This window comes from Burkholderia sp. 8Y, from assembly GCF_902506145.1.
In the GTDB taxonomy this organism is placed as follows: Bacteria; Pseudomonadota; Gammaproteobacteria; order Burkholderiales; family Burkholderiaceae; genus Caballeronia.
The window spans coordinates 1-40,934 of sequence record NZ_LR733547.1; the positions used below are offsets into that span (position 1 = coordinate 1).

A 40,934-nucleotide genomic window follows, 5' to 3' on the forward strand; every position below is an offset into this window, starting at 1 on the left:
TGTTTTATAACCGCAGTCGTCGTCATTCGTCGCTCGACTTCGTATCACCGGTTCAGTTCCTGCAAGACTGGATGAAGGCTCAGCAGACCAAGGACGCGGCCGCATAACCAGAGGCCTCTGGAAGGCGCTTATCGAGGCATATCAGACCGCGGGTGACACGCGAAACTTCGAGCAACTCGTCGATGAGGCCAGTCACATGCTTGACTTGGCGGCGAATCATATTGCTCACTTGGTTGATTCGCTCCTCGTCAGGCTGTCCCCGCAGAAGCGTTCGCCGACAGCGAACTCGGCCGGAACGCCGGCAAAGTCGAAGAAGCGGCGGTTGAGATAGTCGACGTACCCGTCGGACCTCGCCGTCCAGACGGGTTGCGGCAGACTGTCCGTGATGACTCGGAATTGTTGTTCCCCCAACCTCCACACCTCCGAGTCTTCTATCAGCTTTTGGATTGACAGGGTTGCTTGCTGTCGTTCCGCCAGATGGTGCGCAGCCGCCGCTGTGCTTACCTGCAGTTCAGCCTCGAGCGTCCGGGCGTGGCTAGACAGTGTTTCCGTGTCCTCCTGGCATCTGACGCATCGGGTGAAGTCCTCCATGAAGTGCACAATACATAACAACTCACCACTGGACGACAGTACAGGTGTGTTCTCAATGCGCCAGTAGCGGCCGGAGCCGGCTTGCGAAGTACGGTCGGAGCAATCCAAAAGGATTTGGTGGGAAGACTTCGTCTCAACGACCGTTGCCAACGATGAGCGAACCTTTTCCACGTTGTCCGGACTGCGCTGTGCGAAGCGCCTTTCAAACGCATCCAAGAGTGGGGAGCCGACGATTTCTTGTCGAGGTGTTCCAGCCTCACGAATATAGGCATCGCTGGCCGCGGATATAACGAAGTCCAGGCCAGGAAACAGAATCAGCATTGGCCTCGGTATCGCGTCAACAAGGTGTCCCGGGTTGCCATGTCGCCAGCCATCGTTCTGACCGGGTTGGGTCGACGAGGTGGAATCTGAAACGACTTTGCTTAGTCCGGAATCGCGCATGTGTTCACATCCTCACCACAGCAGCGCTTTGCCCGCCAGATGAACGAACAGGCGTTCGCCTGGTTGCGTCGAATAAAAGAAGTCCGTAGTGGTCTGGCTATTGGAGGCAGTTCCCCAAGCCGCTGCGACTCCCCCTTGGCAGGCGGGGGCACTCTTTCATAGCATACGTTGAGCCGGAAAGTTCATATAGTTGGGACGCCGTAGATTTCCAGGTGGTCTCGCATGCTACTGCGCGCGCTGACATTTGGTGCAACGTGGAGCGGGCATAACCGCGAGCGGCGGGCGGCCGTTCCGGTAGCGGATTCCTTCCGATAGACGAATTGTTCCTGCGGGCGGGCTCTAGCGTGTAAGGTATTAGAACAATGGGGAAGCGAGGCGACAAGCACTCAACTCAGGTTCGCTAGATGCGGACGAACCGAGCCCGAACGAACGTGCTATCGAGGTTGCGATGACAGTGCCAGAGATGCCCGACCAAGGCCCGTCCGAACGCCTGTCGTTCCCGCCGCTGAATTTCCGCGCTGCGAGGCAACAACTTATAGTCGCGCTAATCGCTTCTGTTGTGGTGCCACTGTTGCTCGGCGCGCTGTATGGCTGGCACACGTATGAACGAGCAATCGCGGTGCAGTCCGCGCGTTTAAATCAGCTAGCTTGGGTAGCTGAAAGTAAGCTCACGGGTCTGCTTGATGTAAGCCGTGAACTCGCTACCCAGGTCGGAGACAGCTACAGGTCAGCCGACATCCGTGGTATCGCGGCAAGAAACGGTACTCTTCATGCGCGACTAGAGGCGCTTCTATCAGCTCATTCGGAGGTGGCCGCACTGTCCATCGTCGACGGCAGAGGGCGGGTGCTTGCAAGCAGCAAGCGGCTACATACTGGGAAGCTACTCGTCGATATGGGCGACTTGCAAGCCGTTCGCGCGGCAGTGCCTAATCTCTACATTTCGCTTCCACAGAGCGACGGGGACGCCGGAGCGGGTTATGTGAACGTTTTCGTTCCAATGACGACGGTGGAGGGTCACTATGACGGGGCCACAGTTGTTTCCGTCAATCGAGACTACCTGGCGCAGATTTGCCACGAGCTCATCGTCGAAAATCCCGCAGTGACTGTCGGACTCTATCGAGAAGACGGAGGCATCTTGATACGGATTCCGACGCCGCGTCTCACGGCGCCACCATCGAAGCATGCACTCCTCGAGCATGCATTCGCGCGAGACGCGTCTCGCGGCATCATGACCATCGACTCACCACTCGATGGGATTCGGAAGCTTCTTGCTTACCGGCGCGCGGGGCAGTATCCGGTTTACGCATCTGCCGGGCTTGCCATCACTGACCTCGTTCGAACCTGGGTCCAAGAGGATATGGCAATTGTCCTTGCTGCATTGCTTCCCTGCGTGGGCCTTTGGTTACTTATCGGATTTTCGCTTCGCCGCCTTCGTGCTGAGGAGACGTCTTGGCGCAACTGGCGTCGCGAGGTGTCACGACGCCGCTCTGCAGAGGCCTCGACGCGGCAGCTTCAACGCATGGGGGCGCTTGGGAATCTCGTTGCCAGCGTCGCGCATGACTTCAACAACCTGTTAATGGTGGTCACTGCGAACATTGAGATTGCCCGTCGCAAGAACTACAACGGCCTTAAGAATGAAGTCGACGCTGTCGAGCGCGCCTCTTCGAGCGCCCGCGAGCTCGCGCGCCGTCTCATGAGTGTCGCTCGCCGGCAACCGCTCAAGCTGGAGGTCATTCACCCCGAGCAGTGGTTAGTGGAAGCCCGGCCTCTCATTCAATCCGCTGTTGGGAGCAAGGTTACCCTCATCCTTGAAGTCAATAGCGACGTCTGGACCATCAAGGTCGACCCGTCTGAAATCACCTCTGCTGTCATCAACATGGCGGTGAATGCGAGGGATGCGATGCCTCAAGGGGGTTCGTTCGTGGTCCGCTGCAAGAATTTCGCACTGGAACATCCGCGATTCGGCTTACAAGCTGGGCAGTACGTAGAGTTCTCTTGCCAAGACACCGGCTCCGGAATGAGTCCAGAGGTCGCCCGGCATGCATTTGAACCGCTCTTTACAACAAAGGAAGCCGGAGCTGGCACGGGGCTTGGACTCGCTCAGGTCTTAGCGATGGCCGAGCAGGCAGGCGGCAAAGCCCGGTTGGAGACGGAGCTTGGCAAAGGCACCACTATCTACGTCTATCTGCCACGTTGGAGTGGAGCTGCCACGGAAGTCGGCGAATCAAAACAGATATCGGCCGCCGAAGCAAGCCGTGAGAATCCCACGGTGCTGCTCGTGGAAGACAACGAAGAGGTAGCTGCGGGGCTAATGGCGGTGCTAGAGGTTCTTGGCTGCAGCGCGCGTCATGAACCCTCCGGTGACGCCGCCCTTGAAGTGCTGGAGGCGGGTCAGGACTTCGACCTCGTACTATCTGACATCCAGATGCCAGGCGCGTGCGACGGAATCGGGCTTGTAGAGTGGATAAAGAAGCACCGCCCGAATCAGGCGGTGACGCTAATGACTGGCTATGCAGCTCATTTTGAGAAAGCCAGAGAACTAGGCGTCTCGGTGCTTTCGAAACCGTTCAATGCGGACGACCTAAACATGCTGTTGACGGGCGATGCCTTGTCGCGTGAAGGACCGTAGCCGTTGAGTAGAGAGCGGCGCATGCGCGTACGGCCCGGCGGTACAGTAGCCGCCAGAAGCTGAGTAGTTGCCGCTTGGTGCCCGGCATACAGGAGATGTGCGCTATGGCTTAGCGCGCTATGCTGGTTCAGCGTGAGGGGTGGCGAGGCGGACCGCAAGCGGGCGAGCACTGCCGGTGTTTCGCTGGGGCAACGTTTCTCTGTTCTAGTCAATGGCGTCTAACGCCGTTGCGGAGACTCATCAAGCTCAATAAAATTCATGTAGTGCTTGAACGCCGACCGCGTGGATGCTTGCGCAGCCCGCCGCTAGAGCGGGCGTCTCTATTGTCAGCTGCTGTCAAGAAGTAAGGGCTTTCCTCTCCTGTATGGACGACCGCGGTAGGATGACAACGGTGCTCCGACAAGCTTCAACGCTTTGCGGGTAATTGACAGCCATGATTACGTCGCGGCAGTGGGCGTTCTGACGACCGCGCTTGCCGTGTCTGTCGCTGGTCTCGACGAATACTGGCGTCTTTGCGAGCGAACTCACCATGTCGAAGATATTGTTCGTGGACGACAACCGCGACGCAGCCGATGCACTCGCCGACTTAGCAAGGGCGCTTGGACACGTAGCTTCCGTCGCATACGACGGTGCGACAGCCATCCAAATGACGTCCAGGGAATCGTTCGACCTCGTATGCCTCGATGTCTCTTTGCCGGACGCGGACGGGCGCGACATCTGCCATCAAATTCGCGGAGGCAGTCGCGCACATGGACGGATTGTCGCAATCACGGGGTACAGTGACCTGCAGCACAGCGACGATATGAAACTGTTCGATGACTGTGTCGTCAAGCCCGTCACTGTGGAGCAGCTAGAACGGCTGCTCGCTGACGTCTGATGCCCGTTCGCTGAACAGTGATGACCGCAGACGTTATATTGTGTGAGAAGGACATCTAGTACGAAGCACGAATCAATTAAGCTGCTGCGGCGCATCGTCGGCGTATAGACGTGCAAGTGTACCGTTGGGCCGCCGCAAAGCCGTCCAAGGCTCGTCCGCCAGTGCGCCGCCTAATCGGAACGCTGAACGACCAATTGTCCGCAAGTTGTTAGAATCCCAGACACCACGGGCAGCATATGCGCGTGCACTCCCCACTGCACGGCAGCATCCCCCTTGCGCAACTCGTCAGCGTAAGCGCTGAAGAACGCTGAGCAGATGATATCGGGCCGTTCGCCATCGGCAGCAGGGCCGACGAAGTAGCCCGCGAATTTCCACACGCAGTAGTGCAGTGCTGCCTTCGTTAGTCGGACCCACGGCTCATTCTCACGGCCGACGAAGCTACGCTCTACTTCACCTACCGTTTGCCGAAGCACGCCGGCGAGCGGTTGAGGAATTCCTAGCCTGACGTAGGCTGAACTTCCGCTTCCCACATGGCACCTCGACCAGTTACATTCCGTTTTTTTTGATGTGGAAGAGCTACCGGTGACCAAAGGTCAGTCGCCCTCGTGTCCCCGCACGCCATGGTGAGCTCTGCGGTCCCTCTATGCATCAAGGGTACGCACCTCCGCATTCCCGGACCGCACGAAACGCTTGCGCCAGCTAGCTCGAAGAAATGCGCATAGCCTAGTTTGCGGTTTTGGCCAGACGACGAATGAGCCGCGCAACGGTGGCCAGCTCCGCATCTCGTACTCGACAGCGGGGCGCACTGCTCAGTTGAGTGTCGTAAACAATCAATGCTTCGCGCAGCGCCTCATAGTCAGCGGCGCCCAACCCCACCCCACCGTCGGGAGATGCATCTGAATACACATGCACCAACGCAATATAGGCCTTTCGCACGAGCTCCACTTTCGAGTCTTCGTATCCGGCTGCGCAAAGCTGTTCAGAGATAAGGATTTGCTGCGCGAGCAAAGTAAGTAGGCTTGTTGTTGCGCTTCCGCGACTTAGCGCATCTAGAGCAATAAGTGCCTTGAGCGGGAGTGAGTCGGAACTCTTTGCATCGACGCCTCCTACCAGCGACTCAGGAAGGCGCGATACCGCCTTCCTGACTGCTTTCAAATTTGCGGTGTCGCTTATCATAATGATAAGTATTAAGCTGAAGAATGGTCCGCCAGCACTCGCAATTTATTGTACCTAGATTCCGGAACGGAACCATTTCAATGTGGCTTCAAGGAGTCTACGTGAAGGGCCGTCCCGCGTCGCTGCAGGCAAGGCACTAAAGGCCCAAGCCGCGATATCAATCGCGTGCTTCCCATTCGCTCTTACATGGGAGCCTGCGACGCGAGTGCGCTGGTCGCACATGTCAAGAGACGCCCGAATCGGCAGATACGTTAATAACGGGTCATACGCACCGTTCGGAGACGGCGTGTCGAATCGGCCTCGGAATGCTTTAGCGTTCGCTCGACGCACGCGACGGACGTGGTCTTGCCGTGCACGGCTCACGTCTGAAGCGCTGTCGTTTTGATGCGAGTACGCCAGCGGCGCCGCCTCAGCAATCCATGACGAACGCGTTAAGTGCGCGGAAAGATGCCGCCCCAGCTGTCGAGAGATTATGCGGCTGAGGACGGCTCATCTATCCGCCGAAGTAATCGGTTTAGCCGAATTCGCTGTGCGGGTATCAGTCCGGGCGTCGACAGTGCTTGTACCACCCGCTGACGCCAATAAGTCCGTGCAAAGGTGCTGTGAGCACCTTCTCCAGCAAGGATGCGTTCCAGGTGCTGAGTTTCAGCGTCAACGCTCAAGACGTTGCCGGCCCGTCCGCCGAGTGCGTACTTCGAGGCTTTTTTCATTTATTTGTCCCCGTGTGCAGCATATTGGCGTACGAACGTCTTCGCCGCAGGCACTACTTATGCACTTCAGTGTAAAGCGTTTACCGGTACAAAACAGGTTCGGTGTTCCCCGGATACGCGTCGTTCGCTAGGGGTTTGCAATCCAGGAGGCAGCTTGCGTGGCAAGCGTCTCCTGTACGTACCGAGGAACGCGATAGCCATCGCGGCTGTGTACTCGAGCTGAGCGCATAGTGCGAGAGGTCCCGGGCGCCGTTGCAGGCCGCAAGTGCGGGTCGGGGTCGACCAGTCGTCCCCGCCACGTTCCGCTGCCTCCTCATGAGCCACTGCCCGCGCTATGGCCTGCCATGGGGCGGTCTGCTTCTTCTGTCGGACCGCTATTCCATGGGGCGTAAGGCGAACCGGCGCGACAAGCGGTGCAACTTGTGCGGTGGCGATATACATGACGGCGCAGATACCCGTCGATGATTTAAGTGTTGCCGCCGGCGACCTCTAGCAAGTGGCTTCGTCCGAGGCACGAGTCACCCTGTTGCGGCCAGCCTGCTTCGCCGCATAGAGAGCTTCGTCGGCGAGCCGCAGGGCTGCAGCGAGGCTATTGTCCGGTCGCGGGCTGCAGACAACGTAACCAATGCTCACTGTTATTGGCGGTTGTGCGCGATGCCGCTCGAGCCTTCCAGACTCTGCTTCGATGTCCGCTCGTATCGCCTCGGCCACAGTCGCGGCGTGCTTGTCGTCTGTGCCCAGCAACGCTACTACGAACTCCTCACCCCCGTACCTCGCCGCAACGTCGCTGCCGCGCCGTGCATGCAAGGACAGGCAGTCGGCAATGAGGCGCAAGGCCTCGTCGCCCGCATTGTGACCGAACGCATCGTTGTAAGCCTTGAAGTTGTCTGCATCGACGAACAGGATGCCGACTCGCTGTCCGTTTATGCTTGCGACGGCCCACGTGTCTTCGAGCACTGCATCCAGCGCGCGGCGGTTCGCTAGGCCCGTCAATCCGTCCGTATCAGCCATCTTGCGAAGCTCTGTTTGCGCGAAGTCGCGCTCCCTAAGGGCGATGGCGAGCAGCCAAACCGCAACCATGAAGGAGCTAGTGACGACAATAACAAGCGCTCCAACGATGGTTGACCGTTGTCTCCACTCGGCCGTTATGTCCTGAAGGGCGGGAGCAACAGAAACTATGAGGTTGCTACGTGGGACGTGTGAGAAAGTAAATAAGCGGGTAACCCCATCCACAGGCGACACCGCTTCGTAGGAGCCTCGGTCTGCTGCTAGCATCTGAGCGAACGTATTAGACGAAATTTTCGGCGCAGCACTTATAGCCAGGGCCGGGTTTCGTGCAAGCAATGCTCCGTCACTCTCTATGACAAACGCGGACCCGTGCGGCCCTACGCTAAGCTTGCTGAGCATCTGATGGAAGTATTTGACGTCGATAGCGATGAGGGCGACGCCCGCGAAGTCGCCGCGTTCATCGGTGAGTCGTCTACTCAAGGCGATTGATAAGACGCCCTCCCTGATGCGCGACCGGAAGGGTGCGGACACGTAGAGCCCGACGTTTTGGCTTCTGTTATGAACGCGGAAATAGTCGCGGTCCGCAAAGCTGCCGCGAAAGGTTTTCCCGTGTGGTTCCTCGAATATGTAGCCGCGGGCGTCCATCGCGTAGATACCGCTAATAAATCCGGCGGCAGTCGAGCGGTCGAAAAGTACTCGGCGGCGGATTTCTGCCGGTAGCGCCATGACAGTCGGGTCCTTGATTCCGTCGACAATGGCGCTTAGCGCAAGGTCGTATACTTCAATGCTGCGCGCGATATCGCCTGTCAGCGCCGTCACGACGTTGGCCGAGGTCTGTCGCGCTCGCTCGACCGCGTCGTGACGAGCTTCCCCGAGCACTAACACCGTCGCCCCGAAGACCAGCAAGCTCATCACACTGGCTGCGATAGCTAGCCAGAACGGGCGGTGCAACACGTAGAGGATTCCGATGCGAAAGCCGGGTGGGCGCCCGGGCGGCCGACGCTGGTCGCAGCGCAGGTCTCTTTCTCTTCCTGAATCGCCCCTGAGGTTGAGCTTACTCCGCAACGTGGCTCCTTTGTCTTGTACGAATGCCCCTTAGTGGGTACCGCCGCTGCGCAGTTGGGAAGGGGATGTTTCGGGCCATTCGTCACGCCCTTGTCTGCTAGAGCACGCCTTTGGCGGCACGCGAGCGAAATTTCAGTTGTCGGCAGCGAAACGACCAACAGTAGCTATTCTATACGGCGCTCTTGTGCCAATAACCCAGCGCCGCACGCCTGGACGACTGGCGGGGGACGTCCGTCCGTTAGCCAGTATTCGTGTCGTACCGTCAGTGCGCGATGCATTGTGCAGGCCGTCCAAGTGATTGCACCATGGCACGGGTGAACGCAACCAAATCTGCGGGTGCCCGTTGTCGAGGACAACTTCGGCTCGTGTCAAGCACGGCGCGCAATCCCACTGCACCCGGGAGCGAAGTAAACGCTCGTTTCGACGCGGACCGCGGCACACCGATTGCGCCTCCACAAGTGTTCTCTCGCGGTGTTTCTATGATTCGCGCGCTTCTCGTCGACGACGACGTTGGGCCTCTTGAAGCCATTCGTGAGGTCTTCGAAATCCATGGCTTCCAGGTAATCGTGAGCAACAACGGAAAAAGCGGGCTCAATGAGGCGTTGCAGTCGCTGCCCGACCTAGTGTTGACCGACTGGGAGATGCCGCAACTCGACGGCGTCAGCCTTTGTCGGGCGCTTCGTGGCAATCCCAGGTTCGGTGGCGTACCGTTGATACTGATATCAGGGAAATCGCCGCCGCCGGACGGACATCTATGGGATGTTTTCTTTAAGAAGCCGGTCGATATCCGCGCTCTGGAAGAGGTAATCCGTCGCTTAAAGCGCCGGCGAACTGACTGACTGCGTCGGTACCGTTGCATTGCCGGAACGGGTGCACGAAATCGCAACTCTTAGGCCATCCTAACAAGATGTGTTTCATCGGCGACGACTATCGATGCGTTGAGTTGCGCCTGCAAAGGACCTCCAACTACTCACCGTGCAACGGCCTCACACATGCAAGGAAGAAACCTTGATATCGACCCACAAACGCTCGCCTGTGCGATGTTCTTTGTCGGGAAGTCTCGGTAGAATGAGGTTGCCCAGCAGGGCGCAGCTTACATCTCAGTCATTTACCAAACGCCACAATGAAGAACTTGTTCAAGACGACCTTCGCAGTCTTCCTGATTGCCGCTTTCACCCTTCCTGTCGCTGTCCATGCGAAGACACATCACCACAAGAAGCATCATCATCACCATCACACCGTCAAGCGGCATGGTTGACTTGGAAACTGCCGAAATTTTAAGGCGCGTTGGTTAGCGATGTCTCATTAGCGCGGATGCTCCTGCTGGCTCATACCAGCAGGGCTCCAGGTGTTCGAAGTTGACGTCTTCCCGCGCGGCCTCAAGCAGCAGTTGACCGTGCGACTGTCTCGACGGCAACAAAGACGATTTGTGGAGTGTCTGAACGGCGCACGGCTAACAGGTTGGAAGTCAAACACGAGCGACCGACGATACCCTTACTTCTCGAACGAGCAACTATTCTCGGCGTGTTGGTCGACGAGTTGAAATGCTTTTTCTACAGCCCCCACTCAGGTCATCATCTGCGCTGGCGCGAACGAGCGTCTCGGTCAGAGACCTGTCGTAGAGCGTTAACCTCAGAAGGGACTATCGCATACCGTAAGTTGGCGCGGCGGGCCATGGCGCATTCCTTGGGGGATGACGATAAACGGTCAAGGTGTCCATCGTCATCCCACGATAGCTCGAACGTTCGCAACATCTTCCGAGCGAGACTTACCAACGTACGGGCCTTGCGGGCGCGGCCGGCTTTGAATCGATTCGCGGTCCTAATCCAACGATTGCGTCACGCAGACGGTCAGTGCCAGACGGTCCAGCACAGCCAGGACTGGTCCGCAAGAAAGAGACCATCTAGACCCCTCTTATGGGCGTAGCGCCGCCCCTGCAAATTCAGGCTATTTTATTTCAGCGCAAGCTCTATAGTTCTAACCGTGCATCGACCTTATATGGTGCACGGAAAACTCGACCGGCTCGTTCTTTAGGGCGTTCTTGCACGTCCTCAACGGCCCCGCGCATCGCCAACCGCATCGCGCACTGCAACTCCGAAATGAAACCGTCTGACCGCGCTTAAGTTGTTCCGAACGGTCCCACATCTCGTCCATCAACCCGCGTAGCGCTAGGCACGACCGCCTAGCGGCGTAGCCCATTCGTTCTGATTCACGAAGGAGATTCGTCATGTCCAAGAGCCTATTTCTTGCCACCGCTTTCGTTACTGGATTTGCGGCGAGCGTCGCGCAAGCACAAGAAGCGCCGACTACTGACGCCCCGCCGGTGTCTCAAGCAGATGCCAGTGCAACCCCGTCCGTTGATGCTTCCAGCTATGGCGGAACGCGGGCACGGTCAGCTTCGGGAGCCATGACAAGACAGCTGGGCACTCAGCAACCTGATTGCGTCGGACCGGCGTCTTTCTGCGACATCTTCAAGGGCGGTCAATAACCCTTTTGTCAGCCGAACCGACCGCCTCGGCAGCCGCAGGCAGTCCCGGCGAAAGGCCGACTGAAAGAATTGTTTCTACGTGAAGCACGCGCGAGGGCGCACCTTGCAAGATGCCTTGCTGCGCCGCCGCGCCACCCCACTGAGGTTCCCATGGTTAAGGCCCTTGCAGTACTGCTTCTCTTTCAATGTCTCGGCGAGACAATCTCCTTTGTGGGAAACATCCCAATACCGGGGCCCGTCATAGGAATGCTGCTTTTGCTTGCAGCGCTTCGACTCTCAAAGACTACCCTGACTGCCGTCGAAGAGCCGTCCCTCGCTTTCCTCAAGCATCTGTCGCTGCTGTTTGTTCCAGCCGGCGCAGGCATCGTCGTGTACGCAGGAAGGGTGGAGAGTGATTTTGTCCCAATCGCCGCGACCATCGTGATTGGGACCGCTCTGACGGTCTGCATAACGGCAATCACCGCGCAAGCGTTGCACCGAATCTTCAGCTCGCATGTAGAGGGTTTGCCTCAGAACGTCATGCAGGCCGCCACGGCTGACGGCAAGCCAGGAGAACTGTGATGGACAACCCAAATCACCTCCCGCTAGTGTGGGCGTATCTTGGCCGCACTCCCTTACTGTGGCTCACGGCAACGGTCGTGGTGTACGTGGCTGCTCAATGTGTCTATGAAAGGTTCGGCAAACGCCCATTAGCGAACCCTGTGTTGCTATCCGTCGTCACCGTCATCCTGCTCCTCAGCGTCACCCACACCGAGTACCGAGCGTACATGCAGGGCGCGCAATACATCCACTTCCTACTGGGCCCCGCGATTGTTGCGCTGGCGGTTCCCTTAAACAGGCAACTGCCGAAGCTGCGTTTGATGCTCCTACCGCTGACCGGCGGCCTCATCGTTGGCGGCCTGAGCACAATAGCCACAACCGTGCTGCTCGCGCGCGTATGGGGCGCGTCCGCGCAGACTGTCGCGTCCATCGCACCAAGAAGCGCGACCGCCGGTATCGCCATTCGAATCTCGGAGAAAATTGGTGGCATCCCATCGCTGACGGCGGTACTCGTGGTTATGACAGGTATTACGGGTGCCATCATCGCCGTACCCATCCTGCGGCTCCTACGTGTGAAGCGCCCGGAATTTGTGGGCCTTGCGATGGGACTGGCCGGTCACGGGATAGCGACAGCCCGGGCTTTGCAGATAAGTGAGGAGGCCGGTGCGTTCGCTGGGCTTGGCATGTGCCTAAACGGAGTGCTCACGGCCTCTTTTGTGCCACTGCTTTATCCGATGTTGGCGCACTGAACCGGGGGGGCGAACTTCGTTGTAGCTACCGCGTGGTCTTCTACGGCAGGCGGAGTCGTCGCTGAGGCGCGGTCCGTCGGCGCGGCGGCCAGCACCGCCGGCATCGCTGCTCAAAAGATGTTGGCAACGACGGTCTGCTCGCTCAAGGCTGAGCGGACTGTTATTGCCCTTTTCTCGCGCTGTAGCGGACAGCGGACTCGTCTGTACGATGACATGCTCGAGCCTAGCCATTGGCGCGACGGACATACTTTGAACCATTCAATCGTAGCCCAGAGCGCTGATGGATTTCGGTGACTGGCATGGGCAGTCAGCGGCGTCGAAGAATTCAGAGATTCGCGTACTGAGCGGGGCCACAGCAGCCGGGAACTTGTTACAAGCCCATTTCCAAGACCACGCACGAAAGAGAATGACGCGAATGGATAGTAAGGCACCCAAGCTGTTTGTCTTCTCAGGCGCCGGACTGTCCGCAGTAAGCGGCCTTTCGACGTTTCGTACGGGCGACGGCATCTGGACTCGCAACAGCATCGACGAGGTCTGCAACATCCACACATGGCGGCGAAACCGCACTGCCGTCTTTGACTTCTATAACGACCGCATTCGCGAGAAGCACGCCGCTGAGCCCAACGCCGCGCATTACCGCCTTGCAACGTGGCAAAAGAAGTGGGGCGCTGACCGGGTTGAGCTGTTGACTCAAAATGTCGACGACCTGCTTGAGAAGGCCGGCGCGACCTCCGTCATCCACCTGCACGGGGACCTGAACTCTTTGTTGTGCACCGCGTGCGACCTAGCATTTCCGAAGAATAGTGCCTACTTCGACCCTGCTGCTGCCTGTCCTATTTGCCGAAATCATGAAGGCGTGAAACCCGGCATCGTCTTCTTCGGAGAGGCCGCGCCAGCCTACATAGACTTGCATCGAGTCCGGGTCGAGATGCGCTCCTGTGACCTTTTTCTCGCCGTTGGCAGCGCCTTCGAGGTGGTGCCGCCGGAGTCAATGCTTCCTTGGGACCGACAAAAAGAACACCCGAGAAACTTTCTTGTAGACCCGTCTCCGAGCCGAACGGAGGTATTCGGAGTCGTAGAAGCGAAGCCTGCAACGATAGGGGTACATTGCCTCGAAGAGAAAATCGCGTCATTGATGCGGTAAAGCGACGGCTACGAGCACTGAATCACCCAGACCTTGGCGCCTGATGCGGTCCTCACTGCATTGCCGAGCTATCAGTGGCTTGTCTCCACGCGAGGTTGCATCGCAATCTATCGAACCGGCGAGCGGGAAGCTACGCATCAAGTCGGGGCTGGGAGAGGCCGCTATGAGACGACGTCGCAATGCAGTTGGATAGAGCGAGAGTGCGGTGAAAGAGTCAACGCCAGAGTGACTGCTTAAGGGGACCTCCTTCGCGAATTCTCGACCTAACGTCGTTGCTGGTCGCGAGCCCTGGCCTGCGCCGCCTAGTCGTCCGGTTTGCCTTACAGCCCGTCTGAAATTAACCGTTGGCCCGCGCTGCGGCCTGCGGTAGCCCGGGAAATCAATTTGGTCTTCAGAGTGACCGCGCGGACAAGCGGTAGCTGATTGTCCGCGGCGTGTCTGCTGTGAAAGCCAAGCCGGAACGGTTGGCGAGCGGATGGCTAGGAGGAGGAGTCACCACTCGACCTAGGTCAAAAAAACTGTTAGCGGGCTCGACACCGATAGCGAAATGTCGCCCCGACCAGGGTTCGTGAGAGCGCCCGCCGTTGCTAATCCACAGCAACACATCGGGAAGCTCGCCGGCGTTCCAGTCGAGGCTCACATCTGCACGCTCCGCTGGATACCGCAAGATAAAAGGCGGCTCACATCCGGAAATTTGCATCAGCTCTTCGGTCGTTTCCGCGAGTGGCAGTCGCGAAGCGTTCATCGGACCCTTCGTCGCCGGGATTTCTGCCAGAGACGCAAAGGCACGGTTCGGCAGAATCCGCGAGATACCGGGCTCCTGCGGCACCGGATAGCTATAGATGGACTGGCTCGGACAGGCTATAACCTCCACGCCTCCGTCGGGGATGGCAAAGGTGGGATGCAGAGCGAACGGCATCACAACGTCGCGCCGTGCGTGCACCGTAAGTGAGACTAGCAGCGAGGCCGCATTCGGGTCAGCCTCGACCTTTCGCTGAAGTGTCGCGATTGGGCTGTCGGCCGGATACATGACTTCAATCATGAGCATGTGGGCAGTCTGTTTTACCAGCGTCCACATGTGATTCGCACCGTACCCGTGAACCCACTTATCACTCGCCTCGCGACGACCAAACTCAGCAGGAAGACCAGCAGGCGCCTCGACCATCCCAAACGGCAGACAGGGCCACTCACCACGCAGCGCACACATGAGTCCGTGCTGTCGGCCGTCATCGGCCCATGGGGCAACCTGCATAGGGGAGATAGAGCGTTCCTCGCCGATGTCAAAACGCACGGGTGCGAGCATTCCACCCAGTGACTGGACCTGCGCCTCGCCGTACTTCCACCTGAGCTTCCACCGCTCGATTTCGTCCATCGCGTCGCTGAACAGTTTCGTGAATAAACCGCCTGGCAACAGGCCAGGCGTCGCATACCTTACGATGACCAACTGAACTGGACATCTGCGCGGTCTCGCGTAGCATCAATCAACCGCGCGTTTACCTCGTCGGTATGTTCAACCCAATGTTTCGCCGCCCCCTCGTCTCGACCAAAGCTCATGTGACGGCTCACGAGCCGTTGCTGGCGCAGGGCCGAGTCGACGTTTACGTACCAGACTTCGTCGAGCAGGGGCCGGACATTTTTCCAGTGGCCGTGTTCGAACAGGAGGTAGTTGCCTTCGGTGATGACGAGCGGCGTTTCAGGTGCGACCGGAATCGCATTGGCGATGGGCTCTTCTATCTCGCGGCGAAAAGTAGGCGCGTAGACCGTTTCGTCATCTCGCTGTTCGCGCAGCCGGCGCAACAGCGCGACATAGCCCGCGCTGTCGAATGTGTCTTCAGCTCCTTTACGAGAGGCCCGACCCAGACGCGCAAGCTCCATGTTCGCCAGATGAAATCCGTCCATCGGGACAATCACCACTTTCCCGGGAAATGCATCGAAAATTGCCTGCGATAGGGTTGATTTGCCCGCTCCAGGCGCGCCAACCAGTCCGAGAATGTGGCGACGTCCGCCAATGGTCAGCTGTCGTAGCCGGCTCAGATAACGGTCTTCAGTCATGCACATCATCCAAATATTGTTTACAGGCGCCGGGAGCGAGTGTTGCACTCGCCGACACCACCTTGCCGCCCGCCGAACAGGATTACGCCTGGTTCGATGCCGCGCTATGTTGCAAGCCGCATTCAGTGATGCGCCTTCGCCTTCGCCGCGGCGTTGATTCCGCCAGCCATGAACTCGCGAGCATGCTTTGCCAGGTCCATGCCGTCGTCCCACAAGTTGCGCCAGATAGCAAGCGCGTTGGACAGTTGCTCGTTGACGACCGTCGACGAGAAGCTCTCGAACGTAACGACCCCCTGGTAGTCGACCATCGCGAGCGCGTGGAAGAACTGCGAGAAGTCGATAGTCCCCGAGCCGAGGTATCCGCGATTGCTCTCGCCAATATGAACGTAAGCGAGGCGCTCGCCGCACAGCAGAACCGGCTGCATGAAGTCGGACTCCTCTATGTTCATGTGATACGTATCGAGGTGAACACCGACGTTTGGCGCGCCGACTTCATCAATCAACGCCAACGCCTGCGATGCTGTGTTGAGCAGGTTGCTTTCGTAGCGATTGACGACTTCGAGGCCCAGCTTCACGTCCTTCTTGTAGGCAAAATCTGCAATGTGCTTGATGGAGTCGATTGCATTCTGACGGCCTTTCTTCGTGACCGGCGCGCTATATTTCGCCATTGCGCCATACAAGATGCCGCCGAAATATTTGCCGCCGATTTCCGAGGTAATAGTAATAGCCTCCTCAAGCATCGCGACGCCGCGAGCGACTGTCGCGGCATCTTCGCTCGAGACGTCTGCTTCGAACGTCAGGCCGCGCGAGCAACCGACCTCCAGCTCGAACTCCTGTAGCAGGTCTCGCGTCAGCGCGAGGTCCATTACTTTCGGACCATGTAGCGACAGTTCCGCAAGGTCGAAGCCTGCTTCTTTTGTCGAACTCAAAACCTTGCGCGTCGATTCCGCGGTGATGTCGCCGGCCCAAACCAGTGCATGTACGCCGAGCTTGTTCATTGTGTAACTCCTTCATTTGCGGTCGCGCGCTTGCGGACCAAAGTTTTGGAAATGCCGTTCGCCCACGCCCAACGAAAGAGCATCACAGCAAGCAGGAAGACGCCCCATAACGCAGTCGCCAGATGCTGATTGGCGCCGAGCAGATTGAGGCCCGAAGCAATGACCTGGAGAATTACGAGGGCGATGACTACCGGTACCACACGGCCGAAGCCACCGAACGGGTCAACGCGTCCAAGGAAACATGCGAGTACGGAGATGAGGAGAAACGCTTCGCCATGACCAACGCGAACAGAATTGAACTGAGCGGCCATCACGACGCCCGCAATGCCGCACATCAAACCCGATAACATGTAGATTCGGGTGACCGCACGCGTTGTTTGGATGCCGGAGTACCGCGTCGCCTCGAGATTCGACCCAATCATGCGTGTGGCGAATCCCAGCCTCGAACGTGTCATCACGACATGCCAAAGCAATGCGCAGCCGAGGAAAATGAGCAAGGGAATCGGTACGCCGAGGAATACACCGTTACCCATTTCGCGCACAAAGGGCGGAAAGCCGGAGATGTCACCTCCACGTGTCAGAAATTCGCCTAGCCCGCGCAGGAAAATCATCATCGACAAAGAGACGAGGATTGGACTTGCTCCCGTGCGAGCAATGACGGCTCCCATTACCCAACCCGCGGCGGCGCCAGTTGCCAATGCGGCAGCGATGCTGAAGAAAATGGCTATCACGCCTGCATCCGCTCCACCATATGTACGAAGCACCCACGCCATCGCCAAGCCAGAAATGTTGGCAGTGAAAGTCACTGAGAGATTGAAACCACCGGAAATGAGCGGCATCAGCATCGCCAGCGTGAAAAAGCCGAGTTCTGGCAACTGGAACGCTACTGAGACAAATGTGCTCTCCGAGAAGAACCGGTCTGATGCGAGACTCAGGACCGCGATGACCAGGACGAGGAATCCAAGCAACCCGGCGACGTCTGCTGGTACATGTGGTGTGAAAGAGCGATGAGATGTAGAGGTGTTCATGACGAGGCCTTTACGCTTTGCGACGAGAATCGGGCACCGACGAGCTTGGCGAAGCCGCCGCTCGACAACGTGATGGCGATGAGGATGATGGCACCGATAATCATCTTGAAGGCATACGGCGAAATACCCAGCAGGTTCAAGCCGTTCGCGGTGATAGCGGTCAAAAGGATGCCGAGAATGGCACCGAGAATCGTGCCGCGCCCACCGCCCAACCTTGCGCCGCCAAGCACTACGGCAGCCAGGACATCCAGTTCACGTCCATACAACGCATTCGGAACGACTTCCTGTACGTAATGGGCTTGCATGAGTCCGGCGACGCCGGCCATCATGCCGAGCCAGCCGAAGGCGATGTAATGCATCGCGCCAATGTTGACCCCTACGCGTCGCGCCGCTTCCGGGTTGTCGCCCATTGCGTAGAGTTGCCGGCCTGTTGTTGTGCGCCGTAATAGGAACCACGTCGCGATGACCATGACCGCCATCACGGCCACAGGCAGTGCGAGGTTTGCGTTGCCGCTCGCTGTGCTGAAATGGATGAGGGAGACCCTGTCGGTCCACCAGTCGGGCAGGTCATAGATGGAGACGCCACCAGTGAGAAACATCAATCCACCGAAGAAGACGTTGAACGTGGCAATCGTCACCACAATCGAGACGATACGAAATCTGTAGATAATCGTGGCATTGATGGCGCCAAGGAGAAATCCGAAGAAGGCAGACACGACAAAGCCGAGCGCCCAATTGCCACCGCCAAGTCGCATCACGGTCAGTGCAGTAAGGTACTGAACCACCGATGCGCCGACGGCGAATGAAATATCAATCCCGCCGGCAATCAGCACGACTAGCAGCCCTACCGCAAAAATGATGTTGACGGAACTTTGGTTGAGCAGGTCGAACAAGTTCGGCGCCGTGAGGAATGTCGTGGTGGAGAGGCTGAGGCCAATCACCATGATGGCGATAACGAGAATCAGCAGGGCCTCATTCGAACCGATTCCGAGTTTGCGAAAATCAAACATGGACGTCTCGCTCGATTTGTTCCATCGTTGTCGTTCCCGGCACGTACTCATTAACGATGCGTCCATCGCGCATGTGCAGAATTCGGTCGGAGTTGAAGTAGACCTCTGGAATCTCGTCCGAGATAAGTAAGATGGCCATTCCCTCAGAGGCGAGTTTGTGAATGATGGCGAAAATGCCTGCCCGAGCGCCGACATCGACGCCTACAGTGGGTGAATCCAGAATCAAAAGCTTTGGGTTTGTTGCTAGCCATTTCGCGAGCACGATGCGCTGTTGGTTGCCACCCGACAATGTCGAGACCGCATCGTCAGGCTTTCCGATTTTCACGGCCAGTTGCTGAATCCAGTCTTGAATCAGCGCGTTTCGCTTTTTGGCCGCAATGAGATGGGTGCCGTCGAGAAGGTCGTCGAGTACTGCCGCAACCGTGTTGTCGCCGATGGATTGCGGTTGTACAAGTCCGAGTTGGAGGCGGTCTTCAGATACATACGCAATGCCTGCACGGATGGCATCACGATTAGTGCGCACCGAAAGGGGTTTGCCGTCCAGCAGGATGGAGCCCGCGTTTGGGCGTGTCATTCCGAAGAGCGACAGTGCAACTTCCGTTCTGCCTGCGCCAAGGCGTCCCGTGACACCAAGAATCTCGCCCCGCCGCACCGTGAACGAAACGTCATGGTATTGACGGGCGCGTGACAAGCTCTGTACCTCGAGCACGACCGGCGCTTTTGACAAGTCGGTTGTACGCACTTCATAGTCAAACGTTCGGCCCGTCATCAGTTCGGTAAGACGGGTCTGCGTCATCCCTTCGGTCGGAAAGGTGCCAACATACTGTCCATCGCGGAACACCGTCACGCGGGTGCAGACGTCTAACACTTCAGCGAGCCGATGGCTGACGAATACGACTGCAATTCCATCCGCCGAAAGCCGCCGGACGATTTTCAGTAGGGCTTCGGTCTCAGCGTGGCTGAGTGAGGCTGTCGGCTCGTCCATGAAGACAAGTCGCGCGTCGCGAACAAGGGCTCTGGCGATTGCCACGACCTGCCGCTGGGCAATAGATAGTGAGCGAACAGAGCGGTTGAGGTCAATTGAGACGCCGAGTCGTTCAAGAATTCGGCGGGCCGCGTCCTTCATCTTCCCGTAACTGACGATGCGCGGACGAGACCCGAGGTTCTGCTCGAAAGCGATATTTTCCGCAACGGTCATTTCGGGGAAAAGCGCGAGGTCTTGCCAAATGACCTGAATGCCGAGGTCACGGGCTCTCGCCGGGTCCAAGCCTTCGATTGACTCACCGTCCATGAGCATCACCGCGCCCGGTTCCGGCCGATAGACTCCGCTGATAATCTTGATAATGGTGCTCTTGCCGCAGCCATTTTCGCCAGCGAGACATAGGACCTCGCCGGGCATGACATCGAACTTCACGGAACGCAGTGCGTTGACACCGCCGAAGACTTTGGAGATGTTCTCGAGCTTGAGCAGTGGCGCACGGTCTGCGTCGAGAGTGACTGATGCGGGGTTCGAAACCGAACGCTCAGAACGAAGGGTATTGGTGGAAGCTGGATGACTCATGGAACGCTCCGGGGGCACTTTCACGTAACCGGGCACGGGCTTACGTATCACACCGTTAACTCCCGGGTGAGCGGTTTGCCGCCGCGCTCACCCGTTCGACAGGGATTACGCTCAGAGGCCCGTCTTCGCGAGGTCGTCCACGGTCTTGGCGTTGAGGTCCACCAGGTTGTCGACAATCAGGTTGTGGCCATCGGGATGAACAACGCCCAAACCAGGGATGTTAGTGCCATCTTTAATGGGTTGTCCCTTGGCGAGCATCGTGCCCAGCGTCACAAACACTTCGCCGGCTACTTCCGGGTTCCACATGTACCCGCCGCTCAGCACGCCATCATGTACAAGCTTCCGGCCCTGTCCGGGCGAGAATGGTCCGAGAACCAGGACTTTTCCTTTCGCCTGCTGCTCGGCAACCGCACGAGCTGCTCCAATTGGACCCTGGCTTCCGAAAGCAAGGATGCCTTTCAGATTAGGGTGAGCGCGCATCAAGTCGAGCGCTGTTTTGCGGGACGCGTCCACGTCTTCGGCGACACCGTAGCGGTCCCCAACGAGGGTCATCCCTGGATAGTTAGCTTTGATGTAGGCGATTGCCGCATCGGCCCAGGCGTTATGGAGTGGCACGGTCAAGGACCCGACAAACACTGCATATTCGCCTTTTCCGCCCAGCGCCTCGCCGAGACGTTTCCCGTATGCATCGCCGAAGCCTTTGACCGACGCCAGTTCAAAGTCCCAGTCCGCGTTCTGCTGCTTCGGGGACTCGTGCGTGATGACCTTGATACCGGCTGCTCGGGCGCGCTGTAGTACAGGTTCCAGCACCTGTGCGTCGTTCGGCACGACGCCAATGACGTCTACGTGCTGCGCAATCAAATCCTCGATAGCACGCACCTGAAGCGCAGGGTCTGCGCTCGTAGGTCCGACCATGAACGCTTTGACGCCAAGTTGGTCAGCGCGCTTTTTGATACCCGCTTCCATGGCGTTGAACCAGGGAATACCGCCAATCTTGACGACCACGCCGATTACCGGCTTGTCAGGTGAGGCGGACGCGAAGCTCGTCGTCAAAGCCAGCGCAACTGCGCTTGCGGCCAGAGTGCGGATGATGTTCTTGAACATGTCTCCTCCGTGGACGCCAGACGTTTGCGGCAGACGCCCGATGAGTGTTAGAAAAGCCCGCTTGTTCACTTTGCTGGACTCTGCTGAATCCATTTAGCATGTTGGGCAGGTGTATGCTGAATCTATTCAGCAAACTGGTCGACCCGGGAGTTACCCTAGTACGGTACTTTTCTGGGAACGATTACCTTCAGAAGACATGAACGGCGGAATGCCCTCGGAGTCACGTGATGGCAAGCAGCAACCCTGGACGCAAGTCCACGATTTACGACATCGCAGCAGCGACCGGTTCTTCAACATCTACAGTGAGCATGGTGTTGAACGGCAACTGGGCCCGCTATCGCATCAAGGAGGAAACGGCGAATCGAATTCTCGAATGCGCGAGGCAGCTCGGATACAACGTCAACATGAAAGCGAGAGGTCTCCGGCTTTCACGCTCGGGACTGGCCGGGATGGTTCTCCCGCATTACCGGAACCGTTTTTTCGCAGGGCTCGCTCAGACCTTTGAAGACCAGGCCCGTAGTCGCGGTCTTTGTCCGATAGTCGTCGGAACCCAGCGTGACCCGGCAGTGGAGATGAGTGTCACAGAAACACTTCTGTCGCAACGGGTGGAGTTGCTATTCATTGCCGGCGTACGAAATCCGACGCCGCTGAACGACCTCTGTTCAGCCGCGAACGTACCTTCTATCAACCTCGACTTGCCAGGCGATGGGGCGCCGTCGGTTGTTACGGACCATCGCAAAGGAGCGGCGCAGATAACCGACGTGCTGATTGAGAAATTGCTGGCGCGCGGCCATTCGACGGATGAGCTGGTGCTGTTGGGCGGTGTAAGCAGTGAATATGCGACCGAAATGCGTATCGCAGGATTCCGGGACGCTTTCAAGGCTCGTGGTTTGACACCTGCGAATGATGCCATCGAGTGCAGCGGATATAGCGCGGCGGCCGCCAAACGCGCACTGACCATTCGCTGCGAGAAGCTAGGGCGCCCCCCGTCTGGCTTGCTGATGAATTCGATTACCGCGCTTGAAGGCCTCGTTCAATTTATGGCGACGTTATCGCATGACGCCTGGAAGAAAGTGGTTGTTGGCTGCTTCGACTGGGACCCGTTCGCAGCATACCTGCCGTTCGACGTGACGTTGTTGCGCCAAGACGTGGACAAAATCATCTCCGAAGCGTTTACCGTAGTTGAAAAACACCAGCCTGCAGACAGGTCTCTTATCCTCGTGCCCACAGGTTTTGGCAAGATGTTCGAAGAAGCCGAGCAGACGAAGGAGTTCGACCGCTAATAGAGGCGACGAAAACCTAACCGCGGAGAGCAACTCTAGGGCTCAGCGGACGTCCTCGACGTAACCCAACTGATAGGTCGGGCAGCATGATTGTTGCGGCGACTTGGCTCGCGATTCGAGCACCGAGCAAACGGTTGGTGATTTTTTTCCCGGGGAATGCTTCGGCGTTGCTGCCCCTTCCGCTCGCTGAGCGACGTACATCGTCCTCGCCTCGAAAGACTACTAAAAGCTTCGGAGGAATTGTGGGCGGCTCGGTCGTGATGAAGCTGTCGGCGACGATGGCGTCGGTCAGAGCAAAGACGCATCCGCATGATGCAATCGCTCTCTATCATGGTTTGTTGCCAATGCAGCAGGACAGGGCACGGGAAAGGCTCGTTACGATGAGGCGTTTCGCATTGTCCGCAAGATACAGAGTCTGAGGAAAGAACTCGGCCAGCAGGCTGAGTTCGAGAACGAGCTGAGTGTTATTCGAGACATAAAGTTGCCGGCAACGTTGACTTAATGCAGTCCGGCCGCAGCCACACACGAGGCAAGCCTTCACTTACCTCAATTCGAGTCTCTAGTACTTCCTTGAGCATCGCGGCCAGCAGTTCACACCCCTTCTATTAAAGCTTCGCTCTATGCGCAAAAACGCACTTCCTACTGGTCATGTGGCATAGTGCGTTGATTGAAATCGAAGAAAAGGGGAAGCTATGGCTACGCTCGAAAGTGTCGAGGCGAAGATTGCGAAATTACAGGCACAAGCAGACGCTCTTAAGAAGAAGCGTTCGTCGGGAGTCATCGCTCAGATTCATTCGTTGATGTCTGAGTATGGCCTGTCGCTCGAGGACCTCGGGTCAACGTCTGATGGCAAGACGCTTGGTGCCAGGGCGACGAGCAAGAAGACGTCCGGTAAGAGCGCTAGTGTCGCGAAATACAAAGACCCCAAGTCCGGAGCTACCTGGTCCGGGCACGGTCGCGCACCCAGCTGGATAGCGAACGCGAAGAATCGCGATAGATTCCTGATTGATAGCAGCGCGATGAGCGCGTCCGCTGAGGGCGAGAAGGCCGCGAAGCCGGGCAACTACGTTCGTGGGAAACAGCCCGCGATGTATCGTGACCCGAAGACCGGCAAGGAATGGAGTGGTCGCGGAAAGGCGCCGAGTTGGCTGGCTTCCGCAAGGGACCGAACGAAGTTCTTGATTGACGGCACGACGTCCACAACTGCTGACGGCAAGGGAAGTGCACCGAAGGCGGTCGCAGCGAAGAAAGTAGCGGCGAAGAAAACCAGTGCGACAGTGCCCGCCAAGAAGGGCACTGCGGGGAAAGCTGCCGGTACTGCTGCGAAGACTCCTGCCGGCAAGACGGTGGCCGCGAGGAAATCGACTTCCGCGGCCAAGAAGGGGCCACAAGCTGAGAGAAATAAGGTCGGTGCCACAAAGGCTGTGTCGAAGAAATCAGGCCGGAAGACGCCTGCAAACGCGACGGCGGCTCACGAGGCATCGCCCTCCACGACAAGCGGTAGTGAACTTGCTTCCGTCGTTTCTGCTGCTTGAAACCTGGGAACTTGACAGCGTTGAAAGGACTGGGACGCTCACCTCGCTCTGCGGATGGAGAAATGGCTGGCGCGCGCCGGGTCGACATCTCGTTCTTCGACCGAGCGCGCAACAATCCACCGAGGGCTCGACGTCAGCGATAAGCAACCATTCATTGCTGTGCGTCGTGCGCAAGGCATGGCACCGGACCGCGGTGTCGGGTCCCAGCTCTCGGTCCCGAAAGCTTCGGCGCTTTGAATCCGCGATGACGTCCGGCTTCGCCGGCGACTGAAAATTGACGATTAGCGCCATCGGTGCGGTAGCGGTCTGCGCGAACGATACTACCGCCCCCTGAGCTCGCGTCTTATAAGCTTCCCCGTCGACGTCATAGGCAGCGAGTCCATATATTCGACGACGCGAGGGTACTCATGCGCGGCGAGTCGGGTACGAACGTGATTCTGTAATTCCTTCGTCAACTCGTGGCTCGGCGCAAAACCGTCAGCGAGAACAACGCATGCCTTGACTATCTCAGTGCGCTCGGGGTCCGGCAATCCCACAACGGCAACTAATCTGACGGCAGGGTGCCCGAGCAAGCAGTCTTCAATCGGCCCTGGCCCGATGCGGTATCCAGCGCTAGTAATAACGTCGTCATTTCGGCCCACGTAATGGATGAACCCGTCTGCGTCCATCCGGCCCAGGTCGCCGGTGATTAGGAAGTCGCCCGCGAACTTCTCCGATGTCGCCAACGCATTCTTCCAGTATCCGAGAAACATCACCGGGTCCGGTGACTTGACTGCAATATTGCCAAGCTCACCGCGTGGCAGTATGACGCCGTCGTCGCTTACGACCTGCACGTCATGCCCAAGGGCGGCGCGTCCAATCGCTCCTGGACGAGCCTCGAACCAGTTCGCGCACGACGAGACGACCATATTGCACTCTGTCTGTCCGTAGAATTCGTTGATGGTGACGCCTAGAGCCTCTCTTCCCCATGTTAGCAACTCAACACCTAACGACTCCCCTCCGCTTGCGATGGACCGGAGTTGCAGCTTCCATTGCGCCTGCGGTTTCCTCTCCGTGCGCAGCATTTTAAGAGCGGTGGGAGGTAGAAATACGTGTGTAACCCCATGCCGGCTCATCAGCTCGAAGGCGGCGGGCGCACTGAACTTGTCGAATCGGCGAGAGACCACGGTAGCGCCGTGATGGAGAGCAGGCAAAAGGACATCAAGTAGCCCGCCAATCCAAGCCCAGTCCGCGGGCGTCCAGAACACGTCTCCTTTTGTAATCGTTCCGCCGTGCGACATCGCCACACCGGGAAGGTGCCCCAGCAAAACACGGTGGGCATGCAGTGCGCCCTTAGGCTTCCCCGTCGTGCCGGAGGTGTAGATGATGACGGCAGGGTCATCCGCCTTGCTAGCCATAGGCTCGAAGGTGTCGGCTTCCGTCGACATGGCAGCGTTGAAGCTTTGCACTTTACCAACGGCGTCTGCTGGGTCACCGGTAACAAGAACCATCTGCAAGTCAGGGAGCCTGTCTCGTAATGCTGCTATTTTCGCTGCTCCTGCGGCATCGGTCACCAGCAAACTTGCACCGCTGTCTTTCAAACGGAACTCTAGTGCCTCTTCGCCAAACAACGCGAAGAGCGGCACAGACACTGCTCCCAGCTTGAAAGCTGCAATGTGCGAGATTGCCGTCTCTGGTGACTGCGCGAGCAATACTGCGATTCTGCTACCGGGCTTGATGCCAACTCGCTGAAAGTAGTTAGCGGCTCGGTTACTCTCGCTTCGCAACTGCGCGAAGCTGAATTTGCGTATGGTGCCATCGCGGTGCTCGTGAATCAGGGCGATATCGCCAGGACACGATGCGGCCCACTTGTCACAGACGTCGACGCCAATGTTGTAGGTCTCGGGAATGTTCCAACGGAAGGCACGCAACTCGGCTTCGTAGCTTTCTTCCCCTCGCAGCATCATCACACTCCTAAGAACTCTCGTTGCAGCTCTGCGTCGTTGACGATTCGCTCCGGGTCGCACTGCAAGACGATTTGTCCTCTATCTACCAGGCGACAGTGCGCGCCCATCCGCGCAACGAACTCAAGGTTCTGCTCAACGACTACGACCGCGATACCGTCCTGCTGGTTGATGGACTTCACGGTGTCGGCAATTTGGTCGACGATTGAGGGCTGAATCCCCTCGGACGGTTCGTCGAGCAACAAGAGCGATGGCCGAGTAATGAGGGCGCGTGCGAGCGCTAGAATCTGTTGCTGCCCACCACTCAGCGAGTCTCCCCGTTCATCGGCCTTCTCCCGCAGTATCGGGAAGCCCGAGTAGAGCGATTCCATAGCTTGTTTCCAGTCAGCCCGCTTGGTCCCAAACGCCGCAGCTTTCAGGTTATCAGCGACCGAGAGAGAGGGGAAGATATCGCGTCCCTGTGGAACGTAAGCGATGCCTTTCCTTGCCCGTTGGTGCATTGGTTCGCCGACGATGGACATGCCGTCGAACCGGATGTCACCGCGCTGCGCACCGATTGTGCCGGCGATTGCACGCAACAACGTTGTCTTCCCGACGCCGTTTCGACCAAGGATGGAAACCATCTCCGCTTTTTGCACGGTGAGGTCTAATCCGTGCAGCACGCTCGTTTGTCCATAGCCAGCGTGAAGACTGCGAATCTCAAGCAGCATGTTGCCCATGTCGACCCAAATAGATGTCAAGAATCCGTTCGTCCCGGCGCAACTCGTCTAGGGAGCCAGATGCGAACACGTTGCCCTGGTGAAACACGGTCACGGGGACGTCGAGAGCTCTAACAAACTCCATATCATGTTCGACGACGATGACAGAAACGGACTGGCCGAGCAGCTTGATGAGGGCCGCCATGCGCGCCGTCTCATCGCGAGTCATCCCGGCGGTTGGCTCGTCGAGCAAAACGACAGACGGTTCTGTCGCGGCGACCATCGCAATCTCCAGCCACTGTTTCTGGCCGTGCGATAGCGAACTCGCTATCTCGTTGGCCCGCGCGTCTAGTCCTAACCAGCGAATGAGCTGCTCACACCTCATGTCAGCCGTTGCTTTGTCGCGGAGTCGCCCGTAGGCTGCTAGCCATAGATTCTCTCGTACCGATAAGTCGCCGAAGATACTGGCCACTTGTAGCTTGATTCCCAGCCCTTGCTTGACTCGTGCATGGGCTTTCATTGTTGTGATTGGGCGGCCGTCAAGTTGGATTACACCGCGGGTCGGTGGAAATCGACCGACGAGCAAATTGAAAAAAGTGCTCTTACCGGCGCCGTTCGGGCCAATGAGGCAATGAACGCCTTTTTGTTCAAACTTCACAGTTGCCGTTTGCACGGCCTTTACTCCGCCAAAGCGTTTCTCAAGCGCCGTCGCGCTCAGTGCCGAGCCCTTCGACCCTGTGACGAACGGAAGCTGCTCAAAGGCAGGGTTGGCCGCGTCGTGCATAGGGGCACGCGCCTCCGCGGCGCTGCGGCTGACCAGCCTAGCGAACACCAGCCTCGTAACGGCCGGGACTACACCGTCAGGCAGAAAAAGCACGACGACTATGAGAACCGTGCCTAGCACAATCGGTGTCGCGTCTCCCGCACCGCCACCTAACGCAAAAGAGACAGACTGTACGGCGGTTGCCCCGATAAACGCACCAAGGAACGATATCCGGCCACCTACTAGCACCCATATCACCACCTGCGCGGCTAAGGAAAGACCAAAAACAACGGGGCTTATAAACATCGCCCAAGATGCATACAATGCGCCGGCGAGACCCGCGACAGCGCCGCCAATGCAAAATACGGCGAGCTTTCGGAGCCGCACATCGTAGCTAAGCAACTGAGCCCGCAATTCGTTCTGACGCAGCGCAGTGAGTACTCGTCCGAACGGTCGATTAAGCAGCAAGTACAGGCCCGCAACAATCACAGCGCAAATGAATACGACCAACGCGTACAGCTGAAAAACGGTGAGTGCGGTGCCTTCTTCGCCCAGCGGAATCGTCACCGGAGGAACAGACGAAATCCCGTTATATCCCCCAAGCTGTGCTTCGCCGACGTGATACTTCGGGTCGGCTGTGCTCGACAAGACCGTGAACAGTACCAGCGTCATTGCTAGGGTGATGATGCCGACGTAGACATCCCCTACGTTGCCGTAGAAGATGAAATACCCAACGACAACGGCTAACACCGCAGCGGCGAGCGTCCCGATAATTACCGCGCTCAGCGTCTCATGGGTGAGCGGCAAGATATTGATAGCGGACAGGCTGTACACGTACGCGCCGACGCCAAAAAAGGCGCCTTGCCCGAAGCTAAATATTCCGCCATGCCCCCAAACCAAGGTTAGGCTCACTGCGAGCAGCCCAAAGAGCGCCCAGCTAGTCGCCTGTAAGGTAGCGAACTCTGGCATCGTCAGCCCGACGACTAAAAGAACCATTGCCACAGCAGCGCAAGCGAGCAGCCTGGGCCTCAGACGGACTTTCACGTGGTTCATTGTCGAGGTCTCGTTAAAGCTTGCGTCGCAAGCGACCAGAAATTCCTGTGGGCATTACCCGCACGAGGCAGATGGCAAGTACGAGCAATGCCGCCTGACCGAGAAATGGGCTGGACAGGTAGGAGACGATGTTCTCGATGCCGCCAAGTAGTGTTGATGCGGCAGCTGCGCCGGTGAGAACGCCGGGGCCTCCCACAACGACGGTCATGAAAGCCCGAGCGATATATGCCTCGCCCATCGTCGGCATTACGCCTACCATCGGTGCCAAGAGGGCTCCCGCTGCACCGGCAAGTGCCGAACCTAACATGAAGGTAAGGGCGTTGACTCGCCGCGGGTCGATGCCAACGGCGGCCGCCATCAGTGGCCGTTGCACTGCCGCTCGGGCCATCACTCCGTACTTGGTGCGGGTGAAGACGGCATAGACGAACGCTAATAGGCCAACGGCAGCGGCTATCAAAACCAGGGAGTAGACCGACACTGAGTATCCGCTGAGTTGAAAGCTGCCCCCAGGCGTTGCGATGCCCTGGGTAGCTGGGCCGAAGGCGTAGACCGCTACCTGAGACATGATGAGGCTAAGTCCCCAAGTCGCGAGCATGCTGTCCGCAAGACGGCCGTACAGGTGCCGAATCAAAGCGCGTTCTACAATCCAACCGAATGCGGCTACCGCGAGGGTGGCGAAGGCCATTGCTATCGGAAGGGGCAGGCCCACCCTGACTCCTGCAAGCGTCGCAAAGGCACCGAACATCAAGAACTCGCCGTGGGCAAGATTGATAATGCCCATCATTCCGAAGAGGACAGAGAGTCCCAGCGACACCAGTATCAAAATGGCGATGCTCAAGCCAACCGAGACCGCCATATTCGTAAGCCAGCCAACTGTGACAGCGTGCATCTTTAGCCCTCGAGAGAAGTCTGATGCGCTACTTGGTACTTGCGGTTGGGGTGAACTGCTTTGCTGTACTCGGATGTGCCTTGAGGTCGCAGACCGAACGCTCGTAGCTGGGAGCAACCGCTGCTTGTTCACTGATTACGGTGAACCCATGAGCGTCGTTGGCTTTCGCGATGTGCACGTTCTGGATGAGGTGATGCGTGCCGGAATCTATAGAAACCTTTCCTGATGGGCTGTCGAAAGTAGGCCCGGCCTCGAGCGCGGCGATGACCTTGTCACGGTCAGTGCTACCGGCCTTCTCAACGGCTGACGCCCACAGATGCCAACCGTTCCAAACTGCAACGGCACTGTCGGTGATGTAAGGGTAGTTCGCGCCGTACGCCTTACTCCAAGCGTCACGAAACTTATCGTTCGCACTGCCCTTGACCTCTTGGAAGTACGGGAACGCAACAACAATACCGCTCGCCTCATTGGGGCTTAGGACCACCTGTTCGTTCCCGAGCCCAAACGTAGCGGAAACGATTTGCATGCGATTTGACAGTCCAGCAGAGGCGAATTGCCGGTAGAAAGCGATGTGGTTACCACCGACAAGCAAGGATACGACGACGTCCGGCTTAGCCTCTTGCAACTTCGTAACCACCGAGCCGAACTCGCTGACACTCAATGGAATGAAGTCGACGCCATCGACGTTTCCCCCAGCTTTTGCGACATATTGCTTAACCCAGTCGGCCGATATGTGACCATAATTGTAGTCAGCGGCAAGCACGTAGAACTTCTTCTTACCGTTCTTTATGGCCCAGTCGACTAGCGGCGCAATTTGTTGAGAAGGCACTATGCCGGTAAGAAAAACATTTTTGTCGCAAACCCCGCCCTCATATTGCTCGTTGTAGAAGTACAGTGTCTTGTTGCGGTCGGCGATGGGCCGAATCGCTTCACGGGAGGCGCTTGTGATACCGCCCATAATTACCGCGACGCGGTCACGCAGGGCTAGTTGGTTAGCGTAAGTTGTGTATTTCGCGTTGTCGGACTGCGCATCGTATGAGACGAGCTTGAGCGGACGACCGAGGACTCCGCCTGCGTCGTTGATAGACTTGATGGCGAGCTTGGTCGCATCGACCATCGCTTTCCCGTAGATATTGAGGCCCCCAGTTTCATCTAAGACGCTTCCGACGGGGATTGGCTCCTTGTCAGCGGCAGATGCGGGTGCCTGGAGGAAAAGAAGTGACAAAACGGTTGCGCAAACAACGGTCCGTGCCATGAACGCTCCGCGAGTCTAAGAAAAGCCAGAAGGGAATGACGCGGCAAAAGGCCGCGACGCAATGCCTGTGACGGTAACAGTAGACGCGCCGGCACGCTTGCCTCCCAGAGACAAGGCGGTAGTCCCGTTAAGCCATGTCAGGGTAAGTGCGGATGCGACGTCAGGCGGACGAGCGGCCCCCGTCATGCAGCTAACGTCATCCTCGGTGCACGAGGCGAAGCCGCTTCCCGCGGTGCTTTCCTCAAGACGTCAGCTTGTGCCAATCAACATGCGACGCTGGTAACAAGCGGGGGCCGGTCGCCGACGCTTGGCCCTTTCGTTCCACACGTTTGGCCGCCTCGCACAAGCCATAGCCGTTGCCGAAGGTTACGCTGTGTACTCGAAAACCTTCGGAGGCGGACGTGACCACATCAGATGTCAGCGAGCTCGTAAGAGGAATTGCAAAGGCCTCCGATTTGCCTCTTGCGGAGGACCGCGTGACCGCAGTGACGCAAATCCTGGAGGTATGGCTGAAGGCTGCGAACCAGCTTTCGCTCAAAATGAGCGCGCCAGAGTTTGCGAACCTGGGCCCCATTACGGGAATTCTTCAAACGACGAGCTTCGGCGAGGTGTCAAATGCCGAGTGAATTGCTGAGTTTTTCTATTGCGCAAGCAGCAAAGCTCGTACGTAGGGGGGAGGTGAGTCCCACGGAGTTGCTGGATGCTTCCCTCAAAGCGATTGAAAGCTCCAACGAAACGCTCCGCGCCTTTATTTCCGTGTCGGAGGACTCGGCAAGGAAGGCGGCGCAAGCGGCAGAATTGATGCTGTCGGCCGGATATGACCTCGGGCCTCTGCACGGAATACCTCTGGGCATCAAAGATAACATAGGCATTCGCGGACAACGAACCACCGCTGGTAGCAAGATTCTGGAAGACTGGCACCCGGACAAGGATGCTACGGTCATCTCAAGGCTGAAGCAGGCAGGCTCAGTGTTTGTTGGCAAAACGAATATGCATGAGTACGCGTGGGGCGGAACATCTGCGAATCCGCATTACGGACACGTGCGCAACCCATGGGACACAAAGAAGTTCCCCGCCGGTTCAAGTGGAGGCTCTGGAGCCGCAGTTGCGGCTGGCCTCTGCTACGGAGCGCTCGGTACCGACACTGGGGGCTCGATTCGACTCCCTTCCGCAGTCAACGGCGTTGTCGGAATTCGACCAACTTATGGTCGGGTCAGTAATGCAGGCATTATTCCGCTTGCCTGGTCGATGGACACCGCAGGGCCGATGACCCGGACCGTCGAAGATTGCGCAGTGATGTTCAACGCGATTGCTGGTGCCGACAGCGCTGACCCAGCAACGGCTCCGGTGCCGGTAGACGACTATCTTTCCAGGCTCTCGGTCGGTGTGCAAGGGCTGCGGATTGGCGTTGTACCGCGCTATTTCTTCACGCATTTGCAACCTGACGTTAAGCATGCGGTCGAAGCGGCTCTGAAAACATTCGAGCAGCTAGGTGCTCACATTGTCGAAGTAGACATCCAACACATTGAGGGCAACATCTCTGCGCAGTTGACGATAGAGTCTGCGGAACCGAGCACCTACCATCAAAAGTCGTTGCGGGACAGGCCGAGCGATTTTGGGGAGGATGTCCGGACACTGCTTGAAGTAGGGGAGATGCTGCTGGCGACGCACTATCTACAAGCTCAGCGCTACCGGACCTTGTTGAGGAACGAATTCATAGAAGCCTTCAAGCGCGTCGACGTCTTCATTTGCCCAACACTGCCATTCACCGCTACGGACCTTGGCGCGACGACGGTAATCATAGAGAACGGCGTTGAGGAAGACATGCTGTCGGCAATTATGCAGTTCACTGGAGTCGCAAGCCTAACTGGTCTCCCGTCGCTGAACGTTCCGTGCGGCTTCGACTCCGGCGGCCTCCCGGTTGGGATGCAGGTTATCGGGGCTCCGTTTTCCGAATCTCGGCTCTTCTCGGTCGGCCATGCATTTCAGTCAGTGACAGACTTCCACAGTCGGCGACCGGACCTGAACGCCAATCCCTAAGCTCAGTGGCGCTCCTCGGGACGAGAGGCGCAGTGCCATTTACCGTCCAACGCATCAGGCGTCGTCATCGGCGCAGCCGACCGCCGCTTTGCCGCCAAGCAATACGCTTTGCGGAGTCACGCCGAAATGCTTCTTAAAAGACCTGCTGAAGTGTGAAACGTCGCAGAACCCGAAGGTCATGGCTGCCTGCGTCACGTTCTTGACTGAGCGTTCTCGTAAAGCGCAGTAGCTCGCATGGAGTCGCTGTCGCCAGATTGCTTTCATCGGCGTTGACGCCTGGCCGGCGAAAGCACGAGCCAGCGTCCGCGTCGAAACGTGCATTGATGACGCAATGCAGTCCACGTCGAGCTCGGGGTTCTCGACGTTCTCTTGGATGAAGGCGAGCGCTTTGCGGTACAACGCAGCTTGCATAGACGGCGCGGGTGCGTCGCCGTGGTGCAGTTCGACCACGGCGGTCACGAGGTCAAGTATGGCTGCCGCTATCCGGGGCTCTGCGTGCGAAAGCTGACCAAGTTCAGATGATTCGCACGCTTCCTTAATCATTGTCCCGAGCACTGCAAGAAACCCTGTGCCAGGCCCTAATGATGTCGCGACCAACCGTTCTGCGTTACCCGTCCGGCGCAGCAGGAGTTCGCGCGGAAGTCGCAGGATATAAAAAGAATCCGGCGCGATTGTGTAGCTGAAGGGCCGAGATGCGTCGTAGAGCACGATGTCACCGGCACGCTGGACGACTCTGCTGCCATTCTGTTCGAGATAGCCGTGTCCGCGCTCCAAATACGAGAGCCAGAGGTTGTCCTCGGGACCCCGGCGGATGTTAGAGAAGTCACGGACCCAGCTGTGCTCAGGCCCAGTCATTCTCGCGACGTCGAGCACCCCGATTGACCTGCCGGTCAGTTCCGCGTCGAACTGGTCCCGATGGGGCGAGTCGCTGCCTGCGGGGATGCAATGGCTGCAGACAGCGTCGCGCCAATAGTCGAACCGCTGCGGTGCCGGCACGACTGACGTCGAAAACGAATATTGCATGGCAACTCCGATATCGGCCTATCGGTGAAAGAGTTCCTAAGACCATTCACAACCACAGTTATCGCATTCGTCCAGCGAAGCAATGAGGGTTTGCGCTGACGCGGGCTTCGATGGACGTTGACTCAATCGCATCCTGTAGCATTGGTGGACGGTAGGACGCCAATATTGAAGGTGCAAGCAGGCGTATCGCTTGAATCGAACGACCGTTCGTTGTCGGCGGCGGCACGATTCAAGGCTCGCTTCGATTAGTTAAACAAGACAGCATAGCCGGCGTTTGGAGCTTTTCTTGCCTATGCCGCGCCGATGCCCGGTGCAGAACAGTTAATCGGTCAAGCCGTTCAGATGTCGCCTCGCGTTGCTACCTCGCGGTCGACGGCGTTGTCATAGTTAGATGCGCTCAGTGATGGAAAGGTCGCGAGCGCTGTTTCCAGCGCGCATTTGCATTGGAATTTTCAATTCCCGTCCATCCAAATCGTCCTATCGAGCGGAGCCAACGAGATAACGCCGCTAAATGTTCCCTATACGCGCGAGTGCAGCCGCTGCTTTCTAAGTGCAGTCAAACTCCTCACGACAGCCGTTATACGCACGACGAGAATCCGGCAGGGCTATCTCTATCCGCACTCAGGACCATCAGTGCGGGTGCGCACGAGAGACGAACTCGCTTTCCTGACCATCAAAGGCCCCAAAAACTGGCATAGCTAGAGCCGAGTACGAGTATCCGATTCCGCACGCAGATGCCGTCGAGATGCTCGCAATGGCGGTCTCGACTGTCGACAAGGGGCGGCATGAGGTTATGCACGCCGGGCACCTTTGGGAAATCGATGAGTCTGAAGGTGCCAATGCGCCGCTCGTGGTCGCCGAAATCAAGCTGAAGGCAGTTGATGAACTCTTCGAGATGCCCGAATGGGTCGGGGACGAGGTATCCGAGAATTCGGCGTACACGAACAGCTTGCTAGGGCTGAAACCATTCTTGCAGTGGTAGAACTCGGAGTTCCGCCGCTTCCGTTGGACGTGCCTAGGCAAGGAGACCCGATGGCCCGGCCACCTTTCCGGCTGACTTTCACCGCCCAGCGCACTGCTGAACGATAGATGCCGGACGCTCGTCGCAAAGCTCGTTAAGGATTTCGCTCGCAATCGTCACGACGTCGTCACGCGCAGAGTAGATGACAGGCTCCGAGTCGACCCGCGGACTGCTTCCGGCACAGCACGCTTGCAACGGCACTCAGATTCCTCGCATACACATCTATCTTCCACGATACCGCGAGTCCAAATCCGTGGCTCGTTTCTCGAATGCTGCTGTGAGACATTGCGCATCTCTGCAGCTGCGAGTGACCGTGTCCATCCAGCGTTCCTGCTCGATGCGTACTCCATTGTCGACGTGACCCAGCCGGCTCTGCGCAGCCTTGTAGGCCTGCTGTTCCCTCTGATATGTGCTCGACAGCAGGACGTTGCTGCAAACATTGCTGCCAAAATACGTACCGTCCTGACTGCACGGAACGCTGACAGCACTGTACGTCGGCTTGGGAACAGGTACGGGGTTGTTCGCGGCAATGTTCTGCAGCGCACCGGGCCGCGCAATCCCTGCTGGCTTCGGTCCGGTTTCCATCTTGTTAGCAGGGGTCAGCTGCCCGTCGGGCTCAATCTGCGCGGATGAGGAGGCTATATCAGCTTTCATGTGTGCTAGGAGCGCCGGCATTGGAGTCGAGGCGCTAAGCCTCTCATGGCGCTCATATTTCAGAATCGCCGCGTTCGTACGCGTTCCGAGTGTTCCATCTGCCTGTCCACGAAGATACCCATGTGCTATCAGGAATCGCTGCACTTCGCGGCGCGTATCGAGGGGTGACTGGGCAGCGAGGACTGCGTCTGCCGGCCTCAAGGGCAAGAATTTGAGGAAGAATCGGTTGACTCCACTCTCCTGCGACGTGTGAGCAACTGCATAGCTGGCAATCGGTATGGTCGCAATGGTGATGGGCGGAGCCCAATTCATGGCGCCGGCCGCTCCGAAAAGTGCACCTGTGAAGGACGCTGACATCGTCACGAGACAAGCGGTTTTGAGCGGCGCCCAGTTGCGCCCCCGCTGCCGGTACTCTGCCGGTACCTTGAGACGCAACAGCGAGCTAACCGTTGCACTCAACGCCCAACCAACTGGCGAGACCAAAAGCATTGCTGCGCCGGCGAAGCCCACACCAAACAATAGTGGCAACACGGCTTGCCATGGGTGTGCCGGAGAGAACCTGAGGAAGTTGTTGGCGGCCGAGATAAAGGCCGCGAGGGTGGGAAGCACCGTGACCGCTACCCAGGCGGCCCGTGAGTATGCTGGTGACACCTTGTCGAGCGTATGGAGAAATACTGTACCGAAGGTGCTGGCAGCCTCAGCCGAGATGAAGCCTTCTGCGACACGAACGACGACAGGCGCAGGATTCGACCTCGAGTCTTTGCTGAGCTTTGCAACGCTTCGCAAAGCTTTGTCGAGCACGGGAACGCTTTGAAAAATCGCAAAGAGACGTTTCGCCTGTCGGCGGATATTACCGCGGCCGTCTTTCCCGCTGCCGAGAATCGCAGCGACGTCCTTCAGCTCGTCGCGCAGGAGTTGGTCGAAGATAGGTGGGGTCTTGATAGGGATAACGGCAGCGCCGACCGCGGCCACGGCATACGGAGTTTTGGCGACATCAAGGCCGAGCTCTACGACATCAGCGATACCGGTGTAGCGTACGACCCAATTATCGTTTTTGTTATATGCAGTACTCGCAAGGTCGAAAGGCACCAAGTCCCGCGCGGTCTCTGCACCTCTGCGCTTTAGTGCCGAAACCAGTGCTTCTGAAGCCAGGCCGCTGTGCGGGGGGACGTGCCACCACGGCGTGGCGACTGACCGCACGTTGGAGATGTCTGTGAAAAATCCGTGCCCCGAACATGCCCGGCAGGTTTGCTTTCCAGAGCCCCCGCAACCTGTGCATACGACACGGCCGCAACCGCCGCACGATGAGCACGAGCGTCGAACATTCGCCGAATAGGTTTCGTTGTTTCGGCCGTTCCAGCGCGTGCGCGTGACCACCTGGTTGTGCGAGCCGCTGCCGCCGCATCCGCTGCACGTTCGTCTCCCATGACCCGAACATCCACCACAAGAAACCCGGCCACTTCCGCCGCAAGGTGTACATTGCCTAAACACCGAACATGAACCAAAGTCATGAACAGGCTGAGTAGTAGATGACCATCGAAGTGAATCCGACCGGGCGCTGTCGATGCGCTGCATGAACGGGCCGCGGATGTCCCGATTTCGTACCGCCTGCTCACACAGATGTCGCACGTGGTTCTGATAGTCGCCGGTCCGGTAACCAAAGTGACCATTCGCAATCGCCGCATTGCCATGCAAACTGGAGGTCGAGACCTCGTGCGCAAAACTCCAAACGACAAAAGCGGTCGAAAGATACTGCTCCGTCAACTCGCTAGTCGGAACGACGTCGCCGGCGTTGACGTGATTTCCGCTAAACAGATTTTGAAGGTTGTGTAGGAGCGTGCTGCCGTTGCGACCGAGTTGCATGATTAAGTTCGCTTTATTCTGTGAATGCCCGAGGCACTTCGCGTGAGTTCTTTCACTGGATTAACGGCATTCTTGAAGCGGTCTTTAATGCGACACTTGTTCGCTCGAAAAGCTTCGACAGTAGGTAAAACAGCAGTGCGCCTCCGGTTTGAGCGAAGGGAAGATAGCCGAGGTCGTCGGTTGGCCAGTCGCCCGGGTTTGCCGGCGGCTTTCTCGGTCTCAAGTTGGTTCACGAGTTCTGAAGCCGCTAACGACGCCCGTGTGCAGCCCGCAGAGCAACGGATTGGCTGAAAGTTTCGTGAATACGATGTAGCGCGACTATGTCGCGTTCTGCCGAAGCCTGACGCGGTGACGGTTGTACGCAATCTAGCTGTGGCGTTCGAACACTACAACGAGAGGCATCCGCATAATGCGCTGAAGTACCGTTCGCCGCGCGAGTTTCGACGCCGAACCCATTCATCAATTTTTGTGTGAGGTGGTGTCCCGAACTACGGGGGCAAATCCACTGGGCGCTAAGAGACCCGAGCATCACGACGGACTATCTGAGGTGAAACGCCGAGTCCTCGGATGAACGCCTCTCTCATATTCCTGCGGTCTTGAAATCCGGTTTCCCTGGCCACGACATCAAGCGTATGCCGGCTACGCTCAATCATCAGGCGTGCTGCTTCAAGTCGTAGAGCTTCAACTGCCTTCGCTGGAACTTGCCGGTCTCCTGCGTGAACACGCCATAAAACTGCCGGGGACTCAGGTTTGCAGCTTCGGCAAGCTCTTCGACCGAAAGCGTGCGCTTTAGGTTCTGGCGTGCATAGTTCAACGCGTTTTGAATGCGGTCCGTCTCTGGCGCCAACTCAAGCATTTCAGCATTTGCGTCTGACCGCCCGAGCGACGCTGAGGCATGACAAGCCGGTGAGCAACAGAGCGTGCGACATCAAGCCCAAGGTCTTTTTCGACCATAACGAGCGCGAGGTCTAGTCCGCTGTCATGCCGGCTGACGTCCATATATGACCCATCGACGATGAAGATGCGGTCGCTCTCGCACCGGCGGGTTCGTTCTGGCGGAGGCCGGCCTGCTTTCCGGAAGACTTTTTATCCCCACGCGGTGACAGGCGCGACCAAGGTTGACAAGTGGTTAGTTGCCGGAGTCATGGACCCATTCTCCGAGCCCTCTCCTGGTCGCGTGCTTGACTTATTGCGCCGCCGACGTACGCGTGCCCAGCGAATTGCTGGCATTTGCCTGCAGCGAAGCAGGGTTCGACCGCCGACCTGTGGCTCCAAGAAGGCCGCTCTAAAAACCCGGAGGCCGACTCTCGTCGACGTGCCAACGGTGACCGCGGCTGGCACAGGAAGTGCAACCGCGGCTGTTTGACCGGAAGGCATCTGTTGGCTTAGGGGCCACCCTGAGCCGCCTTCGGCCAGCTAGCTCGAGAGCGGTCACGCGGACCAATTTCTTTGGTTCGCGCTCGAGCCTGCTTCATGCGCATGCTGGGCACTAGCCACCGCTTCCCAAACTAAGCACGCCGGGTGTGCTGGGTTTGCCCCAAAACCGAGACAAGTCAGCACTTTCCATGCTCGCAGCGTGACGCGGATTCGTGACGGATGTGCTGAGTGCTCTGGGAGAAAATCAAAAAGCTCTCCACTGCACTGACCTATATGTGCCGCGCCACATCGGAAAATGAACTGCGACTGCGCGCGATGGTGGGTGGCAACGATACATTGCAGGCGTATTCTTGCAAGCCATCGAACCGACGCCTCTCCAATATAAGTCCCCGGAACAACTCGCGCATGCGCTTCCAGAACTGCACTGAACCTAAAGGCTGGAGTGCGTTGTCGGTGCACCAGACCCGGTAGCTTTCGAAGACCTCACGCTTCGGGATGAGCCGTTCGGTCAAGTTGATGCTGCGTTCGTCCGCCCAAGCCGCAACAGAGTTCGTGTCGGCTTTTGCCTCCTGGAGTGCCACTTTCATCGCCTCTGGTACCTCAGCCTCAAAACCGCCGCGGGCCAGAAGGCGCTGCAATCCGCTCAGCGCCCAGGCTAAAACGCCCGAAAGCTCAGTGCCTATAATGCGACTGGCGAGGAGCGGGTCCCGTTCCTTTGCAGGGACGGTTGCTCCAAAAGGAACGATATCCCACCTGCGCCAGAAGCCCGTAGAATGGTCCGCGACCGCGGGCAGATGATTGCCGCACACAATCCATTTTCCCCTGATGTGAATGCTCAGCGGGTCCTTATGCTTCCGGTCGATGAGCACGCGCTCTCCGGCAATCATCGACTTTATGAGTTGCTCGTTAATCCGTGAGCGTGGAACCTCGTCGGCGTAAATTAGGTTCGCGCCAATCAACACACTTACTCTGAAACCCTCAAGCGCGTCTAGCGCGACTGCGGCAATGTTGCCGTGCAAGGCCTGCACGACGTTCGCCAGAACGCCCTTGCCATTCGCGCCTTCCCCGAGCCACAACTGCGCCTGCTGATATCGAGCGTCTGACAAAAAGGTGTATCCGACATATTCTTGAACGCGTGCACGAACGGCGTCATCTGGTAGCGCGCGCCTCAAAAACGCGTCAAAAACAGGGGCCGCCGCGTCCGATTCGTATGCGCATTTCAGAACGTGCCGTATCCCCAACGCTGGGTCAGGAGCCTGTAACGCTATGCCTCCGTCGACGTGTATGTAGCCGTTGCACACGGGTACGACTACCTTTGACGTGGGTGGTGCAAGGCGCGGCTGGAAGAGCAGCGCCGAGCGAACGGCCTGCCGCGCGTTGTTCGCGCTAGCGTAGCCAGACGCGTTCGCGACGAGCCACTCGTACGCGTCGCGCTCGGCTTCATCTTCATCAACCAGTTGCCAATGGGTACCTACCCACCGGTAGAGCAACTTTGATTCACTTGCGTATTGTCCCGAATTCTTAACATTAAGTGCATAAGCATGCGGGTCGAAGGCTCTAGCCATTTCGTACTCCCCCGTCATCCTTAGGAGCGGTATGCGCAGCAAGCCACGTGTCGACGTCGGTCTCACGCCATCGGAGGAGCCTTGTGCCGCGAAGTTGCAGACGCGGCGGTACCGCGTCGGGGTTCCGACGAAGGTCGCGTTTGATAGTGTGCGGACTGCGGCCGAGCAAGCGAGCCAGTTCGTCCAAATCGAGGAGAGGTGTCATCTCGGAACTCCTTAGCGCGAAACGGCACCAGATGCCCTCGTGAGCTTCCTTCGTGCCACCGTCCGCTGCGCAATTACGTCCAGTGCTCTGTGTAAGGGAAGTTTTTATTCGTCCTTGAGTAGACTCTTTCTAGAGGCAGAAAAGAAGGTCTTTAGGGCAAGAAGAATGTCTGAAAGGCGAAGTCGAAACACCTTGTAAAAGAACTCTTTTTAGAAGAGGTAGTGAAACGGGTTTATATTCGAGCGAACTTTTTGAGAAAGTTGAGCGGGCGAAGGTTAACGATTGCACGTTCTCAAACGTGGCTGTGCTGAGTGTGCTAGGTCAAATCCGAGCCCTTTCTCTCACAATATTTCTTCGCGATATTTCGAAAGCACTCAACTCACTCAGCACCACGGGCGGAAAATGCAATCCTGGTTACTAAACGCTCGCTCTGCGCACTTTGCAGACGCGAGCCCCGCGGAATGGCATAGGGTAATGTGCCGAGAAGTGTGCAGAAAGTTCGGAGGCAGGAAGATGCCGAAGGAAGGGGTGGCCGTGGTGTAAGTTGATGAATGTCGAGTTCGTCAACCTGCCCTCGGGAGGGCTTACGCCATGGC

At 57.8% G+C, this 40,934-nt stretch carries 30 protein-coding genes and 3 pseudogenes; 13 read left to right on the forward strand and 20 right to left on the reverse strand.

Annotated elements, in window-relative coordinates:
- Positions 1 to 225 precede the first annotated feature (225 nt).
- Positions 226 to 912 carry a PAS domain-containing protein gene (locus tag GV035_RS27560; RefSeq protein WP_159839049.1) on the reverse strand — a complete coding sequence of 229 codons (687 nt, stop codon included), beginning with the start codon at positions 910 to 912 and terminating at the stop codon, positions 226 to 228.
- Positions 913 to 1,480: 568 nt separating this feature from the next.
- Between GV035_RS27560 and GV035_RS27565 the strand changes: the two genes are divergently transcribed.
- Together GV035_RS27565 and GV035_RS27570 are read left to right on the forward strand one after the other, a co-directional pair.
- Complete coding sequence (locus GV035_RS27565) at positions 1,481 to 3,661, forward strand: hybrid sensor histidine kinase/response regulator (protein ID WP_159839051.1); 2,181 nt, start codon at positions 1,481 to 1,483, stop codon at positions 3,659 to 3,661.
- A gap of 529 nt (positions 3,662 to 4,190) precedes the next feature.
- A complete protein-coding gene (locus tag GV035_RS27570) occupies positions 4,191 to 4,538 on the forward strand; it encodes a response regulator transcription factor (RefSeq protein WP_159839053.1) in 348 nt (115 codons plus the stop codon).
- Between the two features lie 723 nt (positions 4,539 to 5,261).
- Here the strand turns inward: GV035_RS27570 and GV035_RS27575 are convergent.
- Positions 5,262 to 5,693 (reverse strand): hypothetical protein, encoded by a 432-nt coding sequence (locus GV035_RS27575; RefSeq protein ID WP_159839055.1) that lies wholly within the window; start codon positions 5,691 to 5,693, stop codon positions 5,262 to 5,264.
- A 1,220-nt stretch (positions 5,694 to 6,913) separates the two neighbouring features.
- A complete protein-coding gene (locus tag GV035_RS27580) occupies positions 6,914 to 8,344 on the reverse strand; it encodes a sensor domain-containing diguanylate cyclase (protein ID WP_159839058.1) in 1,431 nt (476 codons plus the stop codon).
- Between the two features lie 632 nt (positions 8,345 to 8,976).
- Between GV035_RS27580 and GV035_RS27585 the strand changes: the two genes are divergently transcribed.
- The 5 genes from GV035_RS27585 (at position 8,977) to GV035_RS27605 (ending at position 13,418) form a co-directional block, all read left to right on the forward strand.
- Positions 8,977 to 9,336: a response regulator gene (locus GV035_RS27585; RefSeq protein ID WP_159839060.1), complete on the forward strand. Its 360-nt coding sequence runs from the start codon at positions 8,977 to 8,979 to the stop codon at positions 9,334 to 9,336.
- A gap of 1,388 nt (positions 9,337 to 10,724) precedes the next feature.
- Complete coding sequence (locus tag GV035_RS27590; protein ID WP_159839062.1) at positions 10,725 to 10,985, forward strand: hypothetical protein; 261 nt, start codon at positions 10,725 to 10,727, stop codon at positions 10,983 to 10,985.
- Positions 10,986 to 11,135: 150 nt separating this feature from the next.
- The gene (locus GV035_RS27595) at positions 11,136 to 11,546 is read left to right on the forward strand and encodes a CidA/LrgA family protein (RefSeq protein WP_159839064.1); all 411 of its coding nucleotides are present in this window, start codon (positions 11,136 to 11,138) and stop codon (positions 11,544 to 11,546) included.
- Positions 11,546 to 12,274, forward strand: a complete 729-nt coding sequence (locus tag GV035_RS27600; protein ID WP_159839066.1) for an LrgB family protein — start codon at positions 11,546 to 11,548, stop codon at positions 12,272 to 12,274. The genes GV035_RS27595 and GV035_RS27600 overlap by 1 nt, the downstream gene beginning before the upstream one ends.
- Before the next feature lie 415 nt (positions 12,275 to 12,689).
- Complete coding sequence (locus GV035_RS27605; protein ID WP_236572884.1) at positions 12,690 to 13,418, forward strand: SIR2 family NAD-dependent protein deacylase; 729 nt, start codon at positions 12,690 to 12,692, stop codon at positions 13,416 to 13,418.
- A 391-nt stretch (positions 13,419 to 13,809) separates the two neighbouring features.
- Here the strand turns inward: GV035_RS27605 and GV035_RS27610 are convergent, their stop codons facing one another.
- From GV035_RS27610 to GV035_RS27640, 7 genes are all read right to left on the reverse strand, one after another.
- Entirely contained in the window at positions 13,810 to 14,790 is a 981-nt protein-coding gene (locus GV035_RS27610) for a hypothetical protein (protein ID WP_159839068.1), read from the reverse strand.
- Positions 14,791 to 14,849: 59 nt separating this feature from the next.
- Positions 14,850 to 15,470 (reverse strand): nucleoside/nucleotide kinase family protein, encoded by a 621-nt coding sequence (locus GV035_RS27615; RefSeq protein ID WP_159839070.1) that lies wholly within the window; start codon positions 15,468 to 15,470, stop codon positions 14,850 to 14,852.
- Positions 15,471 to 15,592: 122 nt separating this feature from the next.
- Positions 15,593 to 16,468, reverse strand: a complete 876-nt coding sequence (locus GV035_RS27620) for a sugar phosphate isomerase/epimerase family protein (protein WP_159839072.1) — start codon at positions 16,466 to 16,468, stop codon at positions 15,593 to 15,595.
- Positions 16,465 to 17,496, reverse strand: coding sequence for an ABC transporter permease (locus tag GV035_RS27625; RefSeq protein WP_159839074.1), 1,032 nt, complete (start codon positions 17,494 to 17,496; stop codon positions 16,465 to 16,467). Before GV035_RS27625 ends, GV035_RS27620 begins: the two co-directional genes overlap by 4 nt.
- Entirely contained in the window at positions 17,493 to 18,506 is a 1,014-nt protein-coding gene (locus GV035_RS27630) for an ABC transporter permease (protein WP_159839076.1), read from the reverse strand. Before GV035_RS27630 ends, GV035_RS27625 begins: the two co-directional genes overlap by 4 nt.
- On the reverse strand, positions 18,499 to 20,067 hold the full coding sequence (locus tag GV035_RS27635) for a sugar ABC transporter ATP-binding protein (RefSeq protein ID WP_159839078.1): 1,569 nt from the start codon (positions 20,065 to 20,067) through the stop codon (positions 18,499 to 18,501). Before GV035_RS27635 ends, GV035_RS27630 begins: the two co-directional genes overlap by 8 nt.
- A 111-nt stretch (positions 20,068 to 20,178) precedes the next feature.
- A complete protein-coding gene (locus GV035_RS27640) occupies positions 20,179 to 21,171 on the reverse strand; it encodes a substrate-binding domain-containing protein (protein WP_159839080.1) in 993 nt (330 codons plus the stop codon).
- A 227-nt stretch (positions 21,172 to 21,398) separates the two neighbouring features.
- Between GV035_RS27640 and GV035_RS27645 the strand changes: the two genes are divergently transcribed.
- Together GV035_RS27645 and GV035_RS27650 are read left to right on the forward strand one after the other, a co-directional pair.
- Entirely contained in the window at positions 21,399 to 22,454 is a 1,056-nt protein-coding gene (locus GV035_RS27645) for a LacI family DNA-binding transcriptional regulator (RefSeq protein WP_159839082.1), read from the forward strand.
- Between the two features lie 692 nt (positions 22,455 to 23,146).
- Complete coding sequence (locus tag GV035_RS27650) at positions 23,147 to 23,989, forward strand: H-NS histone family protein (RefSeq protein ID WP_159839084.1); 843 nt, start codon at positions 23,147 to 23,149, stop codon at positions 23,987 to 23,989.
- 320 nt (positions 23,990 to 24,309) lie between these two features.
- Here GV035_RS27650 and GV035_RS27655 read toward each other — a convergent pair whose 3' ends face one another.
- The 5 genes from GV035_RS27655 to GV035_RS27675 are packed head-to-tail and all read right to left on the reverse strand — an operon-like array spanning position 24,310 to position 30,590.
- The gene (locus tag GV035_RS27655; RefSeq protein WP_159839086.1) at positions 24,310 to 25,932 is read right to left on the reverse strand and encodes an acyl-CoA synthetase; all 1,623 of its coding nucleotides are present in this window, start codon (positions 25,930 to 25,932) and stop codon (positions 24,310 to 24,312) included.
- Positions 25,933 to 25,934: 2 nt separating this feature from the next.
- Positions 25,935 to 26,642, reverse strand: a complete 708-nt coding sequence (locus tag GV035_RS27660; protein ID WP_236572886.1) for an ABC transporter ATP-binding protein — start codon at positions 26,640 to 26,642, stop codon at positions 25,935 to 25,937.
- Positions 26,632 to 28,446 carry an ABC transporter permease subunit gene (locus tag GV035_RS27665; RefSeq protein WP_159839090.1) on the reverse strand — a complete coding sequence of 605 codons (1,815 nt, stop codon included), beginning with the start codon at positions 28,444 to 28,446 and terminating at the stop codon, positions 26,632 to 26,634. The genes GV035_RS27660 and GV035_RS27665 overlap by 11 nt, the downstream gene beginning before the upstream one ends.
- A 13-nt stretch (positions 28,447 to 28,459) precedes the next feature.
- Positions 28,460 to 29,335 carry an ABC transporter permease subunit gene (locus tag GV035_RS27670; RefSeq protein ID WP_236572888.1) on the reverse strand — a complete coding sequence of 292 codons (876 nt, stop codon included), beginning with the start codon at positions 29,333 to 29,335 and terminating at the stop codon, positions 28,460 to 28,462.
- 28 nt (positions 29,336 to 29,363) lie between these two features.
- Positions 29,364 to 30,590 carry an urea ABC transporter substrate-binding protein gene (locus tag GV035_RS27675; RefSeq protein WP_159839092.1) on the reverse strand — a complete coding sequence of 409 codons (1,227 nt, stop codon included), beginning with the start codon at positions 30,588 to 30,590 and terminating at the stop codon, positions 29,364 to 29,366.
- A gap of 401 nt (positions 30,591 to 30,991) precedes the next feature.
- Here GV035_RS27675 and GV035_RS27680 point away from each other — a divergent pair, with 401 nt between their 5' ends.
- A complete protein-coding gene (locus tag GV035_RS27680) occupies positions 30,992 to 31,216 on the forward strand; it encodes a hypothetical protein (RefSeq protein ID WP_159839094.1) in 225 nt (74 codons plus the stop codon).
- A complete protein-coding gene (locus tag GV035_RS27685) occupies positions 31,206 to 32,630 on the forward strand; it encodes an amidase (RefSeq protein ID WP_159839096.1) in 1,425 nt (474 codons plus the stop codon). Before GV035_RS27680 ends, GV035_RS27685 begins: the two co-directional genes overlap by 11 nt.
- A gap of 54 nt (positions 32,631 to 32,684) precedes the next feature.
- On the opposite strand, the gene GV035_RS27690 is transcribed toward GV035_RS27685, so the two are convergent.
- Positions 32,685 to 33,653 carry a helix-turn-helix domain-containing protein gene (locus tag GV035_RS27690; RefSeq protein ID WP_159839098.1) on the reverse strand — a complete coding sequence of 323 codons (969 nt, stop codon included), beginning with the start codon at positions 33,651 to 33,653 and terminating at the stop codon, positions 32,685 to 32,687.
- Between the two features lie 754 nt (positions 33,654 to 34,407).
- On the opposite strand from GV035_RS27690, the gene GV035_RS29205 reads away from it, so the two are divergent.
- Positions 34,408 to 34,635, forward strand: coding sequence for a hypothetical protein (locus GV035_RS29205; RefSeq protein WP_201304082.1), 228 nt, complete (start codon positions 34,408 to 34,410; stop codon positions 34,633 to 34,635).
- 261 nt (positions 34,636 to 34,896) lie between these two features.
- Here GV035_RS29205 and GV035_RS27700 read toward each other — a convergent pair whose 3' ends face one another.
- Together GV035_RS27700 and GV035_RS29210 are read right to left on the reverse strand one after the other, a co-directional pair.
- Complete coding sequence (locus tag GV035_RS27700) at positions 34,897 to 36,417, reverse strand: peptidoglycan-binding domain-containing protein (protein WP_442859612.1); 1,521 nt, start codon at positions 36,415 to 36,417, stop codon at positions 34,897 to 34,899.
- Positions 36,418 to 37,270: 853 nt separating this feature from the next.
- A pseudogene (locus GV035_RS29210) lies at positions 37,271 to 37,430 on the reverse strand (ATP-binding protein); the annotation flags it as partial.
- On the opposite strand from GV035_RS29210, the pseudogene GV035_RS27705 reads away from it, so the two are divergent.
- Positions 37,430 to 37,665 (forward strand): annotated as a pseudogene (locus tag GV035_RS27705) (integrase core domain-containing protein); the annotation flags it as partial. The pseudogenes GV035_RS29210 and GV035_RS27705 overlap by 1 nt on opposite strands.
- 38 nt (positions 37,666 to 37,703) lie before the next feature.
- On the opposite strand, the pseudogene GV035_RS27710 reads toward GV035_RS27705, so the two are convergent.
- Positions 37,704 to 38,232, reverse strand: a pseudogene (locus GV035_RS27710) (GlxA family transcriptional regulator); the annotation flags it as partial.
- Positions 38,233 to 38,837: 605 nt separating this feature from the next.
- The gene (locus GV035_RS27715; RefSeq protein ID WP_159839102.1) at positions 38,838 to 40,133 is read right to left on the reverse strand and encodes a DNA primase family protein; all 1,296 of its coding nucleotides are present in this window, start codon (positions 40,131 to 40,133) and stop codon (positions 38,838 to 38,840) included.
- Positions 40,134 to 40,934 lie beyond the last annotated feature (801 nt).

Coding starts and splice junctions, on each gene's coding strand:
- GV035_RS27665 (WP_159839090.1), bottom strand. CDS start 28,446: ATGAACCACGTGAAAGTCCGTCTGAGGCCCAGGCTGCTCGCTTGCGCT.
- GV035_RS27630 (WP_159839076.1), bottom strand. CDS start 18,506: ATGTTTGATTTTCGCAAACTCGGAATCGGTTCGAATGAGGCCCTGCTG.
- GV035_RS27560 (WP_159839049.1), bottom strand. CDS start 912: ATGCTGATTCTGTTTCCTGGCCTGGACTTCGTTATATCCGCGGCCAGC.
- GV035_RS27600 (WP_159839066.1), top strand. CDS start 11,546: ATGGACAACCCAAATCACCTCCCGCTAGTGTGGGCGTATCTTGGCCGC.
- GV035_RS27595 (WP_159839064.1), top strand. CDS start 11,136: ATGGTTAAGGCCCTTGCAGTACTGCTTCTCTTTCAATGTCTCGGCGAG.
- GV035_RS27650 (WP_159839084.1), top strand. CDS start 23,147: ATGGCTACGCTCGAAAGTGTCGAGGCGAAGATTGCGAAATTACAGGCA.
- GV035_RS27715 (WP_159839102.1), bottom strand. CDS start 40,133: ATGGCTAGAGCCTTCGACCCGCATGCTTATGCACTTAATGTTAAGAAT.
- GV035_RS27660 (WP_236572886.1), bottom strand. CDS start 26,642: ATGCTGCTTGAGATTCGCAGTCTTCACGCTGGCTATGGACAAACGAGC.
- GV035_RS27685 (WP_159839096.1), top strand. CDS start 31,206: ATGCCGAGTGAATTGCTGAGTTTTTCTATTGCGCAAGCAGCAAAGCTC.
- GV035_RS29205 (WP_201304082.1), top strand. CDS start 34,408: ATGGCGGTCTCGACTGTCGACAAGGGGCGGCATGAGGTTATGCACGCC.
- GV035_RS27620 (WP_159839072.1), bottom strand. CDS start 16,468: ATGAACAAGCTCGGCGTACATGCACTGGTTTGGGCCGGCGACATCACC.
- GV035_RS27690 (WP_159839098.1), bottom strand. CDS start 33,653: ATGCAATATTCGTTTTCGACGTCAGTCGTGCCGGCACCGCAGCGGTTC.
- GV035_RS27615 (WP_159839070.1), bottom strand. CDS start 15,470: ATGACTGAAGACCGTTATCTGAGCCGGCTACGACAGCTGACCATTGGC.
- GV035_RS27585 (WP_159839060.1), top strand. CDS start 8,977: ATGATTCGCGCGCTTCTCGTCGACGACGACGTTGGGCCTCTTGAAGCC.
- GV035_RS27640 (WP_159839080.1), bottom strand. CDS start 21,171: ATGTTCAAGAACATCATCCGCACTCTGGCCGCAAGCGCAGTTGCGCTG.
- GV035_RS27675 (WP_159839092.1), bottom strand. CDS start 30,590: ATGGCACGGACCGTTGTTTGCGCAACCGTTTTGTCACTTCTTTTCCTC.
- GV035_RS27590 (WP_159839062.1), top strand. CDS start 10,725: ATGTCCAAGAGCCTATTTCTTGCCACCGCTTTCGTTACTGGATTTGCG.
- GV035_RS27655 (WP_159839086.1), bottom strand. CDS start 25,932: ATGCTGCGAGGGGAAGAAAGCTACGAAGCCGAGTTGCGTGCCTTCCGT.
- GV035_RS27605 (WP_236572884.1), top strand. CDS start 12,690: ATGGATAGTAAGGCACCCAAGCTGTTTGTCTTCTCAGGCGCCGGACTG.
- GV035_RS27645 (WP_159839082.1), top strand. CDS start 21,399: ATGGCAAGCAGCAACCCTGGACGCAAGTCCACGATTTACGACATCGCA.
- GV035_RS27670 (WP_236572888.1), bottom strand. CDS start 29,335: ATGCACGCTGTCACAGTTGGCTGGCTTACGAATATGGCGGTCTCGGTT.
- GV035_RS27635 (WP_159839078.1), bottom strand. CDS start 20,067: ATGAGTCATCCAGCTTCCACCAATACCCTTCGTTCTGAGCGTTCGGTT.
- GV035_RS27625 (WP_159839074.1), bottom strand. CDS start 17,496: ATGAACACCTCTACATCTCATCGCTCTTTCACACCACATGTACCAGCA.
- GV035_RS27610 (WP_159839068.1), bottom strand. CDS start 14,790: ATGGACGAAATCGAGCGGTGGAAGCTCAGGTGGAAGTACGGCGAGGCG.
- GV035_RS27570 (WP_159839053.1), top strand. CDS start 4,191: ATGTCGAAGATATTGTTCGTGGACGACAACCGCGACGCAGCCGATGCA.
- GV035_RS27565 (WP_159839051.1), top strand. CDS start 1,481: ATGACAGTGCCAGAGATGCCCGACCAAGGCCCGTCCGAACGCCTGTCG.
- GV035_RS27580 (WP_159839058.1), bottom strand. CDS start 8,344: ATGAGCTTGCTGGTCTTCGGGGCGACGGTGTTAGTGCTCGGGGAAGCT.